Source organism: Glycomyces endophyticus (genome assembly GCF_039531525.1).
Lineage (GTDB): Bacteria > Actinomycetota > Actinomycetes > Mycobacteriales > Micromonosporaceae > Glycomyces > Glycomyces endophyticus.
Genome location: NZ_BAAAQF010000001.1, coordinates 55538 through 111078 on the forward strand (window position 1 = coordinate 55538; position 55541 = coordinate 111078).

General features: G+C 73.4%; 52 protein-coding genes and 1 pseudogene (2 of these 53 running past the window's edge). 27 read left to right on the plus strand and 26 right to left on the minus strand.

The window, feature by feature from the left end; translation table 11 throughout:
* Positions 1-3152, plus strand: partial view of a BTAD domain-containing putative transcriptional regulator gene (locus tag ABD419_RS00275; RefSeq protein ID WP_344480252.1) — the 3' portion only. Its footprint begins 211 nt before the window's first position; the window shows 3152 of its 3363 coding nt (coding positions 212-3363); its start codon lies beyond the left edge, outside the window; its stop codon occupies positions 3150-3152.
* Positions 3153-3155: 3 nt separating this feature from the next.
* Here the strand turns inward: ABD419_RS00275 and ABD419_RS00280 are convergent, their stop codons facing one another.
* The 4 genes from ABD419_RS00280 to ABD419_RS00295 form a co-directional block, all read right to left on the minus strand.
* Positions 3156-4697, minus strand: coding sequence for an SDR family oxidoreductase (locus tag ABD419_RS00280; RefSeq protein ID WP_344480255.1), 1542 nt, complete (start codon positions 4695-4697; stop codon positions 3156-3158).
* A 107-nt stretch (positions 4698-4804) separates the two neighbouring features.
* On the minus strand, positions 4805-5251 hold the full coding sequence (locus tag ABD419_RS00285; protein WP_344480257.1) for a DUF4383 domain-containing protein: 447 nt from the start codon (positions 5249-5251) through the stop codon (positions 4805-4807).
* A gap of 348 nt (positions 5252-5599) precedes the next feature.
* Complete coding sequence (locus tag ABD419_RS00290; protein ID WP_344480259.1) at positions 5600-6832, minus strand: sensor histidine kinase; 1233 nt, start codon at positions 6830-6832, stop codon at positions 5600-5602.
* Positions 6832-7518, minus strand: a complete 687-nt coding sequence (locus ABD419_RS00295; protein WP_344480262.1) for a response regulator — start codon at positions 7516-7518, stop codon at positions 6832-6834. Before ABD419_RS00295 ends, ABD419_RS00290 begins: the two co-directional genes overlap by 1 nt.
* 112 nt (positions 7519-7630) lie before the next feature.
* Between ABD419_RS00295 and ABD419_RS00300 the strand changes: the two genes are divergently transcribed.
* The 5 genes from ABD419_RS00300 to fahA all read left to right on the plus strand — a co-directional run bounded on the left by ABD419_RS00300 (position 7631) and on the right by fahA (position 13824).
* Positions 7631-9136, plus strand: a complete 1506-nt coding sequence (locus ABD419_RS00300) for a molybdopterin-dependent oxidoreductase (protein WP_344480265.1) — start codon at positions 7631-7633, stop codon at positions 9134-9136.
* A 201-nt stretch (positions 9137-9337) separates the two neighbouring features.
* Positions 9338-10543 carry a 4-hydroxyphenylpyruvate dioxygenase gene (hppD, locus tag ABD419_RS00305; RefSeq protein WP_344480267.1) on the plus strand — a complete coding sequence of 402 codons (1206 nt, stop codon included), beginning with the start codon at positions 9338-9340 and terminating at the stop codon, positions 10541-10543.
* Positions 10544-10559: 16 nt separating this feature from the next.
* Positions 10560-11753, plus strand: a complete 1194-nt coding sequence (locus tag ABD419_RS00310; RefSeq protein ID WP_344480270.1) for a homogentisate 1,2-dioxygenase — start codon at positions 10560-10562, stop codon at positions 11751-11753.
* Positions 11750-12649, plus strand: a complete 900-nt coding sequence (locus ABD419_RS00315; protein ID WP_344480273.1) for a hypothetical protein — start codon at positions 11750-11752, stop codon at positions 12647-12649. The genes ABD419_RS00310 and ABD419_RS00315 overlap by 4 nt, the downstream gene beginning before the upstream one ends.
* On the plus strand, positions 12646-13824 hold the full coding sequence (gene fahA, locus ABD419_RS00320; protein WP_344480276.1) for a fumarylacetoacetase: 1179 nt from the start codon (positions 12646-12648) through the stop codon (positions 13822-13824). The genes ABD419_RS00315 and fahA overlap by 4 nt, the downstream gene beginning before the upstream one ends.
* A gap of 40 nt (positions 13825-13864) precedes the next feature.
* Here fahA and ABD419_RS00325 read toward each other — a convergent pair whose 3' ends face one another.
* Positions 13865-15010, minus strand: coding sequence for a DUF418 domain-containing protein (locus ABD419_RS00325; protein WP_344480279.1), 1146 nt, complete (start codon positions 15008-15010; stop codon positions 13865-13867).
* 103 nt (positions 15011-15113) lie between these two features.
* Between ABD419_RS00325 and ABD419_RS00330 the strand changes: the two genes are divergently transcribed.
* A complete protein-coding gene (locus tag ABD419_RS00330) occupies positions 15114-15704 on the plus strand; it encodes a TetR/AcrR family transcriptional regulator (RefSeq protein ID WP_344480282.1) in 591 nt (196 codons plus the stop codon).
* Positions 15705-15730: 26 nt separating this feature from the next.
* Here the strand turns inward: ABD419_RS00330 and ABD419_RS00335 are convergent, their stop codons facing one another.
* A complete protein-coding gene (locus ABD419_RS00335) occupies positions 15731-16597 on the minus strand; it encodes a GNAT family N-acetyltransferase (protein ID WP_344480285.1) in 867 nt (288 codons plus the stop codon).
* A 71-nt stretch (positions 16598-16668) separates the two neighbouring features.
* Positions 16669-16914, minus strand: a complete 246-nt coding sequence (locus ABD419_RS00340; RefSeq protein ID WP_344480288.1) for a hypothetical protein — start codon at positions 16912-16914, stop codon at positions 16669-16671.
* A gap of 178 nt (positions 16915-17092) precedes the next feature.
* Here ABD419_RS00340 and ABD419_RS00345 point away from each other — a divergent pair, with 178 nt between their 5' ends.
* Positions 17093-18991 (plus strand): glycoside hydrolase family 127 protein, encoded by a 1899-nt coding sequence (locus tag ABD419_RS00345; RefSeq protein WP_344480291.1) that lies wholly within the window; start codon positions 17093-17095, stop codon positions 18989-18991.
* Positions 18992-19039: 48 nt separating this feature from the next.
* On the opposite strand, the gene ABD419_RS00350 is transcribed toward ABD419_RS00345, so the two are convergent.
* The 3 genes and pseudogenes from ABD419_RS00350 to ABD419_RS00360 form a co-directional block, all read right to left on the minus strand.
* On the minus strand, positions 19040-19864 hold the full coding sequence (locus ABD419_RS00350) for an alpha/beta fold hydrolase (protein WP_344480294.1): 825 nt from the start codon (positions 19862-19864) through the stop codon (positions 19040-19042).
* A 50-nt stretch (positions 19865-19914) separates the two neighbouring features.
* Positions 19915-20055, minus strand: a pseudogene (locus ABD419_RS00355) (heat-shock protein HtpX); the annotation flags it as partial.
* A gap of 78 nt (positions 20056-20133) precedes the next feature.
* Positions 20134-21639 (minus strand): FAD-dependent oxidoreductase, encoded by a 1506-nt coding sequence (locus tag ABD419_RS00360; protein WP_344480297.1) that lies wholly within the window; start codon positions 21637-21639, stop codon positions 20134-20136.
* Between the two features lie 107 nt (positions 21640-21746).
* Between ABD419_RS00360 and ABD419_RS00365 the strand changes: the two genes are divergently transcribed.
* A complete protein-coding gene (locus ABD419_RS00365; RefSeq protein WP_344480300.1) occupies positions 21747-22094 on the plus strand; it encodes an ArsR/SmtB family transcription factor in 348 nt (115 codons plus the stop codon).
* A gap of 41 nt (positions 22095-22135) precedes the next feature.
* Here the strand turns inward: ABD419_RS00365 and ABD419_RS00370 are convergent, their stop codons facing one another.
* Both ABD419_RS00370 and ABD419_RS00375 read right to left on the minus strand, forming a co-directional pair.
* The gene (locus ABD419_RS00370; protein WP_344480303.1) at positions 22136-23554 is read right to left on the minus strand and encodes an MFS transporter; all 1419 of its coding nucleotides are present in this window, start codon (positions 23552-23554) and stop codon (positions 22136-22138) included.
* A 131-nt stretch (positions 23555-23685) separates the two neighbouring features.
* The gene (locus ABD419_RS00375) at positions 23686-23946 is read right to left on the minus strand and encodes a heavy metal-associated domain-containing protein (protein WP_344480306.1); all 261 of its coding nucleotides are present in this window, start codon (positions 23944-23946) and stop codon (positions 23686-23688) included.
* A gap of 159 nt (positions 23947-24105) precedes the next feature.
* On the opposite strand from ABD419_RS00375, the gene ABD419_RS00380 reads away from it, so the two are divergent.
* Complete coding sequence (locus tag ABD419_RS00380; RefSeq protein WP_344480309.1) at positions 24106-25095, plus strand: helix-turn-helix transcriptional regulator; 990 nt, start codon at positions 24106-24108, stop codon at positions 25093-25095.
* Positions 25096-25229: 134 nt separating this feature from the next.
* Positions 25230-26198, plus strand: coding sequence for a C40 family peptidase (locus ABD419_RS00385; RefSeq protein WP_344480313.1), 969 nt, complete (start codon positions 25230-25232; stop codon positions 26196-26198).
* Positions 26199-26229: 31 nt separating this feature from the next.
* Here ABD419_RS00385 and ABD419_RS00390 read toward each other — a convergent pair whose 3' ends face one another.
* Positions 26230-27174 carry a M56 family metallopeptidase gene (locus ABD419_RS00390; protein WP_344480316.1) on the minus strand — a complete coding sequence of 315 codons (945 nt, stop codon included), beginning with the start codon at positions 27172-27174 and terminating at the stop codon, positions 26230-26232.
* Complete coding sequence (locus tag ABD419_RS00395) at positions 27171-27527, minus strand: BlaI/MecI/CopY family transcriptional regulator (protein WP_344480319.1); 357 nt, start codon at positions 27525-27527, stop codon at positions 27171-27173. Before ABD419_RS00395 ends, ABD419_RS00390 begins: the two co-directional genes overlap by 4 nt.
* 137 nt (positions 27528-27664) lie before the next feature.
* On the opposite strand from ABD419_RS00395, the gene ABD419_RS00400 reads away from it, so the two are divergent.
* Positions 27665-28822: a polyprenyl synthetase family protein gene (locus ABD419_RS00400; protein ID WP_344480322.1), complete on the plus strand. Its 1158-nt coding sequence runs from the start codon at positions 27665-27667 to the stop codon at positions 28820-28822.
* A gap of 16 nt (positions 28823-28838) precedes the next feature.
* Here ABD419_RS00400 and ABD419_RS00405 read toward each other — a convergent pair whose 3' ends face one another.
* Positions 28839-30074, minus strand: a complete 1236-nt coding sequence (locus ABD419_RS00405; protein WP_344480324.1) for a DUF6357 family protein — start codon at positions 30072-30074, stop codon at positions 28839-28841.
* 70 nt (positions 30075-30144) lie between these two features.
* Here ABD419_RS00405 and ABD419_RS00410 point away from each other — a divergent pair, with 70 nt between their 5' ends.
* Complete coding sequence (locus tag ABD419_RS00410) at positions 30145-30489, plus strand: hypothetical protein (protein ID WP_344480327.1); 345 nt, start codon at positions 30145-30147, stop codon at positions 30487-30489.
* A gap of 63 nt (positions 30490-30552) precedes the next feature.
* On the opposite strand, the gene ABD419_RS00415 is transcribed toward ABD419_RS00410, so the two are convergent.
* Positions 30553-32400, minus strand: a complete 1848-nt coding sequence (locus ABD419_RS00415; RefSeq protein WP_344480330.1) for a hypothetical protein — start codon at positions 32398-32400, stop codon at positions 30553-30555.
* Positions 32401-32584: 184 nt separating this feature from the next.
* Positions 32585-34303 (minus strand): right-handed parallel beta-helix repeat-containing protein, encoded by a 1719-nt coding sequence (locus tag ABD419_RS00420; RefSeq protein WP_344480332.1) that lies wholly within the window; start codon positions 34301-34303, stop codon positions 32585-32587.
* A gap of 62 nt (positions 34304-34365) precedes the next feature.
* Between ABD419_RS00420 and ABD419_RS00425 the strand changes: the two genes are divergently transcribed.
* From ABD419_RS00425 to ABD419_RS00435, 3 genes are all read left to right on the plus strand, one after another.
* Positions 34366-35214, plus strand: a complete 849-nt coding sequence (locus tag ABD419_RS00425; protein ID WP_344480334.1) for a TetR/AcrR family transcriptional regulator — start codon at positions 34366-34368, stop codon at positions 35212-35214.
* A gap of 188 nt (positions 35215-35402) precedes the next feature.
* A complete protein-coding gene (locus ABD419_RS00430) occupies positions 35403-35921 on the plus strand; it encodes a SigE family RNA polymerase sigma factor (RefSeq protein ID WP_344480336.1) in 519 nt (172 codons plus the stop codon).
* A 10-nt stretch (positions 35922-35931) separates the two neighbouring features.
* The gene (locus ABD419_RS00435) at positions 35932-37368 is read left to right on the plus strand and encodes a hypothetical protein (protein WP_344480337.1); all 1437 of its coding nucleotides are present in this window, start codon (positions 35932-35934) and stop codon (positions 37366-37368) included.
* 64 nt (positions 37369-37432) lie between these two features.
* Here ABD419_RS00435 and ABD419_RS00440 read toward each other — a convergent pair whose 3' ends face one another.
* Together ABD419_RS00440 and ABD419_RS00445 are read right to left on the minus strand one after the other, a co-directional pair.
* Positions 37433-37897, minus strand: a complete 465-nt coding sequence (locus ABD419_RS00440; RefSeq protein ID WP_344480340.1) for an SAM-dependent methyltransferase — start codon at positions 37895-37897, stop codon at positions 37433-37435.
* A complete protein-coding gene (locus ABD419_RS00445; protein WP_344480343.1) occupies positions 37890-38534 on the minus strand; it encodes a TetR/AcrR family transcriptional regulator in 645 nt (214 codons plus the stop codon). Before ABD419_RS00445 ends, ABD419_RS00440 begins: the two co-directional genes overlap by 8 nt.
* Before the next feature lie 70 nt (positions 38535-38604).
* On the opposite strand from ABD419_RS00445, the gene ABD419_RS00450 reads away from it, so the two are divergent.
* Genes ABD419_RS00450 through ABD419_RS00465 form a run of 4 tightly spaced genes read left to right on the plus strand, consistent with a single transcriptional unit; the run spans position 38605 to position 41589 of the window.
* Positions 38605-38979, plus strand: coding sequence for a DoxX family protein (locus ABD419_RS00450; RefSeq protein ID WP_344480346.1), 375 nt, complete (start codon positions 38605-38607; stop codon positions 38977-38979).
* A 26-nt stretch (positions 38980-39005) separates the two neighbouring features.
* The gene (locus ABD419_RS00455) at positions 39006-39938 is read left to right on the plus strand and encodes an ABC transporter ATP-binding protein (RefSeq protein WP_344480349.1); all 933 of its coding nucleotides are present in this window, start codon (positions 39006-39008) and stop codon (positions 39936-39938) included.
* On the plus strand, positions 39931-40743 hold the full coding sequence (locus tag ABD419_RS00460; protein ID WP_344480351.1) for an ABC transporter permease: 813 nt from the start codon (positions 39931-39933) through the stop codon (positions 40741-40743). Before ABD419_RS00455 ends, ABD419_RS00460 begins: the two co-directional genes overlap by 8 nt.
* Before the next feature lie 21 nt (positions 40744-40764).
* Positions 40765-41589, plus strand: a complete 825-nt coding sequence (locus ABD419_RS00465) for an ABC transporter permease (protein ID WP_344480488.1) — start codon at positions 40765-40767, stop codon at positions 41587-41589.
* 77 nt (positions 41590-41666) lie between these two features.
* Here ABD419_RS00465 and ABD419_RS00470 read toward each other — a convergent pair whose 3' ends face one another.
* Positions 41667-42452, minus strand: a complete 786-nt coding sequence (locus ABD419_RS00470; RefSeq protein WP_344480353.1) for a MerR family transcriptional regulator — start codon at positions 42450-42452, stop codon at positions 41667-41669.
* 79 nt (positions 42453-42531) lie between these two features.
* Positions 42532-43692, minus strand: a complete 1161-nt coding sequence (locus ABD419_RS00475; RefSeq protein WP_344480356.1) for a serine hydrolase domain-containing protein — start codon at positions 43690-43692, stop codon at positions 42532-42534.
* 199 nt (positions 43693-43891) lie between these two features.
* On the opposite strand from ABD419_RS00475, the gene ABD419_RS00480 reads away from it, so the two are divergent.
* Both ABD419_RS00480 and ABD419_RS00485 read left to right on the plus strand, forming a co-directional pair.
* Positions 43892-44593, plus strand: a complete 702-nt coding sequence (locus tag ABD419_RS00480; RefSeq protein WP_344480359.1) for an SMI1/KNR4 family protein — start codon at positions 43892-43894, stop codon at positions 44591-44593.
* Between the two features lie 101 nt (positions 44594-44694).
* Positions 44695-45456, plus strand: coding sequence for an alpha/beta hydrolase fold domain-containing protein (locus ABD419_RS00485; protein ID WP_344480362.1), 762 nt, complete (start codon positions 44695-44697; stop codon positions 45454-45456).
* A 57-nt stretch (positions 45457-45513) separates the two neighbouring features.
* Here ABD419_RS00485 and ABD419_RS00490 read toward each other — a convergent pair whose 3' ends face one another.
* Together ABD419_RS00490 and ABD419_RS00495 are read right to left on the minus strand one after the other, a co-directional pair.
* Positions 45514-46077, minus strand: a complete 564-nt coding sequence (locus tag ABD419_RS00490) for a GNAT family N-acetyltransferase (RefSeq protein WP_344480365.1) — start codon at positions 46075-46077, stop codon at positions 45514-45516.
* Between the two features lie 88 nt (positions 46078-46165).
* Positions 46166-46642 (minus strand): MarR family winged helix-turn-helix transcriptional regulator, encoded by a 477-nt coding sequence (locus ABD419_RS00495; RefSeq protein WP_344480368.1) that lies wholly within the window; start codon positions 46640-46642, stop codon positions 46166-46168.
* Between the two features lie 30 nt (positions 46643-46672).
* Here ABD419_RS00495 and ABD419_RS00500 point away from each other — a divergent pair, with 30 nt between their 5' ends.
* Both ABD419_RS00500 and ABD419_RS00505 read left to right on the plus strand, forming a co-directional pair.
* Positions 46673-47749 (plus strand): GNAT family N-acetyltransferase, encoded by a 1077-nt coding sequence (locus ABD419_RS00500; protein WP_344480371.1) that lies wholly within the window; start codon positions 46673-46675, stop codon positions 47747-47749.
* Between the two features lie 116 nt (positions 47750-47865).
* Positions 47866-49161, plus strand: a complete 1296-nt coding sequence (locus tag ABD419_RS00505; protein WP_344480374.1) for a GNAT family N-acetyltransferase — start codon at positions 47866-47868, stop codon at positions 49159-49161.
* 20 nt (positions 49162-49181) lie between these two features.
* Here the strand turns inward: ABD419_RS00505 and ABD419_RS00510 are convergent, their stop codons facing one another.
* Positions 49182-50309, minus strand: a complete 1128-nt coding sequence (locus ABD419_RS00510; protein WP_344480377.1) for an MFS transporter — start codon at positions 50307-50309, stop codon at positions 49182-49184.
* A 215-nt stretch (positions 50310-50524) separates the two neighbouring features.
* Positions 50525-52171: a hypothetical protein gene (locus tag ABD419_RS00515; protein WP_344480380.1), complete on the minus strand. Its 1647-nt coding sequence runs from the start codon at positions 52169-52171 to the stop codon at positions 50525-50527.
* Between the two features lie 431 nt (positions 52172-52602).
* Between ABD419_RS00515 and ABD419_RS00520 the strand changes: the two genes are divergently transcribed.
* The 3 genes from ABD419_RS00520 (at position 52603) to ABD419_RS00530 (ending at position 55229) form a co-directional block, all read left to right on the plus strand.
* Positions 52603-54012, plus strand: coding sequence for a cellulase family glycosylhydrolase (locus ABD419_RS00520; protein WP_344480383.1), 1410 nt, complete (start codon positions 52603-52605; stop codon positions 54010-54012).
* 199 nt (positions 54013-54211) lie between these two features.
* Positions 54212-54688, plus strand: a complete 477-nt coding sequence (locus tag ABD419_RS00525) for a hypothetical protein (protein ID WP_344480386.1) — start codon at positions 54212-54214, stop codon at positions 54686-54688.
* An 82-nt stretch (positions 54689-54770) separates the two neighbouring features.
* On the plus strand, positions 54771-55229 hold the full coding sequence (locus ABD419_RS00530) for a hypothetical protein (protein ID WP_344480389.1): 459 nt from the start codon (positions 54771-54773) through the stop codon (positions 55227-55229).
* A gap of 19 nt (positions 55230-55248) precedes the next feature.
* Here the strand turns inward: ABD419_RS00530 and ABD419_RS00535 are convergent, their stop codons facing one another.
* Positions 55249-55541 carry the 3' portion of a permease-like cell division protein FtsX gene (locus tag ABD419_RS00535; RefSeq protein ID WP_344480393.1) on the minus strand. 277 nt of this gene lie beyond the right edge of the window, so the window shows 293 of its 570 coding nt (coding positions 278-570); the start codon falls outside the window, past its right edge — the gene reads right to left on this strand; its stop codon occupies positions 55249-55251.

Here is a 55541-nt window from a genome sequence, read left to right on the forward strand (position 1 = left end):
CCTTCGGTCTGGAGGGTCCGGTGAGCGGGCACGCGCGGCCCGAGGCGGCGTCGCAGCTGGTCATCGGGGCGCTGGGACCGCTCACGGTGTGGCACGACGGCGCGGTGGTGCCGTTCGCGGCGGAGAAGCCCCGGAGCATCCTCATGCGGCTCGTGCTCAGCGCCGGGGAGACCGTGGGGCGCGAAGCGCTGATGGACCTCGTGTGGGGCGAGCGGCGGCCCGCGACGGCGGTGAACCTCCTGTACACGTACATCGCGCGGCTGCGGCGGCTCATCCGCCCGGGCTGCGCGATCGAGGCCGCCGCGGGCGGGTACCGGCTCCTCGCGGGCCCTGAGCGCCTCGACCTCGCCCGGTTCCGGGAGCTCGCCGCCGCGGGCCGGAACGAGACCGATCCCGAACGCGCGCTGGGGTTGTTCGCCGCGGCGGCCGGACTGTGGCGGGGCGAGACCGATGTGGACGCGCTGCGCCACGACCCGCGGATGACGGCCGTGACCGAGGAGTACGCGGACCTGCTGCGCGACTACGCCGCGACCGCGCGCGGGCTCGCCGAGTGCGAGCAGGTCCTGCCGCGCCTGCGCCGCCTCGCGCACCGCCTGGAGCTCCACGAGCCGCTGCACGCCGAGCTGGTCATGACGCTCGCCGCGGCCGGACGCCAGACCGAGGCCCTCTCGGCCTACGACCGCGTCCGCGCCTCGCTGCGCGACCAGCTCGGCATCGACCCCGGCGAGCGACTCCGCGACGCGCACCGCGGCGTGCTCAGGCAGGACCTGCCAGGCGTCAAGCCGTTGCGCCGCAACGTGATCCGCCAGGTCCCCGCCGCTCCCCCGGATTTCGTGGGCCGCGAGCGCGAACTCGCGGTCGTCACCGAGGCGCTCGGGCCGGGGCCGGACGGGACCGAGCCGCCCGCGCGGGTCGTCGCCGTCAGCGGCCCGGCCGGCGTCGGCAAGACCGCGCTCGCGCTCCAGGCGGCGCGGCTCCTGCGCGACGGATTCCCGGACGGGCAGCTGTACGCCGACCTCCGCGGCGTCGCGGGCGATGCGATCGCGCCGCTGGAGATCCTCGGCCGCTTCCTGCGGGCGCTCGGCGTCCCCGGCCGTCGCGTCGGCGCCGACGAGGCCGAGGCGGCGGCGCTGCTGCGCAGTGAACTGGCCGGACGCCGGGTGCTGATGGTCCTCGACAACGCCCGGGACGCGGCGCAGGTGGCGCCGCTGCTGCCGGGCACGGGCGAGTGCGCCGTCCTGGTCACCGGCCGGCGCCGGTTCCCCGAACTGGTCGGCGCCGTCGCGGTCGACGTGCCGGTGCTGCCGGCCGCCGACGCCCTCGACCTGCTGGCCGCGACCGCCGGTCCGCAGCGGATCCTCGCCGACCCGACCGCCGCGCGGCGGCTCGCGGAGGCGTGCGGTCTGCTGCCCCTGGCGCTGCGGATCGCGGGCGCGCGGCTCGCCACCCGCCCGGCGTGGTCGGCGGCCGACCTCGTGGCGCGGCTGCGGCACGCCGACCGCCGCCTCTCGGAACTGCGCGCCGGAGAGCTCGGCGTGCTCGCGAGCTTCCGGATCGGCTACCGCGACCTCGGCGCCGAGGCGCAGCGCGCGTTCCGTTGGTGCGTCATGCATCCCGGGGACGAGTTCGGGGCGGCCGCGGCCGCGGTGCTGCTCGACGTCGAGCCCGCGGCGGCGGACCGCGTCCTCGGGGAGCTGCTGGACGCGAACATGCTGCTCCAGTTCACGGCCGACCGGTTCCGCTACCATGACCTCTTGGGGCTCTACGCCTCCGGGCTCCTCGCCGAGGAGGGGCCGGAGGAGCGGGACGCGGCGCGGTCCGATCTGCACGCGTGGCTCCTGCACTGCGCCACGGCCGCCATGGAATGGGTCTACCCGCAGCTCGTGCGGCTCGCCGCGTGCGACGACCGGGAGGCGGTGTTCGACTCCGCCGAGGCGGCGCTGGCCTGGCTCGACGAGGAGGCGCCCGCGCTCGTCGCACTCGTGGAGCAGTGCGCGGACACCGCGGAGCGGCGGTGCTCCTGGCGGCTCTCCGACCAGCTGCGCGGGTACTTCTTCATCCGGCGGCAGGTGGACCGGTGGCTGCGGTGCGCGGACGCCGGGCTGCGAGCGGCCGTCGCCGGCGGCGACGGGGCCGCGCAGGCCGCGATGCACCTGAACCGCGGCCAGGCGCTGTGGGCAGCGGGGCGGCACGGGGACGCGCTCGACGCGTACGCGTGCGGCGCGCGCCTGGCCGACGCCGCCGGCTGGCGGGAGGCGGCCGCGTACGCCAGGCACAGCACCGGTCTCGTCCTCGCCGAGCAGGGGCGGCTCGCGGAGGCGGAGGCGTCCTTCCGCGCGGCGCTGGAGCTGAGCGCGCACGACGCGTCCGGGCACGTGCGCGCGGCGACCTTGAACGGGCTGGGCGCCATGTGCGCCGATCAAGGGCGTCTCGCGGACGCGGCCGAGCACTTCGCGGCCGCGCTGGAGGTCAACCGGGCGGCCGGGCGCGACGCGTCCGTCCACGCCAACCTCACCAACCTCGGCATGGCGCTCCGCCAGATCGGAAGGGAGGCGGCGGCCGAGGCGCATCTGCGCGAAGCGCTGGAGGGGTACCGGAGTGTCGGGAACCTCCACGGTGAACTGTCTGTTCTGGACGAGTTGAGCCAGCTCCACGCCGGCCGCGGGGACGCCGCGGCGGCCGTGGCCGACGCGAAGCAGGGGTGCGACCTCGCGCGGGCCGGCGGCAGCGGGCGGACCCGCGCGGCGCTGCTGTGCACGCTCGGCGAAGCGCATTTGAGCGGCGGCGAGCACGCCGCCGCGCTCGCCGCGTTCCAGGAGGCGCTGCGCCTGGCGGAGGAGTACCCGTTCTTCGCGGTGCGGGCGACGGTCGGCCTCGCCGGGGCCCTGCACGGATCGGGCGGTGTCGCCGCGGCCCGGCGGCACGCGGCGCGGGCGCTGGAAGCGGCTCGCGCGCAAGGGTTCCGCCTGCTGGAGGCCGCGGCCCTGGAGCGGCTCGGGCGCTGCACCGGCGGCGGCGCGGCCCGGGCGCTGCTGCGGTCGGCGGCCGACGCCTACCGCGCCTCCGGGGCCGAGGCGCCGGCCGCGCGCGTCGAGGACCTGCTCCGCGACCCCGCCGGGCGGGTCCCGCACGCGGCTCCGGACGGTGCCTGAGCGTCAGCGGCCGCGTCGTCCTTCGGCGAGGGTGACGATGCGGCGGGCCATGCCGGAGAACACCAGTCCGTGGAACGGGGTGACGGCGAACCAGTAGAGCCGGCCGGAGAGGCCGCGGGGGAAGAACACGGCCCGCTGCCGGTACCGGGTGGAGGGGCCGGTCTCGCAGGACAGGTCGAGCCAGGCGAGGCCGGGCAGGCGCATCTCGGCCCGCAGCCGCAGGAGCCGTCCGGGGTCGCAGACCTCGACCCGCCAGAAGTCGATCGCGTCGCCGACCCGGAGTGTGGACCTGCTGCGGCGGCCGCGCTGGAGGCCGACCCCGCCGGACAGGCGGTCGCCCCACCCGCGGAGCGCCCACAGCAGCGGCGTGGAGTACCAGCCGTTCTCGCCGCCGATGCCGGTGATGACGCGCCACAGGTCCTCGCGGCTGGCGGTCGTCTCGACCACGCGCACGTCGGTGAAGACGACCCGGCCGGCCCACTCGGGGTCGCTCGGCAGCGGGTCGCTCGGGGCCCGCGCCACGGTGGCGTCGACCCAGCTCGTCTCGACCCGGTCGACCCCGATGCGGCCGAGCGCGAGCGCCACCGCCTCGCGGTAGGGGGTGAGGCCGCCGGGCGGCGGCGCGATGACCCGGTCGATGCGGTGGTCGTGCATGACGCAGTCGTGCTGGAGCGACTCGACGAGCGGCCGCGCGAGGCTGCTGGGCACCGGGGTCACGAGGCCGACCCAGTGCGAGGCGAGGCGGGGCGTGAGGACCGGCAGCGCCCAGATGCGGCGGCGCGGCAGGCGCGCGAGCCGCGCGTAGCCGTTCATCATCTGGTCGTACCGCAGGACGTCGGGGCCGCCGACGTCGTAGACGCCGCGCACATCCTCGTCGAGGTGCAGCGCGCGCAGCAGGTAGTGCAGGACGTCGCGGATCGCGATGGGCTGGATGCGGTTGCGGACCCAGCGGGGCGCGGGCATCACCGGCAGCACCTCGGTCAGGTGCCGGATCATCTCGAACGACGCCGACCCCGAGCCGATGACCACGCCCGCCTGGAGCACCAGCACCGGGACGCCGGAGCGCTGCAGGATCGCCCCGACCTCGCGCCGGGACGCCAGGTGGGCGGAGAGGGGGCCGGTGCGCGGGGTGAGGCCGCCGAGGTAGACCAGGCGGCGCACGCCCGCGGCGGCCGCGGCGGCGGCGACGTTGTGGGCGATGGCCCGGTCGAGGCGGCGGAAGTCGCGGTTGCCGGTCATGGAGTGGACGAGGTGGTAGACGTGGCTGACGCCGTCCATCGCCCGGCGCACCGCGCCGGGGTCCGTCGCGTCGCCCTGGACGACCTCGACGGCGTCCGAGGCGGCGAAGCCGCGCGCCCGCTCGGGCCTCCTGGTGAGGACCCGGACCCGGTACCCGGCGTTGAGGAGGCGCGGGAGCAGGCGTCCGCCGATGTAGCCGGTGGCGCCGAGGAGCAGCACGATCGGCGCGGGCTCGCCCGCGGTCGCGGGCGTCCAGCGGTACAGCGGCTCCGCGCCGCTCGGCGCGGTGAGGTCCGATTCGCCCATGCCTGCGCCTCCGTCTCTCGCCGCGGCGACCGGAACCGGCCGCCGCCTCCGGACGAGCGTCGCACGCCGCCGGGCGCCGGTCCCGGCGTCCGGCGGAATCGGCGCGGTCAGCCCCGCTTCGCCTGGCGCGCGAAGAGGGCGCCGAGGGCGAGCATGCCGACGGCCAGGCCCAGGTGGAGCCAGTTGTCGGCGTCGTTGACGGGCACGAAGTTCGCGGCCGAGTCGAGGTCGATGAGCAGCCCGTACAGCCACAGCACGAGGTAGATCGCCCCACCGGTGAGCAGGTAGGTGACCGACGCGGCCGCGGTGCGGACCATGAGGAATCCGACGACGCCGAACAGCAGGTGGACGACGTTGTGCAGGACCGACACCTCGAAGACGCCGAGCAGCCGCGCGTCCGAGTGGTGGCCCGCGAACGTCATCGCGTCGAATCCGGTGGTGACGCCGGGGACGAACCCGAGCACCCCCACGAGTGTGAAGACCAGCGCGATCACCAGGGTCACGGTCTGGACCGGCGCGCGCCCCGTGGTCGTCTGGGCGGTCGAGTAGGACATTGCGGCCTCCTTGGGTAGTGCGGGTCGATACAAGGCGTATTCGTGGCCGCGGCCGGACCGGATGGGTCGGAATCCGCAGTTTTCTCGAATTCCCGCGCGCGGTCGCACCGGTGCCGCGTCGGCGCGGCGTTCGAAGGGCTCCCGCACTGAAGCGCGCCCCGCCGTCGGCGGGGCGCGCGGTCGTGGACGCCGGCCGGGGCCGGTCAGTCGTTGAAGATCTTCTCGTAGCGGCGGGGCAGACGTGTCGAGTGCTCGGCCGGCGCCGCGGTGCCTGGGGATGAACCGATCATTCGATGCCAGGCACGGGGGGTTGAGCCGGTCGGACACCGGAACCCGTACCCCGGACCGTCAGCGGACTCCGGCCGGGAGGCGGACGGTGAAGCGGCAGCCGCCCGCGGTGTTGGCGACGGTCACGGTCCCGGCGTGCGCCTCGATGAGGCCGCGGGTGATGGCGAGTCCGAGGCCGCCGCCGCGGGCGTCCCGGTGGCGGGCCTCGTCGCCGCGGAAGGCGATGTCGAAGACGCGGGGCAGGTCGGCGTCGGGGATGCCGCCGCATCCGTCCTGAATGGAGAGCACGGCGGCGCCGGGCTCGGCGGCGGCCTCGACGAGGACCGTGCCGCCCGCGGAGGTGTGGCGGACGGCGTTGTCGAGGAGGTTGGCGAGGGCGCGGCGGCACTCGCGGGCGGCGACGTCGGCGGGCGGGAGCGCGGCGAGGCGTTCGAGGACGCGGACGCCCTTGAGACCGGCGGCGGCGCCGGCTCCGGCGAGGGCGTCGGCGACGGCGTCGCGGAGGTCGACCCGCTCGCGTCCGAGCCGGAGGGTGCCGCTGTTGATGCGGGACAGCTCGAACAGGTCGTCGACGAGCGTCGAGAGGCGTTCGGCGTCGGTGCGGATCTGGGCGTGGTAGCGCTTGACGGCGGCGTCGTCGTCGACCACGCCGTCGTCGAGGGCCTCGGCCATGGCGCGGATGGTCGCGAGCGGGGCGCGCAGGTCGTGGGAGACCCAGGCGACGAGTTCGCGCCGGGAGGTCTCCAGGGCGCGCTCGCGCCGCCGGGACTCGTCGAGGCGGCGGGAGGCGTCGGCGAGCTCCCCTGCGAGCGCGGCGAGTTCGCCCGGGCCGGTGACGGCGGGGGCGTGGGGCGCGGCGATGCGGCCGTCGCCGCCGACCATGGTGCGGGCGTAGGCGCCGACCTGCTCGGCCCCGGCGCCGATGTCGTCGCCGAGCTGCCAGGCGGCGCCGAAGGCCACCCCGGAGGCGACGATGAGGACCACGAAGAGCAGCACCAGGTCGTGGTAGGAGATGAACATGGCGAGCGCCGCGGTGACGACGCCGGTCGCGGCGACCAGGACCGAGGAGAGGGCCACGGTCATGGTCTGGACGCGCACGCCGCGGCCCCGCAGCCGCCGCAGGACGACGCCGCCGGCGGCTCCGGCGAGCGCGGAGGCGACCGCGGCGGTGGCGACGAGGACGGCGATGTCGCGCGGCGGGAAGTCGAACGCGAACGCCAGCGCGGTGGCCGCGGCGAGTGCGACGGCGAGGATGAGCAGCGAGCCCGCGCGCCGGTTCGGCGGGCGGCGCATCAGGCCTCCCACCGGTAGCCGACGCCGCGGACGGTGGTGAGGTGGCGGGGCGCGGACGCGTCGTCCTCGATCTTCTCGCGCAGCCGTCGCACGTGGACGGTGACGGTGGCGGTGTCGCCGATGCTCCAGCCCCACACCGACTCCAGGAGCTCCTCGCGGCGGAAGGCGCGTCCCGGGTGGGACAGGAAGCACACGAGCAGGTCGTACTCCTTGGCGGTGAGGTCGAGCCGGGCGCCGTCGCCGACGGCGAGGTGGATCGCGGTGTCGACGGCGACGCCGCCGGCGGTGAGCACCGCGGCGGGCGGCTGGGGCGCGGTCCGGCGCAGGACGGCGCGCACGCGGGCGGCGAGTTCGCCCGGGGAGAACGGCTTGGTGACGTAGTCGTCGGCGCCGAGGTCGAGGCCGGTGATGCGGTCGGTCTCCTCGCCGCGCGCGGTGAGCATGACGATCGGGACGGCGGTGGCCTCGCGCAGGCGCCGGCACACCTCGAAGCCGTCGAGGCCCGGCATCATGAGGTCGAGGACGACGAGGTCGGGGAGGGTCGCCAGGGCGCGGTCCAGGCCGGTGGCGCCGTCGGCGGCGTAGTCGACCTCGAATCCGTCGCGGCGCAGGTAGCGGGCGACGACCTCGGCGAGGGCGGGGTCGTCGTCGACGACGAGGACGCGGGGCTCGGCGCGGGTGGTCATGGTGCAACGATGCCCGATCGCGGCGGGGTCCGTCGCGCGGCCGGCCGAGACTTTCGCGAACCGTAAGGACTGCGGCCGGGCGTGCGGGGCGGCGGCGGTTCAAGATGGAGGGGTGAACAGCACGCACCGCGCATCGACGCGTTCCTGGGCCGCCGCGGGACTTCTCGCGGCCCTCGCCGGACTGGCGGTCGGCCATCTCGCCGCCGCGCTCACCGCGCCGCGGTCGGCGCCGTTGTCGGCGTTGAGCGACGCGGTGATCGCGGTCGTCCCGCCGGCGGTGTCGCACTGGTTCATCGAGCTGGTCGGGACGGCCGACAAGCCGCTGCTGGTGACCGGGCTCGCGCTGGGGGTCGCGGCGGCCGGGGCGGGCGTCGGGGTGCTGTGGCGGACCAGGCCCTGGCTCGCGCGGGCCGCGGTCGCGGGGTTCGTCGTGGTCGGTGCGGCCGCGGCGGTGACCCGGCCGGGCCTGGGCGCGGCGGCGGTGCTGCCGTCGGCCCTGTCGGGTGTCGTGGTGCTGGCGTGCCTCCAGTGGTGGGCCTCGCGCGACGCCGACCGGTCCCGGAACGGGCGGCGCGGGTTCCTCGCGGCGGTCGGCGGGGTCGCCGCGGCGGCGGTGGCGGGGTCGTGGTGGGCCGGGCGGGTGGGTCCGGCGGCGATCGAGGCCGACCGGGAGGCGGTGGCGCTGCCCGATCCGGACGCGCCCGTGGTCGAGCCGGGGCCGGTGGCGGACTTCGAGGTGGAGGGCCTGACCCCGTACCGGGTCCCGAACGGCGACTTCTACCGGATCGACACCGCGATCACCGTGCCCCGCGTGGACGTCGACGCCTGGTCGCTGCGCGTCCACGGCATGGTCGACCGGGAGCTGACGTTCACCTTCGACGACCTGCTCGGCCGCGAGCTCATCGAGCGCGACATCACGCTGGCGTGCGTCTCCAACCCCGTCGGCGGCGACCTCGTCGGCAACGCCCGCTGGCTCGGGGTGTCCCTGCCGGCCCTGCTCGCGGAGGCGGGCGTGGACCCGGCCGCCGACCAGCTCGTCTCCCGCTCCACCGACGGATGGACCGCCGGCTCCCCCACCGAACTCGTCTTCGACGGCCGCGACGCGATGATCGCGATCGGCATGAACGGGACCCCGCTGCCGGTCGACCACGGCTGGCCCGCGCGGCTGGTCGTCCCCGGCCTGTACGGGTACGTCTCGGCCACCAAGTGGCTCACCGAGCTCGAGCTGACGACCTTCGACGCGTACGACGCGTACTGGATCACCCGCGGCTGGTCCACTCCGCGCCCCGTCAAGACCCAGTCGCGGATCGACACGCCGCGCAGCAAGGCGAGCGGGGGCGCGGTCACGGTCGCGGGGGTCGCTTGGGCCCAGCACCGCGGCATCGGCGCGGTCGAGCTGCGCGTGGACGACGGGGCGTGGCGGCCGTGCGAGCTGTCCGACGTGGCCACCGGCGACACGTGGCGGCAGTGGCGCTACGAGTGGGACGCGCCCGAAGGGGAGCACACGCTCACCGTGCGGGCGACCGACGGCGACGGCGAGGTCCAGACCGACACGGTCCAGGGCGTGATCCCGGACGGCGCCACCGGTCTCCACAGCGTCACGGTCACGGTCGGCTAGGGCTCGGGCGGCGCGGAGCCCTGCGCGACCCGAGCGGGGACGGCAGGGACCGGGCGGGACTGGTCAGAATGTACAGCGGATCGCGGGTTCCGCTGGCCGCTGGTGCGCTGATGTACCAGTCGGAGCGGGCACTCTTGCCATCGATCCCATGATGCGGTGTCCTTGTCGCGTACGCCGCCCCTACGCGATCCGGAGGCCCCGATGACCATCGACCAGACCCTGACCAGCCAGGAGCGGCTGGCCGATCTCGACCTCGACCAGCTCAAGCAGCTGGTCGGCCTGGTCGAGTACGACGCCGCCGCCGACCCGTTCCCGGTCACCGGCTGGGACGCCGTGGTCTGGTCGGTCGGCAACGCCACGCAGGCCGCCCTGCTCTTCCAGGTCGTGTTCGGCATGGAGCTCGTCGCCTACTCCGGGCCCGAGACCGGCAACCGGGACCACAACGCGTTCGTGCTGCGCTCGGGCGCGGTGCGGTTCGTGTTCAAGGGCGGCGTGGACCCGCAGAGCCCGCTGCTGGACCACCAGCGCCGCCACGGCGACGGCGTCGTCGACGTCGCGCTCGAAGTGCCCGACGTCGACGCCTGCATCGCCCACGCGAAGGCGCAGGGCGCCGTCGTCCTCGAAGCGCCCCATGACGTCTCCGACGAGCACGGGACCGTCCGCATCGCCGCGATCGGCACCTACGGCGAGACCCGGCACACCCTGGTCGACCGCTCGAAGTACGACGGCCCCTATCTGCCCGGGTACGTGGCGCGCACCTCCGGCTACGCCAAGCCCGAGGGCGAGCCGAAGCGCCTCTTCCAGGCGCTGGACCACGTCGTGGGGAACGTCGAGCTCGGCTGCATGAACGAGTGGGTCGACTTCTACAACCGGATCATGGGCTTCACCAACATGGCGGAGTTCGTGGGCGAGGACATCGCCACCGAGTACTCCGCGCTCATGAGCAAGGTCGTCGCCTCCGGCAACCGGCGCGTCAAGTTCCCGCTCAACGAGCCGGCCGTGGGCAAGAAGCGCTCGCAGATCGACGAGTACCTGGACTTCTACCAGGCGCCCGGCGTCCAGCACCTCGCGCTCGCCACGAACGACATCATCCGCACCGTCGACTCGCTGCGCGCCAAGGGCATCCAGTTCCTGTCCACTCCGGACTCCTACTACGAGGACCCCGCGCTGCGCGAGCGCATCGGCGAGGTCCGGGTGCCCATCGAGGAGCTCCAGTCGCGCGGCATCCTCGTCGACCGCGACGAGGACGGCTACCTGCTCCAGATCTTCACCAAGCCCATCGGCGACCGGCCCACGGTCTTCTTCGAGTTCATCGAGCGGCACGGCTCGCTCGGCTTCGGCATCGGGAACTTCAAGGCGCTGTTCGAGGCCATCGAGCGCGAGCAGGCCAAGCGCGGCAACTTCTGATCCGGGAGGGGCGACCATGGCGTACTACCGCAGTGTCGGCAGCGTGCCGCCGAAGCGGCACACCCAGCACCGCACGCCCTCGGGCGGGCTGTACCGCGAGGAGCTGATGGGCGAGGAGGGGTTCTCCTCGGACTCCTCGCTGCTGTACCACTCCGGCACCCCGTCGGCGATCGTCGACGGGACGCCGTGGGACGTGCCGGGGCAGGCGACCGAGGAGCACCGGCCGCTCCTGCCCCGGCACTTCAGGCTGCACGAGCTGGCCGACCCCGACTGGAAGGCCGTGGACGCGGTCACCGGCCGGCGGCTCGTGCTCGGCAACGGCGACGTCCGGATCTCCTATGTGGTCACGGGCGCGCCGTCGCCGCTGTACCGCAACGCGGTCGGCGACGAGTGCGTCTACGTCGAGTCCGGTGCGGCCGTGGTCGAGACGGTGTTCGGGGTGCTGGACGCGCGCCGGGGCGACTACGTCGTCATCCCGCGCGCGACCACGCACCGGTGGGTCCCCACCGGGCCCGAGCCGCTGCGGCTGTACGCGATCGAGGCCAACTCGCACATCACGCCCGCGAAGCGATACCTGTCGCGGTACGGGCAGCTGCTGGAGCACGCCCCGTTCTGCGAGCGGGACCTGCACGGCCCGACCGAGCCGTTCACCGCCGAGGGCGAGGACGTCGAGGTCCTCGTCAAGCACCGCGGCTCGCGCGGGATCACCGGCACCCGCTACGTGTACGCGACGCACCCGTTCGACGTGGTCGGCTGGGACGGGTGCCTGTACCCGTACACCTTCAACGTCGAGGACTTCGAGCCGATCACCGGCCGGGTCCACCAGCCCCCTCCCGCGCACCAGGTGTTCGAGGGCCACAACTTCGTCATCTGCAACTTCGTGCCCCGCAAGGTGGACTACCACCCGCTCGCCGTCCCCGTCCCGTACTACCACTCCAACGTGGACTCCGACGAGGTGATGTTCTACTGCGGCGGCGACTACGAGGCCCGCAAGGGCTCCGGCATCGGGCAGGGCTCGATCAGCCTCCACCCCGGCGGGCACAGCCACGGCCCGCAGCCCGGCGCGATGGAGCGCTCGCTCGGCGCGGAGTTCTTCGACGAGCTCGCGGTCATGGTCGACACGTTCCGGCCCTTGGAACTCGGCGAGGGCGCGACCGCCAGCGAGGACCCCGGCTACGCCTGGACCTGGGCCGGACGGGGGCCGCGTTGATCCCGGCGCTGGCGGCGGGCCTGTGCGACGACGCCGCGGTCTTCCCGCCCGGGAACGCCCCGCTCGCGCTGGCCGTGCGCGCGTACGGCGGGCGGCGGCGCGTCTGGTACGCCGGGCTCGTCGGCCCGCTGGTGCTCCCGGCCGCGGCGCTGTCGCGGCTCGCGCCGCTGATCCCCGAAGGAGAAGCGCCACTGCCGCTCTCGGTCACGTTCCCCGACGGACCTTCGATGATCCCCGCGGCACTGGCGACCGCGGCGCTCCTGCCGGTCGAGGTCCGCTCGGTCGAGGTCGCCGTGCCCCAGGGCACCGGGCCCGGAGCGTTCATGGATGACCTGGACGCGGCGCTCGAAGACGCCCCTGACCTCGACGTCTACGTGGAGGTGCCGCGCGACGGGCGGCGACTCCGCGTGATCGAGGCGATCACCGGCCGCCACCGCGCCAAGTTCCGCACCGGCGGCGTGCGCGCCGACCTGCACCCCGGCGAGGCCGAACTCGCCGAGTCCCTGGCCGCGGCCGTCGCGGCCGGGCTCCCGTTCAAGGCCACCGCCGGGCTGCACCACGCGGTCCGCAACACCGACGCCAGGACCGGGTTCGAGCAGCACGGCTTCCTCAACCTGCTCCTCGCCGCCGACGCGCTCCTGCACGGCCGCAGCGAGACCCATGTCCGCGACCTGCTCGCCGAACGCGACCACGACACCGTCGCCGACCTCGTCGCCGACCTCCAGGACGCGCAGGTGCGCGCCGCTCGGGCGGCGTTCACCTCGTTCGGCACGTGCAGCGTCACCGACCCGCTCGACGAGCTGACCGCGCTGGGCCTGGTCAGCGCCCCCGACCACGCGGCGCCGGACCATGCCGCCGACCGCCCCGCCACCGACCCGACCCACGGAGCCCCATGAGCCGCATCGCGATCCCGGACGGCTCGCCGTTCGGGCCCGACAACCTGCCCTACGGCGTGTTCTCCACGAAGGACGGTTCACGACGCGTGGGCGTGCGCGTCGGCGACACCGTCGCCGACCTCTCGCTCCTGCTCCTCGACCCCGTCTTCGCGGCCCCGACGCTCAACCCGTTCATGGCCCAGGGCCCCCGGCGCTGGGCCGAGGCGCGCGAGCGCGTCCGCTCCGCGATCGAGGGCCCGGTGCCGAAGCAGGCCCTGCACCCGCTCCAGGAGGTGCGCCTCCACATGCCCTTCCAGGTCGGCGACTACGTCGACTTCTACGCCTCCGAGCACCACGCCGCGAACCTCGGCCGCCTCTTCCGGCCCGGCCAGGACCCCCTCATGCCGAACTGGCGGCACCTGCCGGTCGGCTACCACGGCCGCTCCGGCACCGTGGTCGCCTCCGGCACCGGCGTCATCCGCCCCTGCGGCCAGCGCAAGGACCCCGCCGAGGCCGCCCCGACCTTCGGGCCGAGCCGCCGGCTCGACATCGAGGCCGAGCTCGGCTTCGTCGTCGGCGCCGGCTCCGTGCTGGGCGAGCGCATCGGCGTCGACGATTTCGCCGACCACGTCTTCGGCGCGGTCCTGGTCAACGACTGGTCGGCGCGCGACCTCCAGGCCTGGGAGTACGTGCCCCTCGGCCCGCACCTGGGCAAGAGCTTCGCCACGTCGGTGTCGCCGTGGGTGGTGCCGCTCGCGGCCCTGGAGCACGCGCGCGTGCCGCTCCCCGGCCAGATCCCCGCGCCGCTCCCGTACCTGCGCGGCGCCGAGGACTGGGGCCTGGACGTGGACCTCGAGGTCGAGTGGAACGGCGAGCGCGTCTCGCGCCCGCCCTACCGGGAGATGTACTGGTCCCCCGCCCAGATGCTCGCCCACCTCACCGTGAACGGGGCCTCGACGCGCACCGGCGACCTCTTCGCCTCCGGCACGGTCTCGGGCCCCGCCAAGCACCAGCGCGGCGCGTTCATCGAACTCACTTGGGGCGGTTCGGAGCCGGTCACCGTCAAGGGCGAGGAGCGCACGTTTCTCGAAGACGGCGACACCGTCGCCATCACCGCCACCGCACCCGGCCCCGGCGGTTCCCGGATCGGCTTCGGCGAGGTGGCCGGCACGGTCCTCCCGGCCGTGGAGTCCTGACGGGCCCGAACGCGGTCGCGTTCGGGCCCTTGGGGTGTCGCTACCTGGAGCCGTAGGTGAGGCGGCGCAGGAGCACCTCGAACGGGCCGCGGACCCCGGCGCGGGCCATCCAGGCGGCGAGGGCGACCGTGGCGGCCCAGACGAGGACGGCGACGCCGGAGGCGGCGGCGTCGCCGAGGCGGGCGCCGAGGTTCCCCGCGTAGGGGACGAAGATCGCGGTGAAGGCGACCGACTGGAGCAGGTAGCAGGTGAGCGACCGCTGCCCGCAGGCCGCGAGCGCCCGCGTCAGCGGACCCGCGGTCCCGTGCGCGCCGCGGGCGGCGATCAGCGCGACGAGGGCCGCGAGGCCGAGCCCGGTGCCGAGGCCGGTGAGGGAGTGGAGCACGTACGCGGTGATCGCGACGGGCGTGTCCGGGTGCCACAGCTGCGTGTCGGCGAGCATGAGCGGCAGGCCGCCGATCACGCCGACGGCGATGCCGCCGATCGCGGTGCGGCGCAACAGGGGCAGGTGGCGGGAGGGCTCGTCGAGGAGGCGGCGGCGGGCGGCCCAGATGCCGATCGCGAAGGCGGGCACCACGTCGACGACGTAGAACGTGGGCGTCAGCGCCGACCAGACGAGCAGGCGTGCGACGACGGCCTCGAACGGGTCGGCGACGAGGGTCGGCGAGGCGTTCTCGTGTCCGGCGGCGTCGGCCGAGTACCCGGCGGCGGCCACGACGAGGACGTGGAAGACGAGGACGATCCCGGCGGTGCGCAGGAGGGTGCGGTCCTTCGCGGCGAGAAGGCCGGTGAAGACGAGGCCGATGAAGCCGTACGCGGCGAGGATGTCGCCGAAGAACAGCAGGAGGGCGTGCGCGAAGCCGAAGGCGAGGAGCCACCGGGAGCGGCGGCGCACGAGACGCTTCGCCTCGGGCCAGTCCGCCCCGGACGCGCTGCGGCGGTGGACGAGTCGCGCGAGGCCGTAGCCGAACAGGCCGGCGAACATCGGCAGCGCGCGGCCGTCGACGAACAGGACCTGGAGGCCGGCGACGACCCGGTCGAGGGCGCTGCCGTCCACGGCGTAGCCGCGGAAGCCGGTGGTCTCGTGCGCGAGGAACATGTGGGCGTGCGCGAGGGCGATGAACAGGAGCATGGCGCCCCTGGCCAGGTCGGGTGCGAGCGAGCGCTCGGCGACGGGGGTGCTCATAATGGCGGGCGGGGAGAGTGACATCTCGACTCCACGAGTTTTAGGTACACGACTGTATCTAAAGCGATAAGATACATGACTGCAGCTAACATGGGGGAACCGCATGTCCGAGAGCCGAACCCGACGGCGCGGCAAGGACCTCCTCGACGCCATCTACGCGGCCGCGCTCGCCGAAGCCGCCGAGTCCGGGCCCGGCCGGCTCACCATGGACGCCATCGCCAAACGCGCCGCCACGGCCCGCACCACCCTCTACCGGCGCTGGTCCGACCCCATGGACCTCCTCCTCGACGCCCTCGCCGAGGCCCACCCCGTCGAGCAGCCCGCACCTGGAGCGGACGACCTCCGGGGCGACCTCATCGCCTCGCTCCGCCTCATGGTCGACTGGGGCTTCAGCACCGCCGGCCGCGCCGTCATGGCCCTCCTCGCCGACCCCGCCCGCGACCCAGCGATCGTCGAGGCCCTCTGGGAGCGGGTGTTCGACAAGCGCGGCGGCACCTTCACCCAGACCGTCCTGCGCCACTACGCCGCCAACGGCGCCCTCGACCCCGCGCGCCTGACCCCCGTCGTCCTCGACATCGGCGAGGCGATGGTGGCCAAGCGCATCCTGGACACCGGCGGCGCCCCCGACGACGACTACCTCGCCGCCATCGTCGACCAGGCGATCCTCCCCGCAGCGGGCGTCCGGGACGCCTGACGCGGTCCCGGCGGCCCCGATTGCGCTCAGCCGGCGCGGTGCAGGTCGGGGACCTCGGCTCCCGGCTCGAATCCGGCGGAGCGGTAGGCGGCGACCGCGGCGGCGTTGGCGCCCTCGGCGCAGACGGTCGCGCTGGACGCGCCCATCTCCCGCAGGGCGGCCGCGGCGGCGACCGCGATCGCCCGGCCGTGGCCGCGGCCCTGGTGGTCGCCGTGCACGCCGAGCGGTTCGATCAGGCCGGGCCGTCCCGGGCCGGCCGACCAGACGGTCGCGGCCGCGACCGCGGCGCCCTGCTCGTCGTACCCGACGAGGCACCGGGCGTCGGCGTACGCGGGCCCGTCGGCCATGGCGCGCCACCGCTCGGCGCTGAACTTCGATCCCGCGAACGCCGCGCGGTGCACCGCGACCCGGTCATCGACCAGTGCGGGGCCGACCGTCTCGACCCGCAGGCCGCTCGCGGCCACCGGTGCGGCGAGGTCGCGTGCCATGGGGATCCACGGCTCGTCCGGCTTCCACCCGCGCGCCTGCAGCGCCTCCCGGAGCGGGCCCTCCCAGAGCACTTCGGCGCTGGCCTCGCCCTCCGGGAGCACGCCGCCGTCGGGGCGCGTCACGTCGTCGGCCATCTGCCGGGCGAGCTCCTCGTCCTCGCGTGCTTCCGGTGCTACGGCCATCCGCACGAGGTCGGGACCGTCGAGCAGGCCGACGCCGAGCAGCAGGCCGTCGCGGCGCCACGTCCGCAGTGCGGCGGCGGTCCGCTCAGGCCCGGACTGCCAGACGTACCCGACGTCGCCGGCGTGCAGCTGCATCGGGTCGCCTTCGCGCCGCCAGTGCGCCAGCGCGCGCATGATCTCGGGCAGTGCGTCGGGGCGGGGCGTATGGGACCTGGTTGACATCCCGCCATCGAACCCGGTCGGCCGCGTCCCGTCCACCGGTTTTCCCCGCCCCGCTGCGCGGCGGCGCCCGGTCAGGACGGCGGCTGGGGCGCCCGCTGGTCGAGGATCCGGTTGAGGGCGGCGGCGCACAGGGCCTTGGCGTAGCCGAGGTCGTCGACGACGGGGTCGAGCGCGGCCATGATCATGATGACGCGCTGCTCGGTGCCGGCGTCGGCGAGTCTCGGCTCCAGCGCGGCGATGACGTCGTCGAGTTCGCGGTTGGCGCGGGCGTGGGCGCGGTCCATGTGGGCCTGGAGGCCCGGGGGCAGTTCGGTCAAGGCGGCGTGTCCTCTCTCCGAGCCCGCGGAGCGCGAGGCCGGCGTTGCGGACGACCGTATCGCAGCGGGGGCGCGGCGTGAGGACTCTGGAGCGCCGGGCGGCGGACCGGGCGCGCACCCTGGTTGGTGTATCGGTAAATTACGGGGAGTTCGCATCAGTCCACCGAAGGAAGCCCTCATGTCAGAGTCCCGCCGGTCCCCGCTTCCGATCCCGAACGTGGTGATCGCCGACGAGTTCTGGTCGCCGCGGCGCCAGGTCGTGCGCGCCAAGACGCTGCCGCACCAGCAGGAGCGGCTGCGCGAGGGCGGGCCGTTCGCCGCGCTGCGCTTCGAGTGGCGGCCGGACCCCGACGACGACCGCGAGCGGTTCCCGATCTTCTGGGAGTCCGACGTCGCGAAGTGGATCGAGGCCGCCAGCTTCGCGCTGGCCTCCGAGGCCGACCCCGCGCTGGAGGCGGCCGTGGACGAGGCGATCGCGCTGCTCGCCGGCGCCCAGCAGGAGGACGGGTACCTGAACGCGTACTTCACGGCGATCAAGCCGGAGGGCCGCTTCACCGACCTGCGCGACGCGCACGAGCTGTACTGCGCGGGGCACCTCATCGAGGCCGCGGTGGCGCACTTCGAGGCGACCGGCAAGACCTCACTGCTCGACGTCATGCGCCGCTACGCCGACCTCATCGACCGCGAGTTCGGGCCGGGCGGCTCGCACGAGGGCGGCTACGACGGGCACCAGGAGATCGAGCTGGCGCTCGTGAAGCTGTACCGGGCCACCGGGGAGCGGCGGTACCTGGAGCTGTCGCTGCGGCTGACCGACGCCCGCGGCACGACCCCGTTCTTCTTCGACGCCGAGGCGCTCGAGCGCGGGACCCCGGGCTACTGGGGCGGCAACGGCCCGATCGTGCGCTCCGACAAGCGCGGGCGCGAGTACAACCAATCGCACGCGCCCGTGCGCGAGCAGACGGAGGCCGTGGGCCACTCGGTGCGGGCGATGTACCAGTACGCGGCCATGGCCGACCTCGCGCTCGAACTCGGCGACGAGGGCCTGCGGGCGGCGTGCGAGCGGCTGTGGCGCGACCTGGTCGACACGAAGCTCTACGTCACCGGCGGCCTCGGCGCCGACCCGTCGATCGAGGGCTTCGGGCCCGCGTTCCACCTGCCCGACAAGGACGGCTACGCCGAGACCTGCGCGGCGATCGGCCTGGTGTTCTGGGCCCACCGCATGATGCTGCTGACCGGCGAGGCGACCTATGTGGACGTGTTGGAGCGGGCGCTGTACAACGGCGTGCTCTCCGGGGCCTCGGCCGACGGCACCAAGTACTTCTACGGCAACCCGCTCGCCAGCGACGGCACCGTCGAGCGCAGCGACTGGTTCGACTGCGCCTGCTGCCCGCCCAACCTGGCGCGCCTGCTCACCTCCCTGGAGCACTACGTCTACGCCGTCGGGGACGACGGCATCGCGGTGAACCTGTACGTCTCCGGCTCGGCCCGCTTCGAGCTGGGCGGGCAGCGGGTGTCGGTGGCGCAGTCGAGCGCGTTCCCGTGGGACGGCGCCGTGTCCGTCGAGGTCGAGACCGAAGCGCCCCTTCGGTTCGCGCTGCGGCTGCGGCTCCCGGAGTGGACCACCGGCGACGTCGCGATCGAGGTCGACGGGGCCGCCGCGGACTTCGAGGTCGAACGCGGCTACGCCGTGCTCGACCGCACCTGGCGGGGCGGCGAGCGCGTCGGGCTCGTCCTGCCGATGGGCCCGGTCGCCGTCCGCGCCGACGCCCGCGTGGGCGCCGCGCACGGCAAGGTGGCCCTCCAGAAGGGACCGATCGTCCACTGCGTCGAGGAGGTCGACAACGAGGCCCCGGTGCCGCAGCTGGTGATCGCGCGCGGCGGCGAGCCGGCCGTCGAGCACCGCGAGGGCCTCGACCGGATCACCGTGCCGGGCCTGGTCGACGAGCCCGCCGCGGGCGGGCTCTACCGCACCGGGGCGGCTCCGGTGCGCCCCACCGAGATCCGGACCGTGCCGTACTTCGCGTGGGCGAACCGCGGCAAGGGCACGATGGCCGTCTGGGTCCGCGAGTCCCTGTGACCGCGTCGCCGGGCCGGCCCACGGCCGGCCCCGGCGGTGTTCGCACGGTCAGCCCGCCGCGGCCTCCTCGACACGGTCGAGCCACTCGTCCAGGAAGGCGTCCAGCAGGACCGGCTGCTCCAGCTGGAGGTTGTGCCCGGCCCGGTCGAGGACGGCGAAGGTCGCGCGCGGGTAGTGCTCGAGGAGCGCGTACACGTCGGCGTACCCGGTGTTGTCGTCCTGGCGGCCGGTCACGATGAGCGTGGGCCGCTCGAACTTCGCGCCGGACTCCGGCGGGGTGCTCAGCTCGTACCGCCGCGCCACCCGCACCAGCCCCTCGTCGTCGGCCAGCGCCAGACCCGGGGCGATCTCCTCGCGGAAGCGGCGGAACGTCTCCGGGGACTGCACCACCGCGAGATCGCCGTACGAGGCGGCGTCCGCCGGAGGCAGCCCGGCCATGAACTCGGGGTCGGCGGCGATCACGGTGTGGGGCGGGAGGGTCCGCTTGGAGCGGCGGGCCTCCGTCCCGATCGGGCACACCAGGCCGAGGCCGATCACCTGCCCGGGGCGGGCGTTGGCGACGGCGCGGGCGAGGTAGCCGCCGTAGGACTCGCCGACGACGACGAACGGCGCGTCGCCGATCAGGTGGTCCACGAAGCCCTGGACGGCGTCGAGCATGTCGTCCGATCCCCGGTACCGCTCGGTGATCTCCGTCTGCCCCATGCCGGGGAGGTCGGGGTACAGGCGGCGGTAGGGGCGCCCGCCGGGGCGCGCGGCGGCCCGGCGGGCGAAGAACGGCTCCATGAAGCCGGTCATGAGGCGGTGGTCGGGGGTCCAGCCGTGGATCGCGAGGACGGGGGACCCGCTCCCGTGCGCGGCGAAGTGCATTGGCATGACCGCAACACTAGGAGCCGGGTTCAAGGCGGCCCGGGGTCAGGGAAGCAGTTCCGCGATGAGGCGCTCGACGAGCCGGCCGAGCGGACCTCGACGCGGTCGCCCGCGAGGTGGGCGAGCCACCCGGCGGCCATCTGGGAGCGCCCGGCGTTGTGGACCCAGACGAAGAGCACGGACGGCTTGGCGGACATGGCGTTCCTTTGCGTTCGACGGTGCGGCGGCGGAGTCCGAGTGGCTCGAGGTCCGCCTGTATTCAAACAGGCGACGCGTCAGCCGCAGCACCCGCCGCTGGCCTTGACCTGCGGAAGTTCGACGCGCTGCCCGGCCCGGCCGTGGAGGACTCCGGTCGCCAGGCCGCGCGCGGGCACGGCCACCGGCTCCTCGACCGCGGGTGTCCCGCAGCCCGAGGCGGCGGTGCCGCAACCGGACTCGGCCTCGCCCGCCGCGTCCGCGCTGCTGCCGCAGCAGCCGGAGCCTGCTGAGGCGTCGGTGATGCTGGTGTCGTCAAGGGCCCGGGAGGAGGAGCAGACGCCGGTCTCGGGCAGGTCGAGCTCGACCCGCTCGGCGGCCTCGCGGTCCCCGGCGAGGGCGGCGGCGATGGAGCGGACCTGCTCGTAGCCGGTGGCGAGCAGGAACGTCGGGGCCCTTCCGTAGGACTTGACGCCGGCGATGTAGAACCCCTCGTCGGGGTGGGCGAGGTGGGCCTCGCCGTGGGCGGGGACGGTGCCGCAGGAATGGAAGTTCGGGTCGATGAGCGACGCGATCCGGCTCGGCGCCTCCACCACGCTGTCGAGGTCGAGGCGGACCTCGCGCAGCATCTCAAGGTCGGGGCGGAACCCGGTCGCGGCCGCGACCTGGTCGACCTCGATCTCCACCGCAAGGCTCCCGGTGGAGCCGTGGATCGCCACGGACCCGTCCGGGCGGGTGGTGAAGGAGCGGATCGTGAAGCCGGTGACCAGCTCGACCGCGCCGGACTCGACGAGGTGGCGCAGGCGGGTGCCGATGGTGCCGCGCGCGGGAAGCGCGTCGGCCGAGCCGCCGCCGTAGACCTTGCCCGGGTCGGTGCCCCGGATCGCCCACATGACCGTCGTGCCCGGCTCGGCCTCGGCCAGCTCGGCGAGGAGGAGCAGGGTGTTGGCGGCGGAGTGCCCGGCGCCGACGACGAGGGTCCGCTTGCCCGCGAAGCGGTCGCGGTCGGCGCCGTGCACGTCGGGCAGCGGCCCGGCCTGCCAGGGGGCGGCGGCGTCCTCACCGGCGGCGGGCAGGCCGTGGGCGCCGAGCGGGTTGCGGTGGGACCACACGCCGGAGGCGTCGATGACCGCGTCGGCGATCACGTCCTCGGTCTCGCCGGTGTCGGAGACGGTGCGCAGCAGGTAGGGGCGGCCGTCGCGGTCGACGGTGTTCGTCTTGTCCACGCCCAGGCGGGCGACGCCGACCACGCGGGTGCCGTAGCGGACGTGCTCGTCGAGGACCTTCCCCAGGGGTGCGAGGTAGTCGGCGACGAGCTCGGCGCCGGTCGGCAGGCGATCGGGGTCGGGGGCCGTCCACCCGGTGGCTTCGAGCAGGCGGCGGGCGGCGGGGTCGATGTCGAAGCGCCAGGGCGAGAACAGGCGGATGTGCCCCCACCGGCCGATCACCGCGCCCGGGCCGTCCCCGGCCTCGAGGACGATCGGGGTGAGCCCGCGCTCGACCAGGTGCGCGGCGGCCGCCAGGCCCACCGGCCCGGCGCCGATCACGGCCACGGTGCGGGTCTGGGGGCCTTCGGGGTTCGACATGGGGTCCTCCCGGATCGGGGGCGGTCGCGCGGATCGCGACTGCATCAGTTGATCTAAGTAATATCAGTGATTGCTGTTGATGGCAAGTTCCGTGGTTTAATGGTGTGATGGCCACCCGGATCGAACTCCAGCCGAAGCCGGTCGCGACCGGGCCCGACGCGGCCCTGATCGACCGCGCCCGCGACCTCGCCCCGCAGTTCAAAGCCCTCGCCGACGAGAACCGGCTCGCGATCGTGCTCCTGCTCTCCGAACGCGACCGCACGGTACGTGAACTCACCGAGGCCACCGGCCTGGCCCAGACCCTCGTCTCCCACCACCTCGCGCCCCTGCGCGAGCTCGGCCTGGTGACCGTGACCCCCAAGGGCCGCAGCAACATCTACGCACTGTGCTGCGACGCGTTCACCGGCCCGATGCGGGCCCTCGCCGGACTCTCGAACGCCGCCGACGGCTGCTGACGGCGAGCGGGCCCGGAACGCCCTTCCGGGCCCGCTTGTCGTCAGGCCGCTTCGACCAGGTCCCGTCGGCGGGACCGGAGGGTCGCGGCGGCGGCCAGGGCGGCGGCCAGCGCGATCGCCGCGGCGGCGATGAAGGCCGCGGAGAAGCCGCTGGTGAGCGCGGCCGGGTCGCCGACCTCGTCGGCGCCGAAGGGCACCGCGACGGCGGTGACGACGGCGAGGCCGAGCGCGGAGCCGATCTGGTAGCTCGTGTTGACGATGCCCGAGGCGAGCCCGCCCTGCTCGGGGCGGGCGCTGGAGATGGCCGTCCGGAGCGAGGGGATGAACGCCAGCGACATGCCGAGCGCGGCGACGAGCGAGGCGGGCAGCACGTCGGCGGCGTACGTCCCGTCGGGGCGGACGAGGGCCAGCCAGCCCAGGCCCGCGGCGAGGAGGACCAGGCCGGTGACGATCATCGCCTTGGGGCCGAAGCGGTCCGTCAGGCGCGGGGCGACGACGACCATGCCGACCATGATGAGCGCGGTCATCGGCAGGAGGGCCGCCCCGGAGGGGAAGGCCGAGTAGCCGAGGACCTGCTGCAGGTAGAGGTTCAGGAAGAACCACATCGGGATCCAGGCGGCGCCGAGGAGGAGCTGCGCGAGGTTCGCGGCACCCAGGTCCGGGACCCTGAAGATCGACGGCGGCATCAGCGGCTCGCGGCGCTTCGCCTGCACCGCGAGGAAGGCCGCGAGCAGGACCGCCGCGGCGACGAGGGCGCCCCAGGTCTGGGGGCTCGCCCAGCCGGCTTCGGGCGCGCGGACGATCGCGAAGACCGCGCCGCCCAGGCCGAGCGTGGCGAGGAGGGCGCCGATCGCGTCGATCGAGCCGCGGGTGCCGGCGCCGCCGGGCAGCAGCGCTGGGGCGGCGGCCACGGCGAGGGCCGCGATCGGGAGGTTGATGTAGAACACCCAGGGCCACGAGGCGTACTCGGTGATGACGCCGCCGAGGAAGACCCCGGCGGTGCCGCCCGCGGGGGCGGCCGCGCCGTAGACCGCGAACGCCTTCATGAGCTCTTTCGGGTTGCCGCCGAACAGCATCATGAGCAGGGTCAGGGCCGAGGGCGCGATGAGCGCGGCGCCGACGCCCTGGACCGCGCGTCCGGTCAGCTCGACGGCCGCGTCGGACGCGAGCCCGGCGGCGAGCGATCCGGCCGCGAGGACGATCCAGCCGAGGCTGAAGACGCGCCGGGCTCCGAGGAGATCGGAGAGCCGCCCCCCGAGCAGGAGCAGACCGCCGAAGACGACGACGTAGGCGTTGAAGACCCACGAGAGGCGCTCCTGCGTGAAGCCGAGGTCGGCCTGCATCTTCGGCAGGGCGACACCGATGATCGAGGTGTCCATGATGACCATGAACTGGGCCAGGGCGATGAGCGCGAGTGCGTACCAGCGCCGCGAGGCCGGCGGTGTGGGCGTGCGTGACATGACCGCTCCTAAATACGGGTGGGGGGTATAGCGCGGGCGCGCTGTGCCCATGGGGCCGAACCGCTTCGAAGGCGAAGCGGCGGGCGGCCGGTCGGCCGCCCGCCATTTCTAACATACCCCCCGGGGGTATATCAAGCCACGGGTGCGGGTGATGCCGGGCACGCGGGCGCCCGCTCCCAGCCCGCCTCCCACAGCTCGTCGGCGACCTCCTCGGCCACGTGTAGCGCGTCGACGAGCACGTGCACCTGCCCGCGCTCGGGCGTGACGTCCGCGTTGACCACGCCGGTGAGACCGATCAGCCTGGCCCGCAACCGGTCGACGCAGTGCGCGCAGGTGTCCGCGGTCAGGGCCGCGAGCCGGAACGCGACGAGGCTGTAGTCGACGGCGATCATGTCGTCCTCCTCCATGGGACGGCCCGGGACACGGATACCCGCGGTGGGTATCTTGGGGGCCGCCAGTCGCAATGCTCGCGGCCACCGGGACCCGCGTCCACGAAATCGCCTGTCCGGTCCCCGCCATGACGTGAACCGGACATGACGCGAAGGAGACCGATGGACGACCGCCCGACCTCTACGGTGGAAGACGCTGCCGCACAAGAGGTGTACCGCCTCATGCGGCTCGATGCGATCACATTGGAGCAGGCGGTGGAGCGCGCCGGGCTGCCGCGCACCGAGATCGCGGACGTCCGCCGCCGCCTCGCCGGCCTCGGCCTGCTCGACGGCACCGCCGACGTCGTCGTCGACGCCGCGGCCGCGCTCAGCCGCATGCTCGGCGACGGCCGCGACCGGCTCGCCGAGGCGCTCCGCCTCGTGACCGAGCGCCAGCACGACGCGCTGACCCTCGCGGGCGGGTACCTCAGCGTCGCCGCCGAGACCCGCGGGGGCGCCGTCGAGATCATGCCCCGCGACGGGCACTTCCGGTCCCGCATGGAGTCGATCCTGGAGCACGCCGCGGACACGACCAGGCGCGAGCTGGTCGCCATGCACCCGCACGCGGTCTGGGACGAGCGGTTCTTCGAGGTCGCCCTGGAGCGCACGCGCCGCCAGCGCGAGAAGGGCGTCGCGATCAGGACCCTCTACTCGCAGCAGACGCTGCGGGACGCGTCGCTGCGGGAGTACATGCGGCGCAAGGCGGAGCTGGGCATGGAGATCAAGGCGGCGCCGATCACGCCGATCCGGATGCTGGTCTACGACCGGGAGTTCGCGATCGTCGACGCCCCGCGCGACGACGACATCGGCGCGATCCTCATCCGCGACAGGCTCCTCGCCGAGCCGCTGGTGGACTTCTTCGAGTACTGCTGGATCACCGCCTCGGACCTCGACGACGTCGTGCGCAGCACGGACGACTCCAGGCTCACCGGCCAGCAGCGGGCCGTGCTCCGGCTCCTCGCCTCGGGCGCGAAGGACGAGGCGATCGCGCGCGGGCTCGAGGTCTCGGTGCGCACGGTGACACGGATCGTCGCGGAGCTCTCCGCCCAGCTCGGGGCCACCAGCCGCTTCCAGGCCGGCGTCAAGGCGGCCCGGCTCGGATGGCTCGACTGAGCGTCAGCGGAGCTGAGTGTTCACCCCTGGATGCCCCGCTGACGCCTCGCCCACTGTACTACTATGCGACTTAGTAGATGGCTGCGGCCCCGCGGCCGGCACCCCGACCCCTCCTGAAACCGAAGGGCCTCTTCGTGAAGCAGTCGCGCGCCCGCCGCCGGTGGACCTCCCTGGCCGTCACCGGCGGCCTCATCGCCGCCTCGGTCGGCCCGGCCCCGGCCTGGGCCCAGCAGGACCCCTCCGAGATCAACGACGAGATCGACGCCCTGGACGAGGACCTCGGCGCCGCCGTCGAGGAGTACAACCGGCTCGCGCAGGAGGCCGACGACAACCGCGAGCTCATCGACGCCACCCGGACCTCCCTCGACGCCGCCGAGACCGACCTCGCCGACCTGCGCGGGCGGCTCGCCGACTACTTCACCGCGACGCACGTCGGCCAGGGCGTCGGCGACGCGGCCGCCCTCCTCGACGCCGGCTCCCCCGACGCGTTCGTCGAGCGCGCCGACCGCCTCAACGCCGCGAACCTCTACGACTTCGCCCTCATCGACGAGCTGGAGGCCGCCTCGACCGAGTACACGGCCCAGCTCGACCTCCTCGCCGACCTGCAGACCGACCTCGAAGCCCAGGAGGCCGAACTCGAGACCGCCGCGGTCGAGCTCACCGAGCGGATGGCCGACCTCGAGGAGGAGTGGGCCACCGCCGCGGGCGAGGAGGTGGCCGAGTTCGACGAGTTCGACCTGCCCCGCATGACCGACGACGAGTACGCCGTCGTCTCGGCCGCCCTGGCCCAGCGCGGCGAGCAGTACGTCTACGGCTCCGCCGGCCCCGACACCTGGGACTGCTCCGGGCTCGTCATGGGCGCCTACGCCCAGATCGGCGTCGACCTGCCCCACAACGCCGCCGCGCAGTACGCCCAGTCCGCCAGGATCAGCCGCGACGAGCTCCGCCCGGGCGACCTGGTGTTCTACAACGACCTCTCGCACATGGGGATGTACATCGGCAACGGCTTGATCATCCACGCCCCCAACTCCTCCACCGTGGTGAAGATCGTCGAGGTCGACCACGGCAACGTCTACTACGGCGCGGGCACGATCCTGCACTAGCGCCGCCCGGCGGACGCGCCGCCGGGCCGCGTCACGCCTGGCAGCAGGCGATGCCGACGGCGGTCGCGACCGGGACCGCGACGACGAGCACCGGGGCGGCCAGGGCGGCGGCGCTGCCGCTCAGGATCGTGCCGATCCCGGTGGGGCCGAGCGCGGGAGGCTCGCGAAGGAGGCGCTGGACGCGGGCGACGGTGTCGCCGCCGCCGGCGGCCAGGGCCGCGCCGGGCGTCTGCGCGGCCGCGACGCTCAGGAGGCTGCGGGCGAGGGTGCGGCGGCCGACCGTCCGGGCCGCCGCGTCGTCGGCGGCCAGTTCGACCAGGTGCCCGAGGCGCTCGGGAAGGCGGGCGAGCAGGGGCGCGAATCCGAAGCCGCGCGCGGCCGCCTCGGCCGCCGCGGCCAGGCGGTGGTGGCGACCGGCCAGGTGGGCGCGCTCGTGCGCGACGACGGCGCGCAGCTGCGCGCGGTCCAGGAGCGCGACCGCTCCTGAGGTGAGGACGATCAGGCCGCCGTCGGCGCCGGGCAGGCAGTAGGCCGCGGGGCGAGGGTCGTCGACCACGACCGCGCCGAGCTCGGGCGCCGCGGGGCATGCGGCCAGGACACGGCGCAGCGCCGCGCGTTCGCGCGCGGTCTCCCGGCCGACCGCCAGCAGCGACGCGGCGAGCCGGGCGGGGACGGCGCACATCAGGATCGCCGCGGCCGCGGCGAGGGCCGCTCCCCCGGCGTCGCCGTAGTGCTCCTGGAGTTCGCGCAGGCAGTGCCTCGCGAAGCCGGCGCCGTCGCCGTGGTGGATCTCCAGCGGCAGCACGATCACGGCGCCGGCGAGGACGACGGCGAGGAGCAGCGAGGCGGCGAGGGCGAGCCAGGCGCCGATCGCGAGCCGCGGCACGGCGGTCGTCCACTCTGCCCGTTCAAGCAGGCGCGGCCCGAGGACGGCCAGCGCCGCCGCGTACGCGAGCAAGAGCGCGGCGGCGGTCACTCGGAGGCCTCGTCCATGAGGGACCGGAGCCGCGCCAGCTCCTCGGGGCCGATCTTCCCGATGAACCGCAGCAGCGTCGCCCCGCGGTCGGCCGAGGACTCCAGCACCGAGGCCATCGCCTCGGCGTCGAACTCGTCGCGGCCGAGGGCCGGCCGGTACGCCCAGGCGCGGCCCGTCCGCTCGCGGGTCACGATGTCCTTGCGGTGCAGGTTGTCCAGGACCGTCATCACCGTCGTGTAGGCGGGCTCGGGATCGCGCGACAGCGATCCGAGCACCGCCCGGACCGTGAGCGGTGCCGAAGCGGCCCAGAGGACGTCCATGATCGCGGTCTCCAGTTCGCCGAGTCGACGCACGCGGGGCCTCCGATCGGACGTGTGGCGCGGGCGGGACCGACTCTACTATCGGGCGTCGGCGGCCCGGCGACACGACGACGACCTCACCGCCCGATAACAGCCTGAATTTCCGTATTGCCTCCTCTACGATGAGGCACGTGCTGGCAAACACTGGTCGCATCGATCACGAATCATCCGCCGCCGTCGCCCGGGACCTCCCCTGCGTCGAGGCCGAGCTCGACCGGTTCTACCCCCGCAGACTCGAACCGGACCAACTGGAGTGGTGGGTGCCCGGCGACTCCCTGGGGAGCGCCGACCGGCCCGGGCTGGCCGAGCGGCTCGAGCGGTCGATCATCGCTCCGGTGCGGGAGACGATCGACGCCGGCGGGCACCGGTGGCGGCCCGCGCTCGCCGCGCAGGCGGTCGCGCTGCTCGGCGGCGACGTCGAGCGGTTCGCGCCGATCCTGGCGGCGATGGAGATCGCCCACACCGGCTCACTGATCGTCGACGACGTCGAGGACGAGGCGGTCCTGCGGCGCGGCCGCCCCGCCGCCCATGTCGTCCACGGCATGCCGACCGCCTTGAACGCGGGCACCAACGCCTACTTCGCCCTCGACATCGCCCTGCGCCGCACCCTGCCCGACCACGCGCCGCTGCGGGGCAGGATCAGCGAGGCGTACGTCGAGGCGCTGCGCGCCGCCCACACCGGCCAGGCGCTCGACATCCAAGGGCACCATGCCGAGATGGAGCACGCGGTGTCTACAGGGGACTCTTCCGCATTGCTCGACGTCGTCCGCCTCACCCACCGGCTCAAGTCCGGCCTCATCGCGGGCGCCGCGCTCGAGATGGGCGGCCTGTCCACCGGCGCCGGGCCCGAGGTGTGCCGCGCGCTCGGCGACTTCGGCACGGCCGTGGGCACGGCGTACCAGATCACCGACGACGTCGCGGACCTCAGCGGCGTCACCCGCCGGGGCAAGCCGACCAAGCGCCCCGCCGAGGACCTCCACAACGCCAAGGTGACGATGCCGCTGGCCCACTGCGTCGGCCGGCTTCCCGCGCCGCGGTTGCGGGCGGTCTGGGAGGCCATGCGGTCCGGCGACGCGCCCCAGCACGAGATCGAGCTTGCACGCGAGGCGATCGAGGAGTGCGGCGCCCCCGGCGTGTGCGAAGCGGAGGCGCGGACCATGCTCGAGGACTCCTGGAACCGCCTGCGGCCGCTCCTCCCCGACGCGCCGGCCACCGAGCGGTTCCGCGAGCGCGCCTTCCACTACGTCCTCGCCGGCCTCGATGCGCGGGCGGCGGACTCCTCGGGGTGAGGACCGCCCGGTCGGATCAGGCCCGTTCGCGGTCGCGGCGGGCGCGTTCGAACTCGTCGACGTCGGTCGTCCAGGGGCCGAACCGATCGAGCGCGGCGCAGCCGCCGCCGACGAAGGCGCGCACCAGGTCCCGGTAGCCGCGGAGGCCGTCGATCAGGCCGTACTCGACCCGGTAGACCGGGTCCGATCCGTCCGCGGCGGGCGTCGCCGTGGTGATCCGGGCGGCGGTGTCGGCGTGGAACTGGAGCTGGATCCCCTCCCCCGCGTGCTCGTCCTCGATGGTGAACACCTGGTTGCCACTGCCGGAGCGGTCGCCCACGAACTCCCAGAACGCGGCCGCCGCGGGGCGGGGACCGCCGGGGGCCCACTTGAGTTCGGCGTCCTTGTCGTCGGTGAAGACCAGCGGCCGGCGCAGGTCGTGTTCGGCGTCCTCCGCTTCCTCGGGCGCGTCCCGGGAGCGGTGTGCGGCCTCGGAGCACATCAGGAAGGCCACGGTGCGCACCGCGTCGTCGACCAGCGCCGGGAACGCGCGGCGGACGGCGTCGCCGACCGCCTGCTCCATGCGCTTCCAGTCGTCCTTGTCCGTGGCGCGCTTGCCCCGGCGCGGGTCGCGGGCGATCCGCATCCCGGAGCCGGCCCGCTCCGCGGCGGCCAGCACCTGCATGACCTCGGGCAGCAGCGCGGGGTCGACGGCGTCGGGGAGGCGGCGCGGGATCGTCGCGCCGTGCAGGTACTGGCCCGTGTACTTCAGGAGCGCGGTGTCGAGCGGGCCGAGGTGCACCCCGCGCTCGGCGCGGCGGCGGTTCGCGTCGTACTCCTGGACGCGCTGCTGGTCGGACGCCTCGGTGATCGTCCGGGATGCGGCGACGACCTCGCCGCGCTGGAGCAGCGCGATGTCCGCGCCGTGCGCGATGAGCAGGCTCTCGACGGAGCGCTGGTGGCGGCAGCGCGCGTCGAGTTCCTCGGGGGCGCCGAACAGGATCGGGTCGAGCAGCGCGACCGCCGCGTCCTCGTCGAGCGGTCCGCGGACGCCGGCGGCGTCGCACAGCGGCTGGAGCATGCCCCACAGCAGCAGGTGCCGCAGCAGGTCGTCGCGGATCACCGCGGCATGGGACTCCTCGAGCGGGATCGTGAACACGCGCGGGTCGTGGTTCGCGTCGGCGCCGCCGACCACCTTCAGCCGCAGCGCCCCGTCCGCCTCGACCACCTTCGGCATCCAGCCGTCCGCACGGCGGAACACGATCTCGCTCATCCGACCTCCTCCACCACGTGAGGGTATGCGGTCGCGAGCGCCGCTCGCACCGCGCCGTAGACTCGCGGCGATGGCAACCCTTCGCAAGACCAAGATCGCGGTCTATTCGATCAGCGCGGTCGCAGTCGCGGCCGTCGCGGCGGTCCTCCTGGCGCCCAACCAGATCGGTTACGCCGACGAGGGCACCTGCGTGTTCGAGTACCTGGACGGCAGGTACCTGGCCGTCAGCTCCTGCGACTCGCCGTTCGCCTCCGCCGCCGTCATCGTGTCCCGTCAGGTGACCGAGTCCATGCGGGGCACCACGGGCTGGGAGCGGCGCTTCTGCGAGGCGAACGTCGACGGCAGGTCGACCTACGCCGTCGTCGAGGTCGACGGCGGCGACCGCATCGTCTGTCTCGGAAGCCAGGGCCACTAGAACGGCGGAGTCGCGGCGGCCCCGGCCCGCCGCTCACGGTGGCGGGCCGGGGCCGTTCGGTCGCTAGGCGACGGCGTAGGAGCGGATGGTCTCGTGGGCGACGGTGTTGCCCTGCTCGTCGGCGGCGGTGAACCGCACGGAGACGAACGCGGCGGTGTCGGGGAGCGCGAGTTGCGCGGTCGCGGTGTCGCCGTCGCGGTCGATCGGGACGGCGGTCCAGGTGGCGCCGTCGTCGAAGGAGACCTCGAAGGTCATCGCGGCGCAGTCCTGGTCGTCCGCGCCCGGCTGCTGGGCGAACTCCAGCTCGACGTCCTGGACGGTCCCGCCCTCGGCGGCGCCGTTCACGACGCCGGAGGCCGCGAACTCGACCACCGAGACCGGCAGCACGGGATTGCCCGCCGGGTCGTAGTCGAAGGTCCAGGCCGCGTCGGAGCGGGTCCCGAGCGGCGTCCAGGCCGCGTTCCGGTCGGCGGTCGCCGTCAGGGTCAGCTCCCCCGCCGGGACGTCGGCGATGCCGACGCCGAGGCCGATCTCGGTGTTCTGCGCGAGCACTTCGCCGCCGCTGGCGAGGGTGATCTTCCCGGGCAGGTACTCGCTCTGGATCCCCTCCCCGCCAGTGGAGGAGGAGAACATCCACGGTCCGAAGTAGACCGACTCGAGTTCGTCCCAGCGCACGAACGCGGCCGGGGGCCAGCTCTGGCCGTTGTTGTCGATCCCCACCGACAGCGGCGCGTTGTTCCACGACATGTCGTACACCGCACCGGGTTCGAGGACGCCGCTGCGGTGGTGCACCAGGTCCCAGGGCGAGGAGGGCCCGTCGAACGGGAAGTACGAGCGGTGCTCCCACTCGATCCGCGGGTCCGCGGTGAAGAACTCGGTGCGCGAGGACGGCAGCGCGACCTCGCCGGTGCGCGTGTACATCCAGGCGGGGAAGTCGGCGTGGTCCGAGAGGTCCTGGCGGGTGAGCACGCCCTCGGCGCCGAGCGTCTGGAAGTCGGCGTCGATCCGGGCCAGGTGGGCGTCGGCGACGGGCGGCGTCAGGTCGCCGCGGAAGCCGCCGGAGCCGTGCCGGAACAGGTCGTAGCTGTAGGGGTTCGCGGTCCCTTCAGGACTGGCGAGCCCTTGGCGCAGCACGTAGCCGGCGTCCTGGGCCTTGGCGAGCCGGCCGTTCGGCACCGCGTACATGTCGCCGCCGGGCCAGGCCGCGAGTCCGAGCCACGCGCCCGAGTCCACCTCCTTGCCGGAGCGGCGGCTGAACACGTCGAGCAGCACGGACTCGGCTTCGGCCTCGCGCTCGAGGTCGAAGCCGAGGCGCTTGGCCTTCGCGCCGTCGACGAGGACCTCGACCGGGTGCTCGCCGACTCTGACCTCCTGGATCGCCGAGACCACGTCGGCCACGTTCTCCTCGGGGCCCTTGTACATCATGACGACCAGGTGGTAGAAGCCCGGTTCGAGCCCCAGCTCGGCCGTGCCGCCCTCGAAGAACTCCAGGCCGCCGCCCTGGGCCGCGCCGACCCGGGTCCACGACACCGCGAACGTGTCGGGCGCGGACCCGTCGCGCCACTCGCCGGTGACCGTGACGTTCGGTTCGATCTCGCTCGACGCCTCGAATCCGGCGCCGGGCGAGTCGACGTTGAAGTCCGACGTCTCGTATGCGCCCGAGGCGATCTCGTCGACGGCGTCGAGCGGCACCGCCGCCCGCCCGCCGTCGGCGTCCGTCGCGACGGTGAACGCCGTCCCTTCGGGGAACTCCAGCGTCCCGTCGTCCAGGATCCCGACGGTCTCCCCGGTCGGCAGCACCACTTCGGACGCTCCGGTCGCGGGCGCCTCGGCCTCCTGCGCTCCGGCCGCGGCGGGGACCAGCCCCGCGCTCGCGAGCACCGCGACGGCGCCTATCAGTCGTCTCCGCATGAATCCTCCGAATCGTTGGATCTTCTTGTCGGAGTTCATAGGCGCGCGACGCCGCCCGCGGTTGCCCCAGGCCGGTGCGGCAGGGTCCGGGCCCGCCGCGGAACGGAACTGCGGACCAGGTTCCACCCCTTGAGGAGCGAGCGATGGCAGCCCCGTCCCCGGCGCACTCGGCTTCGAGAGCGGACTACCGCGGCGTCAGGAGCCCGGCCCGGGCCTGGACGTCGGCCGTGGCCTCGTCCAGTGCGGCGTGGTCGGCGATCGTGGTGTTGTCCTCGTAGGTGACGCCGTCGGGGACGGCGTCGCTGCCGACCGGGTCGGCGTCCCAGTGGTTCGCGCGGTAGACGACGTTGTCGAGCGGCGGGGCCACGGTGAGGATCGAGGAGTTGTCGGCGCGGGCGACCACGTTGTGCTCCACGGTGACCCAGGCAGCGCCGTAGTCGGTGTAGAGCGCGAAATTGTAGGGCGTGCGGGTGTCCTTGATGACGTTGCCGCTGACGAGCGCGCCGTTCTCGTGCGAGTCGCCCTGCGGGGCGGAGAGGTAGACGCCGCCGCCGTCGGCGAGGACGCTCATCGTGCCGGCCGTGAGGTTGCGGAGGATGCGCGTGCCGCGGCCGGAGCCCGCGACGATGCCGCAGTGCGGGGTCTCGGTGACGCGGTTGTTCGCGACGGTGCAGTCGACGGTGTCGGCGATCGAGATGCCGGGCGCACCGGCGAAGTCGAGGCCGATGCGGTCGACGGCGTTGTCCTCGACCAGGGCGCCACTCGTACCCCGGACCTCGACGGCGGCGGCCGAGAGCGTGTCGAAGTCGCAGCCCCGCACGGTGAGGCCGCTGCCGCCTGCGGCGCTCAGCGCGGTCGCGCCGAGGCGGGTGAAGCCGCAGCCTTCGAAGACCGCCCGCTCGGTGTCCTTGAGCGTCAGGCAGGCCGGGATCACGCCCGACTCGGTGCCCGGCGCCTCGGCGGGGATGGTGAGCCACTGGTCGTCCCCCATGTCGAGGCGCTGGACGCCGCCGCCGGTGTAGTAGCCGGTGCCGTGGTAGTGGAGGAATCCGCCGTCGCGGGTGGGGCCGAGCCAGGACGCCTCGGCGAACGTCAGGCCGCGGAACGCGACGTCCTGCGCCCCTTCGACGCTGAGCAGCGTCTCGAGTGCCGGGGCGACGATCCGCGTCCGTTCGGGGTGCTCGCCCGGGCGCGGGAGGTAGTGCAGCACATGGCGTCCGGGCTCGGCGCGGTCGAGGGCGAACGTGCCCGGCTCGGTGAGGAAGGACGGGTCGTTCTCGATCCGGCTGGGAAGCCCCGGGCCCGAGAGGGAGGCGTACTCCCAGTGGTAGTTGTAGAGATCGGAGGCGCGCGAGAACGCGGGCTGGGCCATGGTGATCGCCGCGCCGTCGCCGTCGCGGGCGACGGCGGCCACCGCGCAGCGGGCCTCGGTCCACGGGTAGACGCCGCGGTAGACGAACTCGACGCTCGTCGGCGAGGCCCAGGATGCGGGACCGGGAGCGGTGGTGGTGTAGCCGGTCCCGGTCTGCCTGGCGCCTTCGGGGAGGCCGTCGATCCCGGCCCGTTCGACGCGCTCGCCGTCCACGTAGAGCTGGCGCACGTCGAGGTCGCCGACCTCGGCGGTCCAGACCCCGTCCCGCTCGCGCCAGTTCGCGACGGCGCGCCCGCCGCTCAGGGTGACGGGCTCCCGCAGGTCGGTGCCGAACCCGTAGGCCTGGTAGATGGTCCCGGAGTCGGCCTCGGTGAGCCGGAGCGTGTCCGTGAGGACATGCGTGCCGGCGCGGAGGTGCACGACCGCGCCTCCGGGGGCGGCGGTCCGCGCGCGCTCGACGGTGGCGAACGGGGCGGCCTCGGTGCCGGCGGCGGCGTCGTCGCCGTCCGGTGCGACGAAGTATTCGTTCATGGTCACCCTTCCTTGTTTATGAGATAAACAAATGTATATCATGCATACGAGGAGGTGCGCCGATGCGGGGGGCGAGCGGGCGGGACCCGGAGCGGTCGGTCGAGCTGCTCTGGGCCGGGGCCGGCCGGGGGAACCGGGCCGGGCTGAGCCTGGAGCGGATCGTGCAGGCGGGCGTGGCGGTGGCCGACGCCGAGGGGCTGGGCGACCTGACCATGCAGAAGGTCGCCGACCGGCTGGGCTTCACGGCGATGTCGCTCTACCGGCACGTGCCGGGGCGCGAGCACCTCATCGACCTCATGTACGACCACGCGATCGGCGCGGACCCCGCCCCCGAACCCGAGGGCGGCTGGCGCCCGCGCCTGGAGGCCTGCGCGCGCCGCAGCTGGCAGCGCCACCAGGCCCACCCCTGGCTGGCCGAGGTGCGCGGCAACCGCCGCGTGCCGGGCCCGAACACGATGGCGGTCTTCGAGCGGATGCTCAGCGTCCTCGCGGACACCGGCCTGCGCCCGAACGAGGTCGTCGCGGCGGCCGAACTCGTGGGCCGCTTCGTCGACACCCAGGCGCTGACCCTCGTGGAGGCCGCCGAGGAGGAGCGCGGCAGCGAGGTGAGCAACCGCGAGTGGTGGGAGGCCCGCGACTCGCTCTACGCGAAGTTCGACCGCTACCCCACGGTCACCGCGCTGTGGGAGGCCGGCGGCTTCGACGACCCCGAGGACCCGTTCGAGTTCGGCCTCCGGCGGGTGCTCGACGGACTCGAACTCCTCATCCGCGAACGTGATGAAATAAGTGACGAAATAACGGCCTGCCAGATGTGCGGCGCCCCCGTCCGCCAAACCGCCGCGGGCCGCCGCCGCGCCTACTGCTCCCGCGCCTGCCAGCAGCGCGCCTACCGCCGCCGCCGGTCCTCGTAGCGCCGCGGCGGCGGACTCGGGTTCGGGTCGGCGCCGGTCGGAGTCGGATCCGGGAATCGACTGCGGAGAAGTGGTCGCATGGGGCAACCGCGCGGACCCGGTGCGGCCGTAAGTACGGTGTCCGGCGCCGCCGCATCCACCACCGGGGCGGACCGGGCCCCACCCACCCGTCATCAGAAAGAGGCCAAGTGAAGAGCAAGGAGCAGCAGGAGGCCGAGTTCCAGTCCTTCACCGCCGCACATAGAACCATGCTGCGACGGCAGGCGTTCCTGCTGTGCGGGGACTGGTACCAGGCCGACGACCTCGTGCAGACGTCGCTCGTGAAGCTGTTCGCCGCGTGGAAGCGGATCGAACCCGGCGGCGCGGGAGCGTACGCGCGGCGGGTCGTCATCAACGTCTTCCTCTCCCACCGCCGCCTGGCATGGGTGCGCCGCGAACGCCTCAGCGGCGAGACGCCTCTGCGGAGCGTCGACGCGCCGCAGCTGAGCGTCGACGCGCGGCTCGACGTGATCGGTTCCCTGGAGCTGCTGCCTCCGCGGCAGCGCGCCACCGTGGTCCTCCGGTTCTGCGAGGACCTCTCGGTCGAGGAGACCGCCGCCGTGCTGGGCTGCTCGACCGGCACCGTGAAGAGCCAGACCGCCAAGGGGCTCAGAAAGTTGCGCGAGGTCCTCCAGCGGACCGATGTCACCGTCTCGACCGATCACTAAGGAAGGCAGCATGACTCCACATGACGACGCCCCGGAGCTGCTCCGGCGGGCGAGCGCGGCACTCGAGGTCGACGACCCGGACCTCGACCTCGACGCCATCATGCGCCGGGGCTACCGCGAGCGGCGCCGCCGCAGCACCGTCCTCGGCAGCGCGGCGACCGCCGGGGTCGCCGCCGTCGCCGCGGTGCTGGCGCTGTCCCTCGCGGGACCGCCGCAGACCGAGCAGGACCCCGGCCCGGCCGACGACGGCGACGGCGACGGCGCGCCCGTCGACGCCGAGACGTCGGGCTACCCGTACGTGCTCGAGGGCTTCGGGACCGATGCCGAACGCGCGCAGTTGAACGACGCGGCGGTCGCCGCGTTCGGGGGGCTCCTCGAGTACGCCGGGGTCGTGGCCCCGGACGTGGAGCCGGACTTCGACTTCCAGCCGGTCCAGGAGCCCGGCAACTACGGTCAGACGTGGCTGCGCCTCTACGAGTCGCAGATCTGGCCCGAGGACGGGCAGACCCCCGACGACGCGGTCCTGCGCGTCGAGGCGTTCCTGCCCGGCGGCTGGACCGCCGAGCCGGGCCCGGTCACCGAGCAGCTGTTCCCGCGGCACCTCATCAGCGCCAGCGGCTGGCCCTGGTATACGGAGGCCGACTGGACCGACGAGCTCACCACCGCGGAGCTCGACGACGGCCGCATCGTGCACTCGGCGAACCACGAGTGCGCGTACGAGTCGGCCGTGGTCTTCCCGAACGGCGCCGGCCTGCTCGTCTCCTGGGACATGGGCTGCCACGAGCCCTCGCCCCAGTACCAGATCCCGGAGGAGGACTTCGCGGCCGCCGTGGAGTCGATGTCGGCGCCCGACTTCGACACCACCGGGCTGGCGCCCGTCGGGGACCTGATCGAGGTCCCGACGGGCTGGCTGTGGGACCCAGGCTGGCCCGCGGGCGCAGCGGACGACGCCTCGGCCACTATGACCGCCGCCCACTCGGCGCTCACCGAGCTCTATCTCGGCGCGACGCTCGACGACGGCTCGGCGCTGCAGCTGGGCGGTCTCGAGCACAACTCCGTGGCGACTCGCGTCTACAAGGGAGAAGGCGAGTACGAGACCCCCTATGCCGACGTCTCGTTCGAGCTGGTGTACTACCTGCCGGGCGGCTGGATCCCCGGCATCGCCGGCAGCGGCGGGGAGGGGCCGTACCCCGAGGCGTGCGGCGAGGCGTTCAGCTGCACGCAGGAGACGAACGACGACGGCACCGTCTGGGCCGTCGCCACGGGACCCGAGACGGAGCTCCCCCAGCAGGTCCGGGTCGTCCGCTTCGACCCCGCCGGCTGGGCCGTCGCCGTCAGGGCGAGTTCCGACGAGCCGATCGACGCCGAAGCGCTCACCGAAATCGCGGCGTCGATGCCCGCTCCGGTCTACGACGCCGCGGCGGTCCCGCAGGTCCCGACCGACTGAGCGCCGGCTCCGGGGACGGGTTCGGCGCCGCGGCCGGACCCGTCCCCGGTGTCGTTGCCGGCGTTCAGTAGTACCCGCGCATCAACTCGTCGGTCCACCACGGCTGCGCGACGGGCTCGCGGGGCTCGAACTCGCGGACGCAGGGCTTGACGTCGAGGACGGGGGTGCCGTCGAGCGCGTCCAGGCCGGTGACGTGGAGTTCGAGGCCGTCGACCGCGCGCAGGCGGCAGCGTGAGACGCCGATGCGGTTGGGGCGGAAGGGTCCGCGGTGGGCGAAGACGCCGACGGGGGGCCAGTCGGGGTTGCCGCGGGCGGGGCGCGGTTCGAGGCGGATCGCGGCCTCGCCGACGCGGTCGAACAGGAAGACGACCTCGAGGTGGGAGAAGCCGTCGAGGCCGAGGGTCGCCTCCGGCGGGAAGCGCTCGGGGTCGAGCCGGACGACGGCTTCGACCGCGGCCCAGTCGTCCTCGACCCATTCGTCGCGGCCGCCGCTGACGCGGCCGACCGGGCGCAGGTGGAACTCAGGCATCGGGGGCCTCCTCGCACAGGCGCGACTTCAGGAGGTCGAGCGTCCAGGCCCGCCAGCGCTCGGGGCTCCAGCCGCGTGAGCGGGTCATGACCAGGTACAGCTCGGGGCTGGTGAGCCCGTAGAGGACGTCGGCGGCGGTGTCTTCGTCGAGTCCTTGCGCGGCATCGGGTTTGGCGGCGATCGCGGCCGCGGCCGTGCGGGCGACGGTGTAGCGGGGGTCCTCGTCGGTGCGCCAGAGCTCGGCGAGTCCGGGGTCGGAGGCGGCGGCCGTCTCGGCGACCTTGAGGACCGGGGCGAGGCGCCCGAGGATGCCGACGGCCCCGGCGGTGTACCGGTCGAGCAGCTCGGCGGCGGTCGGCGCGGCGGTGGCGGCGCGGAACCAGTCCCGGTCGAGGGTGGCGACGGGCTCGTCGTCGCCCGCGATGGCGAGGTCCACCAGCTCCTTCATGAGCGTGCGCTTGGTGCCGAAGGTGAAGTAGACGGTCTGCACGGCGACGCCGGCGGCGTCGGCGACCTCCTGGACCGTCGTGATGCCGTAGCCGTGCTCGATGAACAGCCGCTCGGCGGCCTCCAGGATCCTGCGCCTGGTCGCTCGTGCCTTCTCGGCCCGTTTTCCCGTGCCCTTGACGACGCTCATGGAGAGAGTGTAATACTAGTGATCGTCACTAGTGAAGCACTCTAGTGAAATTTCCGACAGGAGCCGCCGCATGCACACCGCCCTCTGGATCACCGCCTCACTCCTCGCCCTCGTCTTCCTCGCCGCGGGCGCGGTCACCCTGGTCAAGGACCGGGAATGGCTGCGCGGCAACGGCATGGCCTGGGCCGAGGACTTCCCGGCCCCCGCCGTCAAGGCCATCGGCGCGGCCGAGCTCCTCGGCGCGGCCGGCCTGGTCCTCCCGGGCGTGCTCGACGTCGCCACGGTCCTGGTTCCGGCCGCCGCCTGCGGACTCGCGGCACTCATGGCCGGAGCCGCCGTCGTCCACCTCCGCCGCGGCGAACGGAGCGCGATCGCCGTCAACGCCGTCTTGTTCGCGCTCGCCGCCTTCACCGCCTGGGGCCGCTTCGGCCCCGCCGCCCTCTGACCGCCCGCGACACCAGGAGCCGCACCATGTCCGCGATCACCGTCACCGACCTGACGAAGCGCTACGCGCCCGACGGGCCCGCCGCCGTCGACGGCCTCTCCCTCACCGTCGAACCCGGCAGCATCGTCGGGTTCCTCGGCCCGAACGGCGCCGGCAAGACCACCACCATCAAGGTCCTCACCGGACTCCTCACGGCCACTTCCGGATCGGCGCGGATCGGCGGCTTCGACGTCGTCCGCCAGCGCGCCGCCGCCATGAGCCGACTCGGCGCGGTCCTCGAAGGCTCGCGCAACGTCTACTGGACCCTCTCCGCCTGGCAGAACCTCGTCTACTTCGGACGGCTCAAGGGCCTGCGCCGGTCCGCCGCCGGCGCCCGGGCCGAGCGCCTGCTCACCGAGCTCGGCCTGTGGGAGCGGCGCGACGAGCAGGTCGGGACGTTCTCGCGCGGCATGCAGCAGCAGGTCGCCATCGCGGCCGCGCTCATCGCCGACCCCGAGGTGCTCCTCCTCGACGAGCCCACGCTCGGCCTCGACGTCGCCGCCACCCGCGCCGTCAAGGACCGGCTCGGCGCCCTCGCCCGCGACGAGGGCAAGACGATCCTGCTCACCACCCACCAGCTCGACGTCGTCGAAGAGCTCTGCGACCGCGTCGCCGTCATCAGCCGCGGCCGCTCCGTCGCCGACCTGCCCACCCGCGAACTGCTCGCGACGTTCCGCAGCCACGACCACTACGAGCTGCGCATCTCCGGTGACGCCGACGTCGCCCTCCCGGGCGGCTTCACCGCCGAACGCGCGGACGACGAGACCGTCGTCTCCGGACGCGCGGACGACCCCGAGGCGCTCTACCGGCTCATCGACGCGCTCCGGGCCCAGGGCCGCGCCCTGCACGGCGTCGAGCAGGTCCAGCCCGGCCTCGAATCGGTGTTCCTGACCCTCGTCGCGGAGCCGTCCCATGCCTGACGCCGCACCCGCCCTCGCACCGCCCGTCCCGGCCGCGCTCGCCGCCGAGATCCGCAAAGGACTCGCCAACCAGCTCGCGCACCCGCTCGGCCACGCCGTGACCCTCGCCATCAGCATCACCATGTACCTGGGACTCCAGTACGTCATGGGCCAGGGCGCGCTGCGCACCGACCTGCTGCCGGCCACGCTCATCGCCATCGGCGCCTACTGGTTCCTGCAGTACTCCGGGCAGGTCATGGTCGCCGACCTGATCGAGGAGCAGCGCACCGGCACCTTCGCGGCCGCGCACATGTCCACCGCGCCGCTGTGGGCGGCGATGGCCGGGCGGCTCGCCACCGCCGCGCTCTTCGCACTCCCGATCGCGGTGCTCGCCTCGCTCGTCCCGGCGCTGGCCGTCGGCATCCGCCTCCCGTGGGAGCCCGCCGCGCTCGTCCCGTACCTGCTCCTGGCGGCGAACATCCTCGCCTTCACGTTCCTCATGGCGGCCGTCGCGATCCGGACCCCCGCCGTCGGCGCGATCCACTCGCTCCTGACCTCGCTGGTGCTCATGCTCAACGGCGCGTTCATGCCGCTCGCGCTCTACCCCGAGTGGATGGCCGCCGCCGCGCGGCTCCTGCCGACCACGCTCGCGATCGAGGCGATCGACCGCGTGCTCCTCGACGGCGCCTCGCTCGCGGCCGTCTGGAGCGGCGGAACGCTGCCGCTCCTCATCGCCCACACCGCGGCCCTCGCCGGCTGCGGCGCGTGGCTCCTGCACCGCAACCGCCGCCTGTCGCTGGCCGACGGCCGCATCGGCCGGTACTGAGAGGACTCCCCTGTGACCACCATGCTCTCCGTCCCCGCCCTGGCCTCCACCGGCTGGGGGGACGCCTTCGCCAACGAGGTCGCCAAGGGGCTTCGCGACCTGCGGAACGGCTGGCGGGCCGTCCTCGCCGAGATGATCACCTTCCCGGTGTTCTACCTGCTCATCGTCATGTTCATGGGCCGCGGCCGGCTCCTCGACGACCTGCTGGTGCCGGTCATGATCGGCCTGGTCGGGCTCGCGTTCATCCACGAGCAGGTCAACCGCGTCTTCTGGGGGTACCTCGGGGACCTCCAGTCCGGCGTCCTGGAGCAGACCTACCTGACGCCGCTGCCTTCGGCCGCGATCGTGCTCGGCCGCCAGGTCGCCGCCGTCCTCGGCGCGCTGCCGGTCGTCGGGGCGATCCTCGCGACCGGCTGCATCGCCGTGGCCGTCACCGGCGGCACGGTCCCCTTCGCCTGGAGCGTCCTCGTCCCCGCCGCCGCGATCGCGATCGGCACCTGCGGCCTCGCGCTCGTCCTGTGCGGCCTGACCCTGGTGTACAAGCGCATCGAGAGCATCACGCAGGCGTCGGTGGCCCTGTACGCCATCGCCGGCGGCACCCTGGTGCCCCTCTCGGAACTCCCCGCCTGGGCCGCCGCCGCCAGCCGCGCACTCATCCCCGTGGCACCCGGTATCGAAGCGGCCCAGGCGATCCTGCTCGACGGCGCGACCCTCACCGACCTCGGCACCGGCTGGGGACTCGGATGGATCCTCCTGCAGCCGCTCCTCCTCGGCGCGCTCGGCGTCCTGGTGTTCCACCGCCTCGAACGCACGGCCAAGGCCCGCGGCACCCTCGGCCGCTACTGACCGGCGCCGCGCGGATCGGGCGGTGCGCGCCCCGGTCGGCTGAGCGCTGGCCGCGGTCGCAGATCGCCGGGGTGCGGTCAGCGCGGGGACGGCCTGGGGATGTGGACTCCGGCGGTGCGGAGCCTGGCCTCGAAGAGGGTGTTGAGTCGGACGGCGGCGGGAGTGGGCCGGTCGCCGTGGTCGGCGATGACGGCGTAGCGGGTGGAGGAGTCGGTGCCGGCGTGCATGGCGGTGACGGTCTTGAGCAGGGCGGGGTCGGCGAGGTAATGGTCGGCGGCGGCGTCGGCGAGTTCGGGGATGCGGGGGTCGTCGGGGGCCCAGGCCGCGGCTTCGGCGATGCGGCGCGACAGGTCGAGGAGGCGGGTGTCGGCGAGGGCGTGCTCGAACTGGTCGAGGTAGTCGTCGAAGCCGTCGGGGACGAGCGCGCGGGCCAGGACCCACCCTTCCCTGGTGGCGGCGACGTTGTCGGCGGTGTAGCCGAGGCCGCTCATCCGCTCCAGAAGGGACACGGCGCGGTCGGGCAGGAGCGCCCGGTCGCCGTCGGCGAGCCGGTGGAGCATCGTGCGGCGGGCGACGAGGGCGGCGATGCGCTCGTCGAGCTGCCGTTCGACGTCGGCGAGCGCGGCGGTGAAGCCGGCGGGGTCGGTTTCGAGCAGGGGCCCGACCTCGGCGAGGGGCACTCCGGCGGCGGCGAGGGTGCGGACCTGGACGAGGCGCAGCAGGTCGTCCGACCCGTATCTGCGGTAGCCGGAGCCGTCGCGTTCGGGTTCGGCGACGAGGCCGAGCTTGTGGTAGTGCCGCACGGTCTTCACCGTGATGCCGACGAAGGCCGCGGCCTGGCCGATCGTGACGCCGTTGCGCATGTGCTCATCCTGCCTGGTGGTCGTCGGGCGGGGACGGGCCGCGCCGGGTCGATCCGGCGCGGCCCGTTGTCTCAGGGGGTCAGGCGGTCTCGGTGCCGAAGACCTCGCCGAGGAGGCGCTGCTGGGCGCCGGCGAAGGCGGCGGCGACGGTGAGGGAGGCGTCGTCCACGCAGTTGAGGGCCGCGGTGAGGGTCGTGGAGCCGTCGGGGGTGGCGTACATGAGGGCGGCGTGGCCGACGGCGGCGCCGTTGTGGGAGATCACCGTGGTCCCGTCCGCGGTGGTCAGCACGAACACGCCGAGGCCGTAGCCCATGCCGGGGAGGCCCGTGTCGACCGGCGTGAACATCTCCCGGCGCAGCTCGTCGGGGAGGAGCCCGCCGCCGGTGAGCGCGGCGATGAAGGTGTGCAGGTCCGCCGTCGTGGAGATCATGTCGCCCCCGGCGGCGACCCAGGAGGGGTCCTGGCGGGTGATGTCCACGATGGTCGTTCCGTCGTCGGTCGTGTGCCGGAAGTAGGCCCGGGCGTGCGGCTCGGCGATCTCGGCGTCCGAGGGGATGACGGTGTGCGCCAGGCCGAGCGGTGCGAGGATCAGGCGCTGCAGCTCCTCGCCGGCCGTGCGTCCGGTGACGCGTTCGACGAGCAGGCGGGTGAGGACGTAGTTGGTGTTGGAGTAGCTCCAGCGCGCTCCCGGCTCGAACCGCGGGGGCTGGGCGAGCGCGAATTCGACCAGGTCACGGGCCTGGACGGTGTCGAAGCGGCGCTCGATCCAGTCGTCGCCGTTGGGGCCGTAGGGGATGGTCGTGCCCAGCGCGTACGAGCCGTCCTCTTCTACCTCGCCGGTGAAGTTGAAGATGCCGCTGGTCTGCTGGAGCAGCATCCGGACGGTGATCCGCGGGTCGAGGTCGAACTCGGGCAGGTGGTCCGCGACCGGGGCGTCCAGGTCGATCCGGCCCTCGGCGACCAGTCGCAGGACCATGGCCGCGGTGAAGGTCTTGGTGTTCGAGCCGATCCGCACGTGCCCCTCGACCGGCGGACCGGCGACGCCGCCAATCTCGGCGACCCCGGCGGCGCCGGTCCACTCGCCGTGCAGGTCGTTGACGCGCACGGTGATCCCGATGATGCCGGGGTCGAGGAGTTCCTCGATCGCCTGCGCGAGCCGGGGTCGGCGGTCGGGCGCGGCGGTCTCGCGGGCCGCATCGTCGGCGGCGCGGAGGGTCTGGTGCTGATGGGAGGTCGACATGGCGGATGGCTCCTTCGAATCGGTGGTGCTCCTCGGCGGCTCGCCGATGACGGAAGCGTCCACCTTGACCTCGGGTCAAGGTCAACCATGACGCGCGCCACACTGCCGGGAGGCGTGCTCGGCCGCCTCCCCTACCGGGACGCGAACCGGTTGCGGGCCTAGCGAATCGCCCACCGGTCGCGGCCATATGATGCGAGGCATGGACGACACCGTCGACGTGCGCGTCGCGCGCGCTTGGGATCGCGTCGAGACGGCGCTGGCGCGCGTCCTTCCCGATTCGGTGCGGCTGCTCGCGCCGCCCGCCGAACCCGAGCGGATCGTCGCCGTCGAGTCGACACTGGGACTGCGGCTGCCGCCTGACTTCCGCGCGAGCCTGCTCCGGCACGACGGGTCACTCCCGGGCACTCCCGGTCCCGTGCCGCTGGAGTACCTCTTCGACACCGGGGAGATCATCGAACTGACGCAGGCCTGGGACTCCGACGAGGACCCGGACCTGGACGACCCGGCCGTCATCGCGAGGCTCATCGACAAGGGCGTGCTGCATGTGGACGGACCGGTGCGACCGGGGTCGAGCCTGTCGGACCGGGTCGTCGTCGGCACGATCAACGGCGACGTCAACTGGTTCCTCGACCTGGAACCGCCGCAGGGCGGCACCTCGGACCAGGTGGTCCGCGTGGACATGGAGTGCGGCCAGTGGGACGTCCTGGCGCCGTCGTGGACCGACCTGCTCCACCGGTACGCCGGCGACCTCGAGCGGTTCGCCGACGATCCCGGCTCCTCCTCGATCCGCATCGGCGACGGCCTCGGGCCGGACAGCCTGTGGGGCACGAGCCCCGAATACCGCACGTCGCGACCGGAGTGGCTGCGCGGCGTCGAGGCCCGCGACCCTTCGACCTGGTAGCGCCGGCCTTCCCGTCGACGCTCCGCATCCTGCTTCCCATGCTCTGGCGACGGGCCTCGGTCCGGCCGGGCCGTGCGGCTCCGGTTCTAGAATCACTGCTCATGCACGAGAAAAAGGACCTCACCTACGCGCAGATCCCTGGATTCCGTCCCCTGCTGCTCGACCTCCGGGTGCCCCTCGGGGACGGCCCGTTCCCCGTGGTGGTGTGGATCCACGGCGGCGCATTCCTGTTCGGCGACAGGCGGTTCCTCCCCGATACCGTGCCGCCGGGCGCGGTGTTCGACGCACTCGTCGAGGCGGGCATCGCCGTGGCCACGATCGACTACCGGTTCTCGGGCGAGGCGGTCTTCCCCGCCCAGCTCGACGACGTCAAGGCCGCACTGGCCTACCTGCGGGACACGGCCGAAGAGCATCATCTCGACGCGGACCGGATCGGGACGTGGGGGGAGTCCGCGGGCGGGCATCTCGCGGCGCTGGCCGGGCTCACGGACGGCGGGATCGCCGCCGTGGTCGCCTGGTATCCGCTCACCGACCTCAGCGCCATGGAGGACCTGCACGATGCGGAGACGCCGATGGCGAAGCTGATCGGCGGCCCTCCCGCCGAACTGCCCGCGCTCGCCGCGCAGGCCAGCCCCGTCACCCATGTCACGGCTGCCGCTCCCCCGTTCCTGCTCGTCCACGGCACCGCCGACGAAGCGCTGCCGCTCAGCCAGAGCGAAGTGCTGCATGAGCGGTTGCTCGCGGCGGGCGCGAGCTCGACGTTCCTGCCGGTCGAGGGAGCGGACCACATCTTCGAAGGCCACGACGACATCGCCGGCCTGATCGCCGCCTCGGTGGCGTTCCTGGCGAAGGCACTGCGCTGAGCGTGCGTCTCGCCTGGCGTGCAACGGGGTCGTGATCAACCCGGCGGCGGCGCGGCTTCAGCCGCCGTCGGGTCGCAGCGTGAGGATCATGACGTCGTGGAGGTCGCCGACGCCCCAGGCCTTCGCCTCGCCGACCCGCTCGTAACCCCAGGAGCGGTAGGCGCGCATGGCCGGGGCCGCCTCCTGGTGGACGTTAAGCAGGACCCGTTCCGCGCGGACCTGCGCGAGCAGGGCCGTGTGCAGCCGCTGCGCGACGCCGCGGCCGCGCCAGGCCTCGCGCACCGCGAACTCCATGAGCGCGAACGTGCGCTCGCCGTCCTCGCGGCGCATCGCCTCCGGCACGGGCACGGTCAGCTCGTCCCACCACGCCGTCTCGGGTGTGAGCGCGTGGCCGAACGCCATGCCCACCGGTTCGCCGGTCCCGGTGCGCGCCAGGGCGGCGGCGAATCCGGGCCGGCGCGTCTGCGTCGGGAACCGCTCGAAGGCCGCCGCCACGTCGGCCGCGTCCTCGTCGTAGGGCGGTTCGGCGAACACCTCGGCGTAGACGAGCGTGAACGCCTCGACGGCGGCGAGCGCCGCGGCGGCGTCCATCGGTTCGACGACGATGCCGTCAGATGTCATGTCGGGTCCTCGGTTCGTGAGCAGGTGACGGCATCGTACGTGAGGAGTCCGCGCCCTAGCGCAGGCTTCACTCGGGGAGCGGTGCAGGCTATTCGTCGTCGGGCGGGTGCCGGTCCATACGCTCCGCGATGCGTTCGAGGTCGGCGAGGTCGTCGGCGGTGAGCCGGTCGATGAAGTGGCGCCGCACGGACTCGACGTGGGCGGGGGCTGCGTCTTCGAGCGCCGCCATGCCCTGGTCGGTGAGCACGAGGAGGCAGCTCCTGCCGTCGGCGGCGTCAGGGTCGCGCCGCAGGAGGCCGCGGGTCTCCATGCGGCTCGCGTGGCGGGACAGGCGGCTGCGCGACCAGCCCATCTTCCGGGCCTGCTCCCGCAGCGTGCTGGTCCGTCCGGGGCGTTCGGAGAGCGTGCTCAGGACCTCGTAGTCGGCTTCGGAGAGCCCGATCGCGGCCAGGTCGCGCGCCGTGCCCGTCTGGACGGCGGTCATGACGCGGCGGAAGGCCCGCCAGGCCCGGTCCTCGTCGGCGTCCAGCCAGCGCACGCCCTCGTCCGACTTGCTCGTTGACATGTAATCAATCTATCAGGTAAGTTCGTTTCCATGTCAACGAACAAGCTCCGCGTCCTCGTGATCACCTGCAGCACCCGGCCCGGCGCGCTCGGACCGGCCGTGGGCGCATGGCTGTCCGGCGCGGTGTCCGCCGCCGCCGACGACCTCGGCGTCGAACTCGTCCCCGTGGCGCTCGGCGACCTGGACCTGCCGTTCCTGGACGAGGAGGAGCACCCCTCGTCCGGCGTCTACCGGCACGCGCACACCCGCCGGTGGAGCGCCCTCGTCGACGCCGCCGACGGCTTCATCGCGATCACGCCCGAGTACAACTACGGGATGCCGGCGACGCTCAAGAACGCGCTCGACTACCTCAGCGCCGAGTGGGCGTGGAAGCCGATCGGCTTCGTCAGCTACGGCCACACCTCCGCGGGCACCCGTTCAGTGCAGCACGCCAAGCAGGTCGTCACCACGCTGAGGCTGGTGCCGCTCGGTGCCACCGTGGCGATCCGCATCGCCGACGCGGTCGAGCACGGCCGGCTGCGACCGGACGCCGCCCGCGATGCGGTGGCCGTCGGCCTGCTCGAGGAGCTGACCCGGGTGGCGAACGCGTTGCGGCCCATGCGGGAGCGCGCCCGTCCCGACGCACTGCCCGGCCCGGTGCCGGGTTCGTATGCGAGGGCGCTGACGCCGGACGACGCCGCGGAGGTCGCCGTGCTCCAGCGGTGCTGCTGGGTGGAGGAGGCGATCGTCAACGGCACCATCGACATCCCCGCGCTCCACGAGTCCGTGGAGGACGTGCGCGGCTGGCTCGCCGAGTGGCGCACCACCGGCCTCTGGCTCGACGGCCGGCTCCTGGGCATGGTGCGGGGCCGCCGCGTCGAGGACGACTGGGACATCGGCCGCCTCGCCGTCGTCCCCGACCAGCGCGGCCGGGGCCTCGGCCGATGGCTGCTGCGCACCGCCGAAGCCGCCGCCGAGCCGGACTGCCGCCGCACCGTGCTCTTCACCGGTTCCCGGAGCCGGCGCAACATCGAGTTCTATGCGAGCGAGGGCTATACGCCGGCGTCGGGTCCTGTTCCAGAGGGGACGGTCGGCCTCGCGAAGGCGCGGCCGGTCCTGGTGGCGTGAGGCGGGTTCCTGCCGGGGAGGGGAACGCCTGTGCGCCTGAACGAGCGCGCCGCGCCGCTCGGGTCGCACTGGAAACGAAGTGCGTCCGCCCGCCGCGATCCGCTAGCCTCGGCCCGATGATCGACGTGCGTCCCCCGCTCCTGGAAGAGATGCCCGCGTACTACCGGGCGCTGCCATATGCGACCGGTCTGCCGCAATGGGAACCGGAAGACGCCGCGTGGCACGGCGGTCTGGGGCCGTGGCCGCCGCAGCGCGCGCCCGCGACGGCGGAGCGGCTCGCGGCGATGGCCGCGGCCGACTCCGAGGACGGGAACTTCCACCCGATGGCGGCGTTCGTCGACGGCGCGTGCGCGGGCGCGTCGGCGATGCTCTCCTTCGAGATCCGGGTGCCCGGCTGGCGGACGGTCGGGATGGGTGGCGTCACGGCCACCGGCGTCATCGCGACCTACCGCCGGCGCGGCCTCCTGCGCCGGATGATGCAGGCCATGTTCGATGCGGCCCTTGAGCGGGGCGAGCCGCTTGCCGGGCTCAGCGCGAGCGAGGGCGGCATCTACGGCCGGTACGGGTTCTCGCCGGCGACCTACCTCGTCCGGTGGGAGCTGGCGCGGCACGAGGCGGCGTTGAAGCCCGCGGCGCCGGACGCCGGTTCGCTGGAACTGGTCGATGCCGCAGCGGCCCGGCAGGTCTGGCCGGTGGTGCACGCGGCCGTCCGCGCCCGGCGCGTCGGCGAGCTCACGCCGCAGCCCGGGCGCTGGGACCGGCTCACCGACGAGGCCGACGGCGCGAACGGGCCCTTGCGGTACCTGGTGCACCGGGACGAGCACGGCGTGGCGGACGGCATCGCCGACTTCCGGCTGCCGTGGTCGGCAGATGCGGCCACCGCGGGGACGCTCGTGGTCGAGGCGCTGGAGGCGGCGAACCCCGCCGCATACCGTGCATTGTGGAGCCTGCTTGTCGATTTCGACCTGACGAAGACCGTGGTGGCGGCGCCTCGGCCCCGGGACGAGCCGCTGCGGTGGATGCTCGCCGACCCGCGGGCCATGCGCATCACCCGCCAGACCGAGAGCCTGTGGATCCGCCTCCTGGACCTCCCCGCCGCGCTCAGCGCGCGCTCCTACGACGTGCCCGGGGAGCTGACGTTCACGGTCGAGGGCGACCGGATGTGCCCGGCCAACAACGGGACCTGGCGACTCCAGGCGGACGGGTCGTCGGCGACCTGCATCCCCGCCGACGGCGCGAAGACGGAGCTGCGCGTGTCCGTCCAGGCGCTCGGCTCGCTGTACCTCGGCGGCATGTCGGCGCACCACTTCGCGTACGCGGGCGACATAGCCGAATATCGCGAAGGAGCCGTGGACCGGCTGGCCCGGATGTTCAGGACCGAACCGGAGCCCCACAACTCCTTCGTCTTCTGAGGCAGGGAGAACCGGCCCGGTCAGTGGACGCCGACGGGCTCGGGCTCCGGCGCCGGGACCGGCTCGGATCGAGGTGCGTGCGCGGAGCGCAGGGTGCGGGAGGCGATCGCGGCGGCGACGGCGATGACGGCCAGGACCACGGCCGCGAGGACCGCCGCGGGGAGGCCGCCGGTGTCGATCGCGTGCCCGCCGGTGAAGGCCCCGACGGCGTCGCCGAGGTTCCCGGCGGACGCGGGCAGCGAGGCGGCGAGGATCGCGCCGGGGCCGGCGAGGTGTTCGACGCGGTGCTGCCACGGGCTGGTGACGCCCGCGCTGCACATGCTGAGCACGAGCACTACAGGCACGGCGACGACCGGGTTCGCTCCCCAGAGGACCAGTGCGGTGAGCGAGACCGCCACGCCGACGGCGCCGATGACGATGGCGCGCGCGGCCCCGGCGTCGGCGAACCTGCCGCCGCCGAACGATCCGACCGCGGCGGCGACGCCGTAGCCCATCAGGCACAGCCCGATCCAGGGCCCGGAGACCCCGGCCGCGCCCAGGACCGGGACCAGATAGGTCATCGCCGCCGCGAGGCCCGCGAACAGCAGCACCCCGACGGCGAGCACCGCGAGGACGCGCGGGGCGAGGGCGAACCGGAGCTGACCGAGCATCCCGACCCCGCTCTCGGCCGGTACGCGGGGCACCAGGAACCAGGCGATCAGGAGCACGGCGGCGGCCGCCAGGACGACGGCGAGGAACGACACGCGCCAGCCGACGGCTTCGCCGAGGAGCCGTCCCAGCGGCATCCCCACCGCGCCGGAGACGGCGAACCCGGAGATCACGACCGCCATCGCCCGGCCGGCCCGTTCCGCAGGCACGATCGAGGTCGCCGTGGTGATGGCGGCCGCGATGAACAGGCCTTCCACCGCGCCGATCGCGATCCGGGCGGCGATGAACGCCTCCAGGCCGGCCCCGAGGGCGGGCAGCAGGTTCAGCGCGGTGAGTACCGCGAGCGCGGCGAGCAGCACCGGCCGCCGGTCGAGCCGGGCGGTCAGGAACGTCAGCAGCGGCCCGCCGAGCGCGATCCCGAGCGCGTTCGCCGTCACCAGCGCGCCCACGGCCGAGACCGGGACGGCAAGGTCGGCGGCCATCAGGTCGAGCATGCCCATCACGAGCATCTCGGCGCACCCATCACCAGCGTTCCCGTGAACAGGGCGGCCAGCGCGATCGTTACTCGTGAACGGCTCTCTCCGTCGAACATCGCAACCTCCGAGAATATGCAACCTTTGGTTGCATATAACCCTCGCATACTTCACTCAGAAATGCAACCTATGGTTGCACTAATGGCGCGACCAGCCGTCCGCAGCGCCGGTCCGGCCGCACGTCAGCCGCCGGACAGGTCGGCCTCGTACGGCGAGGGCTCGCCGTTCGCGTGGCCGGGGGCGAGCCCGGCGCTCGCGCCCTCCTCATAGGTGTTGCGGTCGGTCTCGGCGGCCCATTCGCCGGCGTACGCGGGCGCGGGACCGGCCGTCCAGTCCTCCATGCTCCGCTCGAACTGCGCCGCGACCTCGTCATCGACCCGGGCGTACTCCTCGGCGGCGGCCTTGATCTGGTCGCCCGCGTAGTAGAGCCGCCCGCAGGCGGTGGTCAGATAGCCGCGCAGCTCGGCGAGCAGCTCTTTGACGTTGGTGTCGCCCCAGGTCGGCGAGCCGGTCTCGTCGGCGAGGTCGGGCTCGGCGGATTCGGCCCCGGGAAGCTCCGGAATGATCGAATCCTCATAGGACTCGGCGCATTCCATGCACGCCAGGCCGACGCCCACCACCGTGCTGACGACGATGTTCAGCTCGCGCGATCCCGGATCGGGCTCGGGGCAGCCCTCCTCCGGGTCGTAGAGCTCCAGGTCGTAGCTGCGGAGCTCGTAGACGGCGTCGCGCAGCGCCCGAACACCCTGCTCGTACTCCTCCTTCGCGGCGGTCAACTGCGTCTTGAGCTCCTCGACCCTCCCCCATACGAACTCGACGGCGGACTTGAGGTCGTTCTCGTAGACGACCTCCGTCTGCTGATCGTCGGGATCGAACACGGCGCCCGCAGTGGACAGCAGTTTCACCCACTTGCCGATCTTGTCGGCCGTTTTGAACACCGCGCTGTCGCCGAAGCTCCCGATGACGCTGAGCAGGTCGCCCGCGAGGGTGCCCACCCGCCACGCGGCCAGGTTGCTGACGGTGCTGTCGACCGTCTTCTGCGCGTCGAGCTTCGCGATGCCGTCGCTGACGACCGAGAGGTCGGACCGGCGCATGTCGTCGATCATCGCCGAGCGGTGGGTGTACAGGTTCGAGAGCGCGGCCGCGATCTGGGCCTGGTTGCCCATCGACGGCGCCACCGACGCGAAAAAGTACGTCTTCAGATGGCGGGCGGTCAGGTCGGTCCAGTCGTCCCACCACCCGGGGTTCTGGCCGTCCTGGTTGCAGATCCGGGCGGCGGCGCCGACCGCGGACCCCGCCGACTGGAGCGGGATGTCGGCGCCGTCCCCGACGGCGCCGAGCGACCCGGCGATGGTGCGCAGCGCCTTGATGCCGTCCCTGAGCCGGTGCTGGTCGTGCGCGTCGAACTTCGGCAGCTCGTTCAGCACCAGATAGGCCTCCTCATAGGCCCAGGTCCCGACGCCGTCGAGGGCGGTGCCCATGCCGCAGACGATGTGGTCCGGCGGCAGGACGGTGGACGCGCCGTCGACGCGGATGACATCGGTCTTCCCCTTGCACACGACGCTCGAGAGCGGCTCGGTCTGATCACCGGACGCCCACTTGACGTACTCGCAGTGCCGCGACCAGGTGTGGGCGAACGTGTCCGGGTGCGTGTAGTCCCACCAGGGCTCACTCGGGTCCCGGCGGAACGCGGTCGGAAAGCTGAAGTCGCCCTTCGCGACTCCCGCGGCGACCTCCTTCCGCCACCGCTTGGCGAGGGCGTCAGCGAGTCCCTCGATCGCGGTTCTGAGCGTTTGACCGAAGTTGGCGTCCTGGAACGGCTCGCCCATGGCGACTCCTCTGTCCTGAGAACCGCCGGCCGAGCGGCCGCCGGTGACCCCCTGAAGCTCGGGGCCGCGGTCACCGCCCGATCATCGCCCGGTCATCACCCGCCCATCGCCGCCGCGACCCCTCGCTGGACCTGCGCCGCCGCACCTCGGTTCACCGAGAATTCACGGCCGCGACCGCTCTTGGCGATCGGCGAGGCGGGGGCCGTAGAGACGAGATCTTGAACTTTCTCGGTTCAGCGCGATGCCGGGCAATGCACCGCGCAGGCCGTCCGACCCGAACCACGGTAGCCGGATCCGATCGGGCCGGACGATCACGAAACCTGCATTGAGATGCTGATTCATGTATCTCCACCGCAAAACTTGAAGAGTTTCGATATTTGTGATTATCTATGCGAGGTCGAATTAACCGATTCATCTCCACGATCGACAGGATGGTCACTCTCATGGAAATCGGCATCCGCGACGCCGCCCCGGCACGGCGTCGCCGACTGCGCGCGTGGCTCACGGCCGCGACCGCCGCGCTCGCTCTCGCCGCCGGGGGCCTGTGGCAGCTCGCCCCCGCCAGCGCGCAGCAGGGCGGCTTCTCGATCGAGGGCACGCAGCTGATCGACGCCAACGGCAACCCGTTCGTCATGCGCGGCACCTCGCACGCCGACGTCTGGTATCAGGGCGAGTTCGCCAGCTACGGCGAGATCTCCGACCTCGGCGCGAACACCGTCCGCGTCGTCCTCGGCTCGGGCCAGCGCGGCTGGGGCACCTCCTCGGCCGACCGCGTCGCGGACATCGTCGCCGAATGCAAGGCGCAGCAGCTCATCTGCATGCTCGAGGTCCACGACACCACCGGGTACGGCGAGCAGTCCGGCGCGGCCAGCCTCGATCAGGCCGTGGACTACTGGCAGAGCATCCAGAGCGTCCTGGAGGGCGAGGAGGCGTACGTCCTCATCAACATCGGCAACGAGCCCTGGGGGAACCAGAACACCTCCGGCTGGCTCGACGCCACGAAGTCCGCGATCCAGCAGATGCGGGCCTCCGGGTTCGAGCACACCCTGGTCGTGGACGCCCCGAACTGGGGCCAGGACTGGGAGAAGCGCATGCTCAACGGCGCGCCCGAGGTCGCCGCCGCCGACAGCCTCGGCAACACGCTGTTCTCGGTGCACATGTACGAGGTGTACACCTCCGCGCAGACGGTGATCGACTACTTCGAGGCGTTCGAGCAGATGAACCTGCCGCTGATCGTGGGCGAGTACGGCAACATCCACGGTGGGCAGAACGTCGCCTGGCAGACCATCCAGAGCGAGGCCCAGGCCCGCGGCATCGGCTGGCTCGCGTGGTCCTACTCGGGCAACGGCAGCGGCGTGGAGCACCTCGACCAGGTCACCGGCTTCAACCCGAGCCAGCTGACCACGTGGGGCCAGGGCGTCTTCACCTCTGCCAACGGCATCCAGAACACCGCCGAGCGCGCCACCGTCTTCGGCGACGACCCCGACCCGACGGACCCGGTCACGACCCCCACCGACGACCCGACCACCGGCGGCCCCGCCGAGGGCGACTGCACGGCGGCGATCACCATCGCGAGCGACTGGGGCTCGGGCTGGCAGGGCAAGGTCACCGTGACCGCCACCGACGCCGCGCTCGACGGGTGGAAGCTCACCTGGACCTGGGCCGGCTCCACGCGGATCACCTCCTCGTGGAACGCGACGATCACGGCTTCCGGAGCGGGCGTGACCGCCACCGACGTCGGCTGGAATGCCGCGGTCCCCGTCGGCCAGTCCCGCGAGGTCTTCGGATTCAACGCCTCCACACCGGCCGCGACCCCGGTCGTGACCTGCGAGGCGATCTAGAACCTGCTAGAGGGGCAGAGAAACGGAGGGCGTCGGGCTTCGAAGCCCGGCGCCCTCCGCCCTCCGCCCAGCGGCCTCGGCAACCGGTTCGAGCGGTGGCATGTCGATGCCCGCGGCGACGATTCGGCCTGTCTCGAAGCTGAATGGACGAGCGCCCCGGGGCCGTTCGGCGGCCCCACCTGCGGCGTAGAACTGGAGCATGAATGAAACTGCGCTGCCTCAGTGGGAAGCGGTCGACCTCCCGCTGCTGACCGGCATTGTGGAGGCGTACGACCGCTCCGGGCCCTTCGCACTGACGCAGAGCATCTTCCGGTTCGCCGAGGCCTGGTCCCCGAGGGACTTCGCCTTCACGGCGAAGCGCCTCGCCGACACCGGTTATCTCGACGTCCAGTACGGGCCGGGCGGATTCGTGCGGTACGTCAAGAGCGTCTCCGAACAGGCCCGAGCCGTCGCCACCCGCTCCCCCGGCCACAGGACCGGGCCGCCGGCGCCGACGCTCGACACGATGAGCGCGCCGCTGCAGCACCTGCTCACTCAGGTGACGCAAGCGCTGCAGGCCGAACCGAGCCACCCGAGAGCCGCACAGTGGAGGGCCCTCCTGGCGGCCGGCGCCGAGATCGGAACCGGCTCGACCGGCGAGCTCTCGCCAACTCCCACGGCGCTGCATCGCGGATAGACTCCGGCGAGTCCGCCGACGAACGGCGATCCCACGGCCGCGGATCCGCGTCGCCGGGCACCGGATTGGCTAGCCTGAGCCGATGAGCCGCAGCCTAAGACAGGGAAAGCGAACCAGGACCGCCCTCGAGTTCCTCGGCGCGAGCGCGGTGTACCTCCTGCCTGTGCTCGGGCTGACGCTCCTGGTCGTCTTCTTCGCTGCGCCGGAGCGCCATTGGTGGGCGATACCGGTGGGGACGCTCATGGTCGTGCCCGCGCTCGTCTGGACGGTGTCGAGGCGGCAAGTGTTCGAGGCGCTGTACATCGCCATGTTCGTCGTCGTCTTCGCGGTGCCGACCGCGGTGGTGCTGCTGTTCGGGCGCGGTCCGGTCGTGTGGGCGGTGCTGGCCGTCTTCGCGGTGCTCTGCTGCATCGCCTGGTTCAGGATCGCGTCCCGTTTCGCCGAGGCGCCGGACGACGTCGAGGAAGGCCCCGGCCAGGTCCAGCCGATGGGCTTCCCGGACTCGTCCGGCGATCAACCGGACTCCTGGTCCGGCTTCTGACCGGACCGGGGCCGTCCGATCAGAGGTCGTAGCCGAAGCTGCTGCACGCCTGCTGGATCTCGTACAGGACCGATTCGGTGTCGTCCTCGGCAGGCTTGATGCCCTCGTCCTCGAACTCGATGCAGGCCGGCACCCAGTACCGGTAGAGCTCCATGAGATCGCTGATCTGGTAGACGCCCTCGGCGTTCTCGAACTCCTGGACGAACTCCTCGGCCCGGTCGCCGTCGGTCAGTCTGACCCGGAACGCGGACGGCAGGTCGTCGGCCTCCACGGAGTCCACAAGGTCGGGTCTGTCGGCGAACGTGTCCTGGA

Coding starts and splice junctions, on each gene's coding strand:
- ABD419_RS00290 (WP_344480259.1), bottom strand. CDS start 6,832: ATGCGCCGCCCGCCGAACCGGCGCGCGGGCTCGCTGCTCATCCTCGCC.
- ABD419_RS00335 (WP_344480285.1), bottom strand. CDS start 16,597: ATGTCAACCAGGTCCCATACGCCCCGCCCCGACGCACTGCCCGAGATC.
- ABD419_RS00455 (WP_344480349.1), top strand. CDS start 39,006: ATGTCCGCGATCACCGTCACCGACCTGACGAAGCGCTACGCGCCCGAC.
- ABD419_RS00415 (WP_344480330.1), bottom strand. CDS start 32,400: ATGCGGAGACGACTGATAGGCGCCGTCGCGGTGCTCGCGAGCGCGGGG.
- ABD419_RS00285 (WP_344480257.1), bottom strand. CDS start 5,251: ATGTCCTACTCGACCGCCCAGACGACCACGGGGCGCGCGCCGGTCCAG.
- ABD419_RS00310 (WP_344480270.1), top strand. CDS start 10,560: ATGGCGTACTACCGCAGTGTCGGCAGCGTGCCGCCGAAGCGGCACACC.
- ABD419_RS00345 (WP_344480291.1), top strand. CDS start 17,093: ATGTCAGAGTCCCGCCGGTCCCCGCTTCCGATCCCGAACGTGGTGATC.
- ABD419_RS00495 (WP_344480368.1), bottom strand. CDS start 46,642: ATGTCAACGAGCAAGTCGGACGAGGGCGTGCGCTGGCTGGACGCCGAC.
- ABD419_RS00365 (WP_344480300.1), top strand. CDS start 21,747: ATGGCCACCCGGATCGAACTCCAGCCGAAGCCGGTCGCGACCGGGCCC.
- ABD419_RS00490 (WP_344480365.1), bottom strand. CDS start 46,077: ATGACATCTGACGGCATCGTCGTCGAACCGATGGACGCCGCCGCGGCG.
- ABD419_RS00485 (WP_344480362.1), top strand. CDS start 44,695: ATGCACGAGAAAAAGGACCTCACCTACGCGCAGATCCCTGGATTCCGT.
- ABD419_RS00520 (WP_344480383.1), top strand. CDS start 52,603: ATGGTCACTCTCATGGAAATCGGCATCCGCGACGCCGCCCCGGCACGG.
- ABD419_RS00405 (WP_344480324.1), bottom strand. CDS start 30,074: ATGAGCGAGATCGTGTTCCGCCGTGCGGACGGCTGGATGCCGAAGGTG.
- ABD419_RS00380 (WP_344480309.1), top strand. CDS start 24,106: ATGGACGACCGCCCGACCTCTACGGTGGAAGACGCTGCCGCACAAGAG.
- ABD419_RS00500 (WP_344480371.1), top strand. CDS start 46,673: ATGTCAACGAACAAGCTCCGCGTCCTCGTGATCACCTGCAGCACCCGG.
- ABD419_RS00420 (WP_344480332.1), bottom strand. CDS start 34,303: ATGAACGAATACTTCGTCGCACCGGACGGCGACGACGCCGCCGCCGGC.
- ABD419_RS00515 (WP_344480380.1), bottom strand. CDS start 52,171: ATGGGCGAGCCGTTCCAGGACGCCAACTTCGGTCAAACGCTCAGAACC.
- hppD (WP_344480267.1), top strand. CDS start 9,338: ATGACCATCGACCAGACCCTGACCAGCCAGGAGCGGCTGGCCGATCTC.
- ABD419_RS00295 (WP_344480262.1), bottom strand. CDS start 7,518: ATGACCACCCGCGCCGAGCCCCGCGTCCTCGTCGTCGACGACGACCCC.
- ABD419_RS00280 (WP_344480255.1), bottom strand. CDS start 4,697: ATGGGCGAATCGGACCTCACCGCGCCGAGCGGCGCGGAGCCGCTGTAC.
- ABD419_RS00465 (WP_344480488.1), top strand. CDS start 40,765: ATGCTCTCCGTCCCCGCCCTGGCCTCCACCGGCTGGGGGGACGCCTTC.
- ABD419_RS00410 (WP_344480327.1), top strand. CDS start 30,145: ATGGCAACCCTTCGCAAGACCAAGATCGCGGTCTATTCGATCAGCGCG.
- ABD419_RS00350 (WP_344480294.1), bottom strand. CDS start 19,864: ATGCCAATGCACTTCGCCGCGCACGGGAGCGGGTCCCCCGTCCTCGCG.
- ABD419_RS00510 (WP_344480377.1), bottom strand. CDS start 50,309: ATGGGCATGCTCGACCTGATGGCCGCCGACCTTGCCGTCCCGGTCTCG.
- ABD419_RS00530 (WP_344480389.1), top strand. CDS start 54,771: ATGAGCCGCAGCCTAAGACAGGGAAAGCGAACCAGGACCGCCCTCGAG.
- ABD419_RS00445 (WP_344480343.1), bottom strand. CDS start 38,534: ATGAGCGTCGTCAAGGGCACGGGAAAACGGGCCGAGAAGGCACGAGCG.
- ABD419_RS00425 (WP_344480334.1), top strand. CDS start 34,366: ATGCGGGGGGCGAGCGGGCGGGACCCGGAGCGGTCGGTCGAGCTGCTC.
- ABD419_RS00480 (WP_344480359.1), top strand. CDS start 43,892: ATGGACGACACCGTCGACGTGCGCGTCGCGCGCGCTTGGGATCGCGTC.
- ABD419_RS00370 (WP_344480303.1), bottom strand. CDS start 23,554: ATGTCACGCACGCCCACACCGCCGGCCTCGCGGCGCTGGTACGCACTC.
- ABD419_RS00375 (WP_344480306.1), bottom strand. CDS start 23,946: ATGATCGCCGTCGACTACAGCCTCGTCGCGTTCCGGCTCGCGGCCCTG.
- ABD419_RS00475 (WP_344480356.1), bottom strand. CDS start 43,692: ATGTCGACCTCCCATCAGCACCAGACCCTCCGCGCCGCCGACGATGCG.
- ABD419_RS00435 (WP_344480337.1), top strand. CDS start 35,932: ATGACTCCACATGACGACGCCCCGGAGCTGCTCCGGCGGGCGAGCGCG.
- ABD419_RS00505 (WP_344480374.1), top strand. CDS start 47,866: ATGATCGACGTGCGTCCCCCGCTCCTGGAAGAGATGCCCGCGTACTAC.
- ABD419_RS00360 (WP_344480297.1), bottom strand. CDS start 21,639: ATGTCGAACCCCGAAGGCCCCCAGACCCGCACCGTGGCCGTGATCGGC.
- ABD419_RS00325 (WP_344480279.1), bottom strand. CDS start 15,010: ATGAGCACCCCCGTCGCCGAGCGCTCGCTCGCACCCGACCTGGCCAGG.
- ABD419_RS00450 (WP_344480346.1), top strand. CDS start 38,605: ATGCACACCGCCCTCTGGATCACCGCCTCACTCCTCGCCCTCGTCTTC.
- ABD419_RS00330 (WP_344480282.1), top strand. CDS start 15,114: ATGTCCGAGAGCCGAACCCGACGGCGCGGCAAGGACCTCCTCGACGCC.
- fahA (WP_344480276.1), top strand. CDS start 12,646: ATGAGCCGCATCGCGATCCCGGACGGCTCGCCGTTCGGGCCCGACAAC.
- ABD419_RS00460 (WP_344480351.1), top strand. CDS start 39,931: ATGCCTGACGCCGCACCCGCCCTCGCACCGCCCGTCCCGGCCGCGCTC.
- ABD419_RS00470 (WP_344480353.1), bottom strand. CDS start 42,452: ATGCGCAACGGCGTCACGATCGGCCAGGCCGCGGCCTTCGTCGGCATC.
- ABD419_RS00525 (WP_344480386.1), top strand. CDS start 54,212: ATGAATGAAACTGCGCTGCCTCAGTGGGAAGCGGTCGACCTCCCGCTG.
- ABD419_RS00440 (WP_344480340.1), bottom strand. CDS start 37,897: ATGCCTGAGTTCCACCTGCGCCCGGTCGGCCGCGTCAGCGGCGGCCGC.